We start from the raw sequence: 57,671 nt of genomic DNA, 5'->3' as shown, positions 1-57,671 counted from the left end.
TTTGGTAATAGTATTTAAGCTCAGGTCTTCCCTCGTATTCATAAAAAGGCCATTAAGGCTGAGATTTTCCACATCGCCCTCAATGTTCCTGCCGTTATATTGAATAGAAGCCCTGACGTGAAATGGCACACGGGTCCTGGTTCTTTCGTCCATAAGAGTTACCTCTCTTGCTTTTATACCTGGTTTCTACTGTGATTATTATAATAAATGCCATCAAATATATCAAGCAATGTCTTTATATTATCAGCTATTATTTGTATAACAATCCCGTCGTTTTCCTGGAGTGTTTACTTTTGGTTTAGCCACGTGATTTTAGATATTACATGGATATCAACGTTACGGATGTCACACTAACGGCAGGCAGAATATCCTGCCTTCCTGCCGGTGACAAAAACAGACTTTTTACGCCCGGGAATCAGCCAAGGCGATTTTCTCAAATGGCGGCAGCATAATTGCACCACGGTCTTTGACGGGGACTGCACAGACAGAGGTAAATAAAAATAAGTAATCGACAAACTCGGTGGTTGTGTACTTCCCGCATTCAGTGGTTTTCAAATCTGTAAATATATTAGCATGGTTTCAATCAGATACAAGAACTTTTTTATTATATAAATTTACTTGCAACAAATACTATAGGAAGCGATCATATCATACACTATACTATTTTAAGCGGGAATAATCATGCATTACACTTTTGAACTTGGTCCCATCAGGCCTCCCAGCGAAGCCTCGAGCATTCTGCTGAGACTTACAAGAAACTGCCCCTGGAACCGCTGCGCTTTCTGCCCGGTATACAAGGGACAAAAATTTTCCCTGCGTACCCCCGAAGAGATCAGGCATGATATTGACAGTATGTATTTTATTGCCGCTGAAATACTGAAATGCACGAGTGAATCGGGGATCATCAACGGATCACTGATGCAGGACATTGCTTCAACCCATGGCATCGGGACTGAATATATTCAGCAGGTTGCCTTCTGGCTTCATCACGGCATGGAGAGCCTGTTCCTGCAGGATGCCGATTCACTTATAATGAAAACTACGGAGCTCGCGGATATTCTCAAATATATACGTGAAAAGTTTCCTACCATAAAACGCATAACATCTTATGCAAGGGCGCACACTGTAAGCCGTAAAAGCCCCGAGGAACTCCGCCAACTCAGGGAAGCGGGTCTTAACCGCATACACATCGGTATGGAATCCGGATCGGACAGCGTACTGGAAATGATACAGAAAGGAGTAACTGCCGAAAGGCAGATCGACGCCGGTAAAAAAGCCATGGACGCCGGATTTGAACTTTCCCAGTATTTTATGCCGGGATCAGGCGGCACTGAATTCTCCGGGGAAAACGCCCGGGAATCGGCCCGTGTTCTGAGCGCCATCAATCCCACTTTCATCCGCCTGCGCAGCACGATTCCCGTTCCCGGGACACCGCTTCACGATCTCATGCTTGCAGGAAAATGGACCCCGGTACCCGAGGAGGATAAAGTCAGGGAAATACGCCTCTTCATTGAAAATCTCGACAACATAACAAGCGTTTTGAAAAGTGACCACATCATGAATCTCATCGAGGACATCGAAGGCTCTCTTCCCGGAGACCGATCTATCATGACTGGAGTTATTGATTCATTTTTTAATATGGATCCCGATGACAGGGAAACCTACATCGTTGGCAGACGGACAGGACGGTACCGGTATCTCCGGGACTTCAGACCCGACCGGGAAACGGAAATCCTGAAACAGGACCTTAAAAACAGGTATGGCTCCCTTGACGCCGCCATGCTGGAAATACTCACCAACTATATTTAACCCCGGAACAGGTATTCATCAATTTTTTACCTGCACCGCGTGAAAAGACCTTTCATTTATTAATACATCACCGCTTTAGTGTCCGCGTGCATGCAATGAAGGGTTCCAGATGTATTATTACATCAATAATTCCCGGCCCGCTTTCAAGAAGCCGGTGTTTAACAGTGCGGGTGATCTCATGTCCGTCACGGACCGTCTTATCATCGTCCACCAGCACATGCAGGTCAAGAAAAAACCCCCTGCCGTGGCGCCGTGAACGAATGGCGTGAACCTCTTTTACTCCCTCCACCTCCAGGGCTATTGTTTTTATCCTCTCAATATCCCGCTGATCAGCGCCGCGGTCAGTGAGCTCCGATAGAGTCGGTTTAATAAGATCCCACGAAACTTTAGCTATAAAAAGAGATACAATGAAGGCGCCCAGGTGGTCAATGAATGCCAGGCCGGGTAAAAGTGATGCCAGCAATACGGCTATAAGAGCCGGGATTGAACTGAATGCATCGGACCGGTGATGCCAGGCGTTGGCGATGAGTGCCTGGGATTTTATTCTTTTTCCGACACGAACCGTCCAGTGGTAGAGATATTCTTTCAGTATTATGGAGAATGCGGCGCCAATAACGGCGATGAGTCTGGGCCGCACCACATCGGGATTCCGTATGGTGGAAATGGCATTCCACCCGATACCAATGCCTGCAGTAAAAAGAGCAAGGGCGATAAAAGCCGTAATGATCGTTTCAATACGCGAATGCCCGTAGGGATGATCCTCGTCGGCCGGGGCTGACCAGTACCGGACTCCGAAGAGTACGGCAACATCGGTTATTATGTCGGAAAAACTGTGGAAGGCGTCGGCAATTACAGCCTGACTTGACCCGGCAATACCGGTAATAAACTTAACGGCAGTAAGAAAAAGATTAACGCCAAGACCGATCCATGTTATACGCCTCGTTTCACGTGCCGGATCAGGTATCTGCTTAATACCGGTATTCATATTCCAATCCTTCAATGCTTCACCAGGTGATGCAACTGTTAAAGTGCAATTGGAGTTATAGTCTGGAACATAAATAATTTTGTCAAATAGTAATCAAATTTGTCAGAGAGGAGGCTGTTACATGAAAAGTACGATCCATTCCGCAGCACCGGCAGGACCGGTGCCATGGAATGTAAACAGATTTCATATCATTAGCCGATAAAATCAGCCAGCGTATCAAGAAGAGATCCCAGATCCTCTACCCCCGATGTAGTCGCCGAGGCATCCTTATCATCGATATTAACAAGACCGATAATATCGGGTTCAGCCGTTATGGACAGGGAATCGAGATAAACCTTCCGGATCCGCACAACGGCCCAGGCGAAGCCGATTCCAAACGTGAACATAACCAGTATGGTTGATATCAGCATGGCTCCAAAAAGCTGTCCTCCCGTCATGTCGGATTTGAAAGGCTTGCCCTGAAACAGCGTATGTTCCCAGTTGTACCTTTCAATGTCCGCGATGTACCACGGCACATATATGCCCAGGGTTATAATTGAAAGAAGAATCCCTTTTACAACCTTGAAAAGAAGATCCTTCCCGTTCCCCGTATACTCAAAACTTTCATTCCCTATTTTTGTATTGCCCATGATAAAGGCCGAAAGACTGCAGATGAACCATGGAGCATATATTCCCAGTGTTATTGCTGTAAGAACAAGACCCTTGATATAGATAACCAACATATCTGAGGGCCTTCCGGTAAAGCGGAAACGGTATTCCTTCCACGAGGTCCTGCTCAGATTATACCGCAGTGTTCCCACCTGTATGACGGGAATAAGTATTATAATTCCGCCGTATAAAAAAATCATTATTATAATGGCTGCTGCCTTCTCTCCAACGATGAATGACAGCAGTTTCATCAAGACAAACATAGCAGCACCCAGAACAATGACCATTGCTACTGCCTTGAGAAAACCGAAAAATCGCTCCTTCCCCGTGGCATGATAGCCGAACCGGCCGCCTAAAAATTCCAGGTTTTCATGAAAATATTTTTTAATCTTCACGCTTCCCCAGAAAAAATAAATTCCCAGAGTGAAAGGTATCAGTAGTGCGTTGATCAGATAAATGATAAACAGATCGCCGCCATTACCGGTAAACTGCAGGGATAATTTTTTGTTATCTTCCATATCTTTTTCTTATTTCCTCCCCTTTGAGCACTTATAAAGGCACGAATATCATATCATACATCCGGAAGCAGTCAAGACAATGCCATGCATCACGTGGATTAATTTGCTGATTTCTGGATAATTATATTGATGGCCCTCTGTTTTTGATCTATACTGAGGCAGTTTCATATAAACCACATATCAGCATAATCAGCGGAGGAAACCCATGTTTCAAACACTTGAGAACTTTTTCCTACGAAGATTTAAGGACAGCTCGATAGATGTTCAGCTTAAGGCAAGAACATTGATGTACTACATGTTCATCAGCGCCCTGCTTCTTCTTCCTGAAATGATAGCCAGCTCTATGCGGGGATTCAAAGCCGTCGATTATGTATTCCGAATAAGTCTTTATGTCATGCTGATCTTCGTTCTGCTGCTTCTTCGTGCCGGGAAATACCGTATGGCTTCCTACGCCATTGTTTACGGCTCCCACCTGCCCACCATGCTCTTAGTGTACGCAAACAGGACCGGCGGTTCGGTAACCCCCATCCTCTTCATGGTAATGATTGTCCTGGCTGCCCTTTTCAGCGATATAATCACCATCGCTGTCATATCCCTATCCTCAGTCATCATGACCATCGTGGTTCTCAACCAGGCAGATCTTGAATCCGTTATCAGGTCTACACAGATAACCGTTTATGCCTCCGTAATCTCCTTTGTAACGCTCATCTGCATCCTCATCATCCGCATTATGAAAACTGCCATTTCCGATTCACTGCAGAAAAGGCAGGACATGGAAGATATCATGAAAAACCAGGATAATCTTATCCGGTCCATGGGCGATATGATCGGCAGGCTCGCCGAGGCCTCGAACCAGATAAACGCCACATCAACCCAGCTTAGTGACGGCGCCAATTCCCAGGCTTCCAACGTGGAACAGATATCATCATCCTCTCAGGAGATGGCGGCCATGGTAAAACAGACAGCCGGCAACATGCGGAAAACCGACAGTATAGCCGTTGAGACAACCCGGAAGGCCGAAGAAGGCGGCATCGTCATCGGTGAAACCATCGAGGCGATAAATAAGATATCAAAGCGGATCAGCATCATAGAAGACATAGCCTATCAGACCAATCTCCTCGCCCTGAACGCCGCCATCGAGGCCGCACGGGCCGGTGAAAGCGGGAGGGGGTTTGCCGTTGTAGCGGGCGAGGTGCGCAAACTGGCGGAAAAGAGCCAGAATGCATCAAAAGAAATAAGCGAGCTGGCCCAACACAGTGTCGGCGTTTCCGGTCAGGCCCGTGTGCTGCTTAATGATATCTTCGACAGCATACGAAAAACGGCTTCCCTGGTCCAGGAGGTGAATTCTGCCACGGAAGAGCTGGATACGGGGATCGAACAGGTGAGCGCCGGCATGGACCAGTTGAACCAGATCAGTCAGAACAACGCGGCCATCTCAGAGGAGCTGTCATCGCTTTCCACGGTGCTCAATAAAAATGCCGAGGAGATTCAGTCCGTCATGAAATCCCTGTACAGGGCCGATACTAGCGGAACTGCTGTTGTGGTAAAAGGATCTTAGATTATCCCCATCACAGACCATAATTCCTTGAATGGACAACGAAAACATCCTCCAGGGAGGGCCTGATTTTCCGTATCATGATACGCTTGCCATCCTTTTCCTCTAAGAGGGAACGAATGCGCTGCGTTATTCCCCGACCGTCCTTTACTATAATGTGTATATCTGTTCCGAAAAGTGCAGCCTCCTGGACAAAATCCTGCCGGGAAAGAATCTCAAAGGTATCAAGAAATGAATCGCTCCGGATGAGAAAAACATCACTGGGAATTGTATTTTTCAGGCTGTCGGGCGTATCCAGGGCAATGATGGTTCCGGCTATAATGAGGGCTATCCGGTCACAATGCTCCGCCTCATCCATATAATGCGTTGTCACGAAAATGGTCTTGCCCTGGGCTGAAAAGGCGTATATCTGTTCCCAGAATGTCCGGCGCATGAGGGGGTCAACTCCCGATGTCGGTTCATCGAGGAATAGAACCGGCGGATCATGGATTATGGCCGTTCCCAGTGACAGCCGCTGTTTTATACCGCCGGGAAGATTTTTAACCAATGAGTCACGTCGTTCTTCCAGACCCACCATATCAATAACGAATTCCATCCTCTCCCTGAGCCTCGCTCCCTGCAGCCCATAGATGCTGCCGAAAAACTCGAGGTTCTCCTTTACCGATAGATCGTCATACAGTGAAAAACGCTGGGACATGTACCCGATTATTTTTTTGATCTCCTCCTGCTGGTCCATGATGTCCATGCCGGCAACATGCCCCTCGCCGGAAGAGGGCATGAGGAGGCCGCAGAGCATTTTAATTGTGGTGCTTTTCCCGGCGCCGTTGGGACCCAGAAAACCGAATATCTCGCCTTTTTTGACCGAAAAACTCACATTGTTCACGGCGGTGAAATCGCCAAAGGTCCGTGTCAGGTTTCGTACATCAACGGAATATTCCATTGTCAGGCCATCCTCTTGCTGTATCGTTTAACGCTCATGAACAGGAGCGTTGCTCCAAGGAGAAGTAAAAGAAAAAGATCCTTCCATAATATCATGATGTTGCCTCCCTTCAGAAAAACAGAACGTATTATCGTCATAAAATACCGCAGTGGATTTAAATAGGTTACGAGCTGGATGCTTTCCGGCATGGAATATATGGGGAAAACGAATCCTGAGAGCAGCATGGCGGGTAAAAAAAACAAAAATGAAGAGAGCATGGCCTGCTGCTGTGTCGTCGAGATAGTGGAAATATAAAGCCCTACGGCCAGCGTTGAAAGAATGAATACAACGCCGCTGAAGAGCAGAAAAATAAAACTGCCCTGAAAGGGGACATTGAACCATGTAATTGCCAGGAATACTATAATGCAGATGTCGACAAAAGCCACCAGTGCAAAGGGGATCATCTTCCCCAGGATATACTCAAGGGGGCGCAGGGGAGACACGTTAATCTGCTCAATGGTCCCTGATTCCCTTTCTTTGACAATGGACATGGATGTTACCATAATGGTTAACAGCGCGATGAGCAGCCCGATAACGCCGGGAAGAAAGAAATTTCTGCTGGTAAGATCCTGATTGAAAAATATTCTCTGCTCCAGATTGATACTACCGGGCATTTTCCGGCCCGCAGCCCCTTGCTGCAGAACGGCCAGCCTGATCCTGTCCTTCATGAAATCCTGGGTGCGGGCCAGAATCACGGCATTGATATATGAAATAATCACCGAAGCCCGGCTTGAGTCTGAACCGTCAATGATCACCTGCGCACCGGCAGTAAGGCCCTTTCTTATATTACGTGAAAAGCCCCTCTCGATCTGCATGAAAAAATCAATATCTCCCCGGTCCAGCATCTCTACGGCCTTTGCCGGGGAATCAACATAGGCGTAGAACTCAAAAGTAGGCGATGATGTGAAGGCGCTTATGAAATCCCTGCTCATGGCGGTCCTGTCCCCGTCTATTACGGCCATCCTTACCTCGTTTACATCGGTATTAACGGCGTATCCGAAGAGCATGAGCATGATAATGGGGGGCCCGACAATCATGGCCCGCATACGCGGATCCCGGAAAAGCTGCTTGAATTCCTTTTTCAGCATGCTCCGGACATTCATGGGATTTATAAAGTTCATTATTCCCCTACCCCTCAATCATTGATCGTAAGCCTGAATTTCCGGATTCCAATAAGCACGGCCACCACGGCGAAGACCGCCATGAAAACAATCTGGGTTGCAAGAAGCGACGCGGCCGTTCCTTTCAGGACAATTCCCTTGATTATGGTTATCATATATTTTGCCGGGATGAGATAGGTGATTGCCTGGATTACCATAGGCATATTCTGAATGGGAAAAACAAATCCTGAAAGGATGAATGACGGGAGATAGGTCACCACCACGGCGGCCTGTATGGAAAGGACCTGTACCTTCGTAACCGAGGATATCAGTATCCCCAGGGTGGAAGTGCCGATAAGAAAAAGCACCGAGAGCAGCAGCAGTTCAATAAAGCTGCCTCTCAGGTAAATGCCGAAGAAAAAATATCCCACAAGAAACGTCATAACCACATCGAAGGTCCCTATTATGAGATAGGGGATGAGCTTCCCGGTCATCACCTCAAAGGGTCGTACCGGCGTTGTAATGAGGGTCTCCATGGTACCCCGCTCCCACTCGCGCGATATAGTCAGCGACGTAATTAGGGCCGAAATGATAGCAAGGATGATGACGATAATTCCCGGAATAATCAGGTTCTTACTCTGCAACTCCTCGTTATACCAGACACGGCTCCTGACATCCAGGGGTAGGCGCAGTTTTGATATTCCGGCGCGATTCAGGCCTTTCATCTGCACATCCAGATTGAATTCCATAAGAATGGCCTGTACATATCCTGCCGCCACCGTAGAAGACATGGAATCGGAACCATCCACCAGAAGTTGCAGTTTTGCTTTTCGACCGGCCTTTACTCGCCGCGTAAAGTCAGGAGGAATTACCAGGGCCAGGGAAGCCTCGCCGCTGTTCAGAAGCTTATCAATCTCTTTGTAAGTCTTAGCATAGCCGTGTATCTGCAGATACTCCGTGTGTGAAAATTTTTCGATCATCTGCCGAGAAAAGGCGGTTCTGTCCTGGTCCATGATCGTTATGGAAACATGCTTAACATCCATATTAAGAGCATAGCCAAAAAGCACAACCAGCAGAGCCGGTGCGATGAGCGATAGTATGAGGCTGCGGGCATCACGCCGGATCTGTATCCATTCCTTATCTGCCAGGGCCATGATCCTCTGCAAAGATCTGACTGCTTTCATGACAGTGATTCCTCCCTCACGATGACTTCCACAAAGGTGTCCTCCAGGGAAGGAGCAATGGTCCGTATTTCCCTGACGGTAATTCCCTTTGCTTTAAGCAGGGACTCTATTGCCTTTTTATAGCGCTGTGCATTGCCGACAAAAATACGCAGCGACTCCCCGCTCCTGATGATCTTCCTGTATTCCTTCACTGTCCTGAGAACCTCCTCGGCCTCCCGGGGCCTGTCGCAGAGTATCTCCAGGAGGTACTCGCCGATCATCATCCTTACCTCACGGGGCTCACCGATGCGAATGAATTTACCCTGGTACATGAGGGCCACACGACTGCAGCGTTCCGCCTCGTCGAGATAGGCCGTGCTCACCACGATGGTCACGCCGTCGCTGAGCAGCTCATAGAGTATCTTCCAGAATTCTCTCCGGGACACGGGATCGACTCCGTTGGTAGGTTCATCCAGGAGAATAAGACGGGGCCTGTGGACCAGGCAGCAGGCCAGGCCCAGCTTCTGTTTCATCCCGCCTGAAAGTTTTCCCGCCAGTCTGTCGCTGAAGGGCCCCAGGCTGCTGAAACCATAGAGCACGGGAAGGCGTTCCCTGATCTGCTTTTTCTTCAGCCCGAAGAGCCTGCCGAAAAAAAAGATATTTTCCTCAACAGTGAGGTCTTCGTAAAGACCGAAACGCTGCGGCATGTAGGCAATCATCTCCTTGACGGTATTCTGGTTCCGGAAAATATCCATACCATCAATACTAATATTCCCCTCTTCGGGAACCAGTATTGTTGACAACATGCGAAGAATCGTACTCTTGCCGGCGCCATCGGGACCCACTATGCCAAAAATTTCCCCTCTGCGCACGTCAAAATCCAGGGAGGAAACGGCTCGCAGGTCCCCGAATGATTTTGTTAATGATCGAACGGCGATCACTTCTCTTCTCCCAAAATGATTTCCGCATCGGCCGGCATCCCGGGCTTCAGGGATATGCCGGGGTTTTCCACGGCTATCTTCACGGCGAAGACGAGCTTCACGCGTTCCTCTTTTGTCTGGATTGTCTTGGGAGTAAACTCCGCCTTGTTGGCTATGGAAACAACCTTCCCGCTGAAATTTCTGTCTTTGAATGAATCAACGGTTATAACGGCCTTCTGACCAAGTTTTACCCTCCCGATCCGTTTTTCCTGCACATATATCTTTATCCACGGCCTCGTAAGATCGGCCAGGGTGATTACCGGCGTGCCCGGAAAGGCCAGTTCTCCTACTTCAAGGTTTCTCTCCAATATGGTTGCATTGACGGGAGAATAGATAACAGCCTGTTCAATGGTTGCAGCAACATACTCATAGTTGGCCCTGGCGACACGATAGACCATTTCTGCGTTATCCAGATCCTTTTTGGAAATTGAACCGGTGGCATTCAGATCCCGTACCCGCTTCAGGTTTTTTTCCGCATTATTCATATTGGCCACGGCAGAAAGACGCTGAGCGTCAAGTTCATCATAGGCAAGTTTCACCAGCAGTCCTCCCTCCTTCACCGTGTCGCCTTCCTCGTGGGGAAGAGCCATGACCCTGCCGGCTATCTTTGAGGCGATCTCAATTTCCGTTACCTCAATGGTTCCGCTGCCCTTTATAGTGTTGCCGTTTTCTCCCAGGTCCCTGAACACTTCGAAGTAAAGGGTCGCCCCGGTGATGATGATTATGGCTATGGCCAGTGGAACAAATTTTTTATTTATTTTCATTTCGAATCCTCCCGGAATAATACTGTATCACTGTTAACACCGATTTCCCTGTTCAGTTCCGCCCTGCTCATGTAATAATCATAGAGGGCCTTCACGTATCCTGTTCTGGCACTCGTGAGGGCCAGTTCGGCATTGAGAAGATCGGCATTTTTTATTACGCCGGCTCTGTAGCTTTCCCTGGCAATCCGAAGTCCCTCTTCCGCGGTCTCCAGGTTCTTCTCCTGGCTCAGGATCGTTTCATAGGACGTACTCAGCCTGCCAAAACTGGTACGTATGGTTATCCCCGTCAGCCGCTGTATCTGCAGTAGTTTCTGTTCTGTCTCCTGTATCTTCTCACGTTCCTCCCGTTCAAGGGCACGCTGAGAATCAAAGGGTATCAGGGTTCCCCACCGGTATGTCGCCGCAAAACGAACCTGCCAGGTATCCTGCCAGTCCTTTGATCCGGTAATCTGCGAAAGGTCCGGTGAAGGTCCCCCTCCCAGGTTAATATTAACGGGATTAGGAAGCTGATATGTTTTTCCATAGTATCCGGAAACAGAAAAGGTAGGCCACAGATACGATGACTGGTGGACTTTTCGTGAATGATTCAGGGCATCCTTCTGAAGAGATACCTGCAAAACCTCAGGTCTGTTTTTCATAGCTGCGTTTATCAGCCCGGGTATTACAGACTCTTCAGCTGGGAGCCTGATGGTGCTCTTATCAACATCATCAATTTTTACCGTATATGTAATGGCATTAAATCCCAGATGATAATTAAATATTTCCAGGGCTGTCCTGTAATTATTTTCGGCTTCACGCATAACAGGCTCCTGATTCTGCAGCTGTACCTGGGCCTGGAGCAGCTCGAACCTGGGCACGCTGCCGGTCTGATACATCCTCCGCACATCCTTCAGGTTTTCCCGCAGTACCTGCAGGGAATTACTTCGCAGGGTGACTGTCTCTCCTGTCAGGATGGCGTCAAAATAGCCCTTGATTACATTGAATTCCACTTCGTGCCTGATCCTGCGCAGTTCCTCTTTTGCCAGAGCATATCCCGCATGAGACTGCTTCAATGAATGATAAAAGGCGCCGGGATTTATGCCGAAGCGGAGTTGTATGAACTTCAGATCATACTGACCGTCACTGAGACTCATGGGTCCGGTGTCTGCGCCCTGCCTCAGGATGGAGGCCTCCGATTCCAGGGCCGGCAGAAGCTGGCCCCAGACGGCATTGACTTTTTCATCGGCCTCCTCCAGTCTGTGAGAGGCAATTTTGTAATCCTGATTATTTCCCAATGCTATGATCACGGCCTCATCAACGGAAATGGCGGGCTTCTCCTGTGCCGTTGCCGCTTTGACATTATATGACAGTATCAATGCCGTTATTATAACGAACAGGGCTTTCCTCTTCAGCATAAGCATCACCTCTTATCGACGAAAATTCCGCCGGAATATATTTTGAGCAGATTTTCCGCGTACTTGTTTATAAAATCTTCCTGAAATATCAGGTCCGCGATGGCGGTATCCCTGATGGTAGTCCTGAGCATGTTAAAAAAAACAACAGAACCCATAAGCTGCAGCATGGTATAGAGAGGATGAATATCGGCAAATAGTCCTTTCTTTTTACCGCTGGTGAACATATCCATTACATTTTTCATGACCGGCTGCAAAAGAATAGGGACCGTTATTTTTTTGAAATACTTTCCTCCCGAGGCAATCTCACGAAGCATGATCTTGATATAGTTCTCATCCAGGCTGCCCATATAGGACGAATATCCCCGCAGCAGGCGCTCAAAATCCGCTACGGATTCAGGGTTTTCAGGTATCAATGGGCTGATGGTATCATAAATACCCGACACAATTCTCTTGACGATGTGCTCATAGAGGGCCTCCTTCCCTTTAAAATGGTAATATATCATGGCCTTGTTTATCTTCGCTTTTTGCGCGATACGGTCTATTCTGGCTCCCTCAAAGCCAAATTGAGAAAATTCCATAATTGCCCCTTTTTCGATCTTCTCAAAAGTGTTGTCCTCTTCCATCATCCCCCTCATAACTAACTATTTAGTTAGATTGTACTGAAAAGACTATTTATCGTCAAGTGCTCTGCTCATAAAATATGTATTATTAATAAAAAAAATGGAATACTATCTGGTGAAGATTTATAAGTCGCACTTTTGAAGCTTTGATTTTACATTCAGTCTGTTAATGTAAAAATAAATAACCCCTTCCGGATAAGTCCCATTTTATAAAAGGACGGGAAGGGGTTATGTAATATAGCACCGCTGTCGGCGAAATCAGAACTATTTATTCAATTTTACCACAAGCACCAGCTTATTGGGATAGCTCTCCTTTACCTGGATGTTATATCCCATATTGCCCGCTTTTGCTACGAGTTCATCGGCAAAGTCATTGGTTTTACCGGCGAAATAGAGCTCCAGTTTTGCTGCCTTCCCGGCCTGTCCCTTGGGATTCACATTTTTCACCCCGCGGATACGCTGTGCCAGGTCATTCCTGAATTTCGTCAGATCATTATATTCCAGCCCTGAGACCAGAAGATTGATCTGGCGCTCCGAGGCTGCCTTGACAAAACTGTTGGTTATGGTTTCCATGAAGGGCCCGATGGAAAACTTGCCCGTATCGGGGTCGGTTTTACCCAGGATAAGCTGGAAAACCTTCTCTATGGCCTTTTTGGATGCCGTGTCATTATCGATATGGACTCCCGGGGCATTCCTGCTGATGGTGGCGATGATGCGGCCCGTATACACATCGATGGCTTTGAGGCGGACAATGGCCGATTTTGACTTCATGTTCGTGGCGCCGTAAGCGCTGAGGGCGGCTGACTGGTCATTAGTCTGGGCCGTTCCTATGATGATTACTTCAGCTCCCACGTCATTGAGCAGAAGGTCCTGGACATCATCGCTGACCTGGCCGTTCATGGCCCTGGTCATTTTCTGCCGGTCACGCTTCATGAGCTGCTGGGTCATCCCCGCATCGACAAACTCGAATCCCGAGTTACCCATGATCTCCTGAATGATCATTTCCGTTTCGGTGAAACCGGGCATCTGCTTTTTCCCTTCAAAGGTCTCCTGGATCAGCACCATAAATTTGGGCCGACCGTAGGTATTCAGGATATCGGCTATGGCATCGGCTACTGCCGTGGGCTCCACCGTTCCTTCGAGTGTTACGAAATACTCCGAACCGGCCTGCCACTGCTTTATGATCTTGTCATGCTTGACCAGACCGATTGACTTGGCTTCCACGATGCTTTCCACCAGCTCGAAGTTCTTCATGATGCTTCTGCCTTCGATGGTTTCACCCAGAACCTGACGCACCAGCTTGCTCTTGGCGTCATCGGTGGCGCGGTCCCTGGCCAGGGCCGTATCGCTGTCATAAATAGTAGCATAACCCGTGGCCTGACCCCGGTTCGCCGGAAGCGTTTGCTTTGAGGAAGACGATTTGCTGCCCTTGGTCTGCTTACCGCCTCCGCATGAAACAGTCCCTGCGACTAAAAAAATACTGAGTATGATGACAAGTCCTTTTTTCATTATCAACTCTCCTGCCCGACAATGTTATAGATTAAAATATCCAGGAGTTAATATACTCATTAAAAGGTGTTTGAGTCAATGTATTTTCAGGTTTATTGATTTAAAATTAACTCCATAATATGAGTGCCGGTACAGTATAAATTGGTTGCAATTCCCTCCGGCATATTATTCCATGAATACTGAATACTGCCCTTCAAGGGCTTTTCAGGGGATTTCTCCCTGTTACTTCATTCTCAAATCAGCGGCAACAGTCAGATTGAAACAGGATAATCATCGTGGAACAGGACAAAAACCTTTTACAGAGCATCAAGCTGGAAATCAGCAGAAATTTCAAGCTGGTACCCTACGAACGCCTGGCCTTTCACAAGATATTGGGTATGCTGAAAACCGATATCGGCGTGAGCATCCTTCTCAAGGAGCTGGAAAAGGGCCCCGATATACGTGAAAGCGCCCTGGCCATTTTTACGGACATCCCCAAACCGCAGATCCTGACGGCCATAAAGCCTCTGCTGGCGAAAAGTCTGACTGACAATGAAAAAATCTTCATACTCGACCATATCCAGAAATACGGAAGCGCCGATGATGTGCCCGAGGTCATGTCATTCATCCAGGAGCAGAATGCGGAAACTGTGTCACGGCTTATTCTCACCAAAGCCTTCAGGGTGATCCAGACCATAGGAGCGCAGTCCGATGAAGTGATGCATTTCCTCATTAATATGATAGACACTCCGGAACCCCATATCCACTTTCAATGCGAGGCTATATTGTCTCTGTCATCTTTCAGGATCATTTCCGTTCTCGAGGAAATACTGAAAATGAACAATGACACACTGAGCTATTATGTATACCGGACCATCGCGGACATGAACAATCAGCTCAATATCGCCGCGGGACGAGCCATGGGTTCCGATGAAACCGATCTGTATACGTACTCGACAAGCCAGACCGACGAAGACAAAATAATATTGGATATCCGCGTCCTCCTGGGTAAGATGTCTCCGCGTTTCGAGAATTATTCAACGGGAACAAAAGTGGCCTTCATTACCGCCATGGTCTCATGCAATCACCGGGAATACCTCATCTATGTCATGAAAGCTCTTACCTCGAAAAACACCGAGCTCATCAGCATGACGCTGTACGCGCTCAACACGAACATCGAAAAACTCAAGGACCCGGACAAGCTCTTCAGAAATCTCATCGCCCTATCGACCGAATCACAGCGTGACAATGAACTCATTGTTGAGATGTTTATTAAATTTTTCACTGGAATCGGTGAGGAAAGAAAATATCATATTCTTAAAGACAAGCTTTTCAGTTATATCGTGGTGACGCTGGAATCTTATTTTGAAACCTACCGCAAGGAATACATGATCAGGAGTGTCGCGGAAAAGAGCTATCCCGAGAGTTTCCAGATGCTGAGAAAATTTATTCTGGAGAACATGACACCGGAACTGAAGAAACGGACGATCTATTTTCTCTCATCGGACGAATCGAGAAACACGCACCTGATCATAAAGGATTATGCGGGCTGGATACCCTTCATCGGCGAACATGAAAAGGAACAGCTCCATCATCTTATAGAAATTCTTTTCGATGATGATAAAAAATCCAGGGAAAATTCCGCGTCGCGCATCGAGGATATTGAGTTCGAAAAACGATATCTCCGCAACAGGATTCTGCGGCTCTGCAATATCATCGCCCTTCTTCATATTGAGGAAGCCGCATCCCCGCTGGTGAACATCTATAACTACCTGAAAAAATATCCCGACCAGGACCTTATACATACCATAATTCAGACCCTTGCCATACTCAATTATTCCTACATGCTGGGCGAGATAGAGATACTCCTGACTACGGGCGTCCCCGAAGAACAGTTAAAGGCGCTTGGGCTCATCTCGTTCTACACGGAACAACGCTCCCTGAATATTCTCTTTGAGTTTCTACAGACAAGGGTCACGGAGGAATCGGGAATCATAGAAACTGCACTGGAAATAATGCTCGAACGTGACATCGTCAACAACATGACGGCGAACCAGATATTCAAAAAAATAATAGAGAATAACACGATGCAGTCGATACGCAACCAGGCCATTCTCGGCCTGGGGAAATGCGGTTTTGACGGCGATATAGACTATCTCAATGAACTCTTTTTCACCATGAACAACAGCGAAGGCAAGGATATGATCGTCCGCGCCATGGGGGAAATTATATTCACCTCGGAAAAATACAACAAGCGGCAGGTGACCCGTTATTTCCATGAATACCTGAAAGATCCGGGAATACGGGTCAGGATATACTCGTGCCTCTGCCTTATAAAAATGGGTGATAACGAGGCCCTTCGCTCCATACGCGACATGCTCATCATCAAGAACAAGATAATACAGCGGGATATTCTCACCATCCTGGGAGAGCTCCGTTCCATCGAGTTTTCCTTTTTCCTGGTATCTCTCCTCAAAGAGGAATACGGCATGAGCGACGACATAACAGCCGTGCTGAAACTGCTGCCCGAAGAGGACCTGAAGGAAATCGACGGGTTCATCGTCAACATTTTCAGGAAATTCGAGGCTCCCGATTTCGGTGACCTGAATCTCACGGAAACAAAACAGACCATACGGGTCGACAACCTGAAACACGATACCGTCACCATCGTTAACATAAACGTCATTGGCGAGGACCAGAAACTCAAGGGCTCCAGCGTGGCCCAGATGATAAGAATGAACCTCCGTGTAAAATCCTTTATCTCCTCGGCCATCACCGAACACCGTGGAATCATATCGCGCATAACAAATGAACAGATCACATCATACTTCAATGATCCCGCCGACGCCGTCAATGCCTCCCTGAGGATCGTTGAGAACATAAAGTCTTACAGCTCGGGCAAAATTTTTAAAAACCGCATCCATGTCCTCAACCAGATCATAACGGTCCCAGTGGACCGTATCGGCGACGAACTGGTGCATTATCCTTCGTATATAATCGATCCGGTTCTGGACAAAACGCTGTACGATATTGTAATCATCGATGAAAGCACCTGGTCCATGGTGAAGGAGCGCTTCGCCGGCAAGATCATATCCGAACTGCTCTTCAGCAGCACCGTGTCAGCAGTGAAGCATTACGAGATCAGCAGTCCCGTTAATTTTAAGGACTATGCCGAATCGGTGCTGGACAGCCTCTTCAGGGACCGCGAGACAAAAAAGCATCTGGAGGAGGAACTGGAGACGGAGCTGAAAAACATTCGCCGGGGGGGACGGTCCACGTCGTCGGCGGCAGTGACCCGCGACCTGGAAAACCTGGGGAACCTGCTCCTGGATCATCTCAACGAGATCGAAAAATATGTGCAGCGCCGCTCCACGGACCGTGAGCTGAACCGGAACCTGCGGAAGATGCTGGTCAATGTCTACAATATGTACAAGGTGGAGATCTCGCGGCTCATCATTGAATAAAGTACTTGCACTTTATTTGAGCATGATATCACTTGGCTGAAAACATTCTAACCATTCTCGGGAGATCCGTTAATGAAAAGCTTTTATATCAAAGCCCTCATATTTATAGTTTTAATCGGTCTCATATCCTGTGCAAGTATACACTCGGGATATTACGCAGAGCAGATTGATGATAATGGCAGGGTTATAAACAAGAAAAAAACGGATATAGGTTTAGTTGTCAGTGCGAAGGAAGACACTGATTTATCCAGTAAATACTTCGGTCTTGTTAATCTTACCTTTGAAAATAAATCACAGGGCTGGATCAGAATAAAGAAAGTAACTATAGATTTTTTTTCCGAAGTGGCAAATGAAAATGTTAAATTTACCTCAGGTAATGACCTTGCCCTTTGGCAGGAAGCTATAATAAAAAGAAATGAGATACGTGAGCACAACAGGGATATGTTCCTTGCCTCAGTAGCCATTATCGGTACAACAGTTGCCATGAGCAGCGACAACAAAGCCTTAAAAGCGGCAGGCGCATTCACAGGACTGGGCGCTTTAACCTCACTGACAGTCAATGAATACAATAAAGTGCTGCATAATATCGAGAACGCGAAAATATTTCCCAGGAATCACCTGTTCGCAGAAGAATTTGTTGTTCCGCCGGGATTGTTCTCCAAGAAGTGGGTTCTTCTCAATACAACGAACCACAGGAAAACCGGCTTCCTGAATTTTTTTCTTATCACCTATGAAACTGATGACGGGAAGAAAGAAACAATCAAACTGCAATTCCGTTCTTCAGGCACAATTACTGAATGGCAAAAGGAAGTTCAATATAATCACGTAGAAGATTAGTACGTAACCGAAGCCCCCAGCATACACTCCAGTATGACACCATGACTGCTATCCTGAACAATTCCCCTGTAGGCGTCACCGGGGAAGAAGGCCGCAGCAGACGCTGTTACTGACAACACCTCGCGGTATTTATATTCGGCTTCCAGGTCGCACTCATCGCCGTACCAGGTGGAAGATGAACCGTTCCATGATATGTTTTTCAATGTGCGGACATGCACCGCTCCCAGTTTAACCAGCACGGCGTTGAAAAGGGTGTACTGAAACTTCAGGCCCTGGCCTGCCAGGCCGTACCAGCTCGATTCACCGCTTCCCCGGATGGCGAGGCCGCCCGTATTATCCACGGCTATGAGTGAAAAGCCGTGACTTGCCTTGATATCCTGGAATGATCCGCCCGATGCGGCATCGCGCGGATCTCCCGTGGCCCCTTCGGCAGCCAGGGATACCTGCAGGTCGCGCCATTTCCAGGCAGCCTCGAATTCCCACAGGCAGGCCAGGATATCGGTACGGATAAAGGGCTCATCGGTATATTCAGCTTTTGTTCTGATATACCCGGCATTGAGTATAGCACCGAATTTAAGATTGAAATCATTGATAATGTATTTATTGTGTATCCCCAGCCAATGGAGGGTCGATTGCCTTCCATCATCGATAAAATAATGCGTGAGAAAATCAGGGTCTTCATCACCCGATGATGTGTACCGGTCCACCTCCAGAACATAATAGACCTGCGATTCCAGGTCCTGGAGAAGGGCCAGGTCGCCGCCGAAAATGAAAATATTGTCATCGGCGTAGCTGGGAATGTCCGTGGTGTCGTTATATCCCGTGTCGGCATCATCAAAGGCTCGTATGAGGGACACATAGAGCTTCAGCCTTTTATTCAGCAGATCGTGCTGATACCGGAGCCCCGTGGCGTCCCGGGCCAGTATATATCCTCCCGGCAGACTGAAGGGCATAAGCCCCAGGGAAAACTCCATGTTCTCACCGGGCCTGAAAAGGGCATAAACATCGCGGGTGACCAGGTTGGTACCGCCCTGCCCCATGGCGAAGTCATCGTGGCCGAACTTAGAACTGATATCAAAAACCGAGCGTATCTCCAGTTCGGGTAGGACGCTGATATAGATGCGGTTCCGGAAAAAAAGGTCTTCGTAGTTCACCTGCTCAAAATCGCCGGACCCGGGAAAATAACCAGGAATCTTTATGCTGCTCCCGGTGTACCAGGTGCGCATGCGCATGTAACCCGAGAGCGTCAGCTTCTCCAGGAGGGGATCCAGCTGCGCCGCGGAAATATCCCCCATAAAAACTGAAATAAAAAGAAAAAGTATGATACTTACTCTGTACGATTGTTTCATCATTCACCATGTTTATCTGCTATTGTATGTATTCAGCCATTCATCGATAAGACCCTGCCGGATCAGTTCGGCAATGAATAGATTGATCTGGTTTTTCAGGACCGTGTCCCCGAAAGGGAGACCGATACAGATGGCCTCGGTCTGTTTGCCGCCCTGCAGAAGACGGAAGGAACCCCTGAACTGTGCGCTGGTATTGTACAGGTACTGCAGATAGAGAGAATCGTGAACAAAGGCATCAACCTTTCCCTTTTCCAGCAGTGCAACACCCTCTTCATTCTTTTCTATAAGGGTGATTGACATGGAGGGGAATTGTTCGTTCAGAAGCATCTCGTAGGAACTTCCCTTCTTGACGGCAAAAGTGAAACGGGACAGGTTCTTCAGGTCCCAGATGGTATTGATGGGGTTCTGTTCAAATTCATCACCAAAGCGGCGCTGCGGCAGGGCCCGGTTGTTCACCAGGACGCCGGGCGTTACCGTAAGATAGGGGTCGGAAAACCATATGGTCCTTCCCCGCTGCAGGTTCCGGGAAAATCCGGCAATGACAATATCCACCTGATTTTTCTCCAGGGCCGTTACATACTCCGACACCTTGAGAGACACAAGAGATACTTTTACTCCCAGGAACTCTCCCAGCTTCCTGGCCATCATCACCTCGACCCCTTCTTTACCACTGTCAAAGTTCAGGGGAGGGTAATGCAGGGACACGCCGATGCGGAGTTCTCCACGGGAAATTATTTTTCCGTATACATCGGCGGACGCGGCCTGCAGGGGAAGCAGCGTTGAAATAATCCCACATGCCGAAAAGAGTATGAGCAGCAATTTCTTTTTCAACGGAACGACCTCTCTCTGATTGTATTGCCGGCATGGAATATGACAGCGGAGAACGGAAAAATCCGCCGGGAACCGGCACTAGGTTTTATCATGCCTGAAAACGGACTTTTATGCAAGCAGGAAAATGAAAAAAGTCGCAGGTATTATTCTAATACATATAGCTGATACTAAGCAACGGTATAAAATTATACACAACTTTTTCATCAAATATAGTCATAATTTTCAAAGCCGGCCCGAGAAAAAATCTCTGGGTAATCATATGATTATATCCTAGAAATAATTCGGTGCCGAAAGCACCTCCTTTCATCTGACGCATCCATGTATCTTTTATTCTATTACAATAACCCGTCCCGATTCCACCATAAAGCCCTTTTTTCGAAGAGATTTTGAATATAACAAATATTGGCATGTATGCCCGAAAATCCAGCATGTCACCTGATTGTCCAAGCTCATATATAGGAATGTATGCAATTTCCGGGCCGACAGATACTTTCTTGTTCCCGAACAGAACAAAGGCCCCGGTCGATATCCCTCCTGAGCCGAACTTCTGGTCCTCGAGCAGATTCTTTTTTTTGTTATCAATTAACTTTGATATGGGAAAATTCCAGCCTCCCCAGGTCCCATACTGTATTTCAGCATGAGAGACGGTGTTGATATTCAGGATAAAGAATACTATCAAACATTTAAAATAAAATTTTTTCATTTATTTAACATACATTTCCCCGGTTTGAAAAACTGTTCTCACCGTTCATCTATTTTAACAGGCCCTGATAAAAAACCTGTCCCATTCTTTCAACCTTGTTTTTCAGCTTTTCCTGAGACAGGATCGTCTGGCTCCCGCCCAGAGATAACACAATGATTCCTACTGCGGAGCCGATGATGATCTCCGATGTTTCCCATGAATCGACTTTTTTTATCTTTTTTTCACGTATGGCCCTTTCTATCTGATCCGACAGGAGCTTTACGCCAGCCCGCTCAATTCCGGCGGCCCGCTGCTTTACCCTGTCGGTACTGTTGGCGATAACTTCAGCTGAAACATCGGAGGCCAGCAGTCTGAAATAATTTCCCTGGAGAAAAGCGAAATCGGTAATAACACCAATGTATTTCACTATATAATCATAAAGAGAAATATCGCTCCCCTTTATTTCCTGTAAGAGATTCAATAGTATCTCAAGCCCGTCTGTTGCAATATCCAGGAAAAGGTCATCCTTGCTGACATACTCAAGATACACGGTGCGTTTGCTGTAGCCGGCTTTTTCCGCTATCTGCTCTATCGATGTCAGGCGGTAGCCTTTTTTAAGAAAAAGCTGTCTCGCCGATTTGATTATTTCCTCTCTTCGGTTTCTCATGGGTTTTTCTGTTTTTTTTGCCATGTGCAAAGCTATTCCGCATGTGTATATAATGGTCAAGTATATTTCAACATGCCCCGTATATCAGCACACCGATCATGGCGTATATCAATGAATCTAATGTGACAATTTTTAGAATAAATTGTGCATTTGATCTTGACATTTACATCAAATAGTGTAAAAGGTAACCGTTAGTTACTAACCACTGGTTACCATAATATTAAACAAGAAAGGGGGATACTATGTCGGGAAAATATGAAAGATTTATCGTCAGAAAACCTATCAATGTCAATGAGCTGCCGGACCATGATTTGAGTCAGGTAATTCCATATCCGGTCCTCATGGGCAGTGAACTTGTTCCGGAAGCAGCTGCCTGGGTCCTTTATCTTTACATCAAGGAAATAACAGAGTCCCTCAAAAATATCGCCATAAAGGGCGACAGGGCTGTTCCGCACATGCATGATTATGATGAAATGTATCTGATGATCGGAGATGAAAAGGCCATTACCTTTGAAGTAATGCTGGGTGATGAATTCTACGAGGTATCCACGCCAGCGGCGGTGTATATACCGAAACATACGCCTCACGCCATCCGCCCTGTCGACGCCACGGTGGGGCTCACGGGTGGCCTTATCCCGGTCTGTCTGAACGGCCGTTATGTAACGCTTCCAGTGGAAAAATAAAAATCCGGAGTAAAATAAATGAAGAACATACACAATAAAAAAGTTGTGGTTACCGGCGGCGCCATGGGAATCGGTTTTGCCACTGTTAAGCGTCTCCTCGATGAAGGGTGCAGTGTCGCTGTGTGGGATAACAATTCTGAGGCAATAAAGAAAGCAGAAAGTGAATTGGTGGAATATACCCCGAAGCTCAGGTTCTATCTCTGCGATATCAGCGACAGCGAAAAGGTCAGGGTTACCGCCCTGGAAACGAAAAGAGACATGGGGGATGTTGATATTCTTATCAATAACGCAGGTACGGTGACGGCGGGCAGGTTTACCTCTCATCCCGTCGAGTCATGGGACAGGCTCACAAAAATCAATCTCAATTCTATTTACTATACCACTGCCGCTTTCCTGCCGGACATGTATGAGCGAAACAGCGGCCAAATCGTGAATATTTCATCGGGTGCCGGGCTGGTGGGACTTCCGGACCTTGCCGTATATTGTGCGACAAAATGGGCAGTTTATGGATTCACCGAATCCCTCCGGCTCGAAGCGATGGCAGACGGGAAAAACGGTGTCAGGTTTTCATCGGTCCATCCCGGTATCCTGAAAAAAGGACTCTTTGAAGGAAGTAAAATGAATTTCCTCGGGGAACTGCTCCTTCCCAGGGTGGAGTGCCATGATGATATTGCCAGAGCAGTGGTAAACAAGGCGGTGAAAAAAGAACGATGCGTTGTGAAAAAACCATGGAGCCTGAACCTTGGACAGGTGGCGCGGGCCCTCCTGCCAGACATTATTTTAAACCGCCTGCTCATCATTGCAGGCGCAGGTGAATGCATGAAGGAATGGACAGGCGGACATACCATACAAGCCGGGGAGGAAAAACATGCATAAGGAGAAATGGATTACAGCGGGATTTATCCTTGCCGGCTGCGTAAACGTAGCGGGGATTCCGGTCTTCAGCAAACTGTTCAGCAATCAATTACTGATGACGACCGATGCCGGGGCTTTTTCCATCGTCGGCCTGGGCGTAATCATGCTCTGGGGGCTTGCTTATATTGCCGTGTCCGTGTCTTATTCGCTCGTTCCCGGTATTATCGCCGTCTTTGCACTGGAGAAATTCTTTTATACCGCTTTCTGGGGCAGATGGCTCTGGCAACATGGGGGAGAATTGAATGCTATATATGCACAGGATACCCTCACGGGATTCTTCTACAGTATTTACGGCGTTAATGACTTTCTCTTTGGCGTTTTTTTTCTCTATGTATTTATATATCTCCGGAAACAAAAACAGGTTTTCCCATGAAAAAGCAGTGCTTATCCATATTTGCCTCATCAAACATAAAAGAGTTGCCAGAACGAATAATCACCACTTATACTGGGACAAAACACTTGTCAGGGACATGATGAAAAAAAGTATCTTAAAAAGCCTGGAAAACTGGACCGCCGAGGGTATTATTACCGACGCGCAGCGAAAATCCATCATCAGTTTTGAAGAAAGCCGTTCCGGCGGCGCAAGAACCCGGTGGGCCCTCTACGGCTTCCTCATCCTGGGAATCAGCGTTGTGGGTATCGGGATAATCTCCCTCATAGCGGCAAACTGGGACGAAATTCCCGGCTCAGTAAAGATATTCATCGACTTCATGATACTTCTGGGCGTTGCCTTCACGGTGCTCCGGCTTGACCGCAGGGAAAAGGATATTCTCTATGACGCAGCACTATCCTTCTTCGCCCTGCTCGTTCTGGCCTCCATTGGCCTGATCTCCCAGGTACTGCATACCGGCGGTGAACTCTACATGGCCCTGTTCTTCTGGACAGCCATTATCTTCCCCCTTAGCCTTTTCAGTAAAAAGGGATTCCTCCCCTACCTGTGGACGGCTGGCTTTCTCGGGGCGCTCGCATCCTGGTCCGCATCGGAAGCTTCGTGGTGGCAAAGAATCGGCGACGACGATGAAGCCATTATCGCCCTCGGCCTCATGCTCCCCTTCCTGTGCCTTTTTTTCAGCAGTGTCATGGAAAGGATTGCCCTACTCAGGTTACACGCCGGGGCCTTTGCCCGGTGGGGATTAGCCGGTTTCCTGGGCCTGGTCTTCTTCACCGACATCTACCTTTCACAGGAGGAGGTGGATTTTTCCGTAAAAGTCCTGGCTCCCGCGGGTCTGCTCATTCTTTTTTTCATAGCTGCGCTCTTCTCCGAAACTAAAAAATCACTGAAAGAAAAAGCAACTGTTCTCATGATGATTATCATCACCATACTTCCCTATCTCCCCCTGATTCTTTCCGGGGACGTCGATATATCACGCACCGGTAATGAATTCTACGGCGCGCTCTATTCAATAATGATGCTTCTTTTCGCCGGCGCCCTCTTCATCATCAGGGACAACAGGAGACTTTTCAACGCCATGACCTTTCTCGCCGGCATCCGGTTTCTCGTAGTCTACTTCCAGGTCTTCGAAGATCTGGCTTCCACGGGCTTCGGCCTGATATTTTCGGGAATGATCATCATCGGCGTTTCTCTTCTCTGGTTCAGGCAGCGCGACAGGCTGGAGCTGTTTTTCAGAAAAATAACAGGAGCCGAAAGCCATGACAGGATTGAATAAAAAGCTGGCCGCGGCCCTTCTCATCCCCATTGTAATGCTGGCGCTGCTTACACTCTACAAGGCGGTTAAAATCTATTCGGGCAGAAAAGTGATTATTCCCATTACGGGTTTCGATCCCCGGGACCTGCTCTCGGGCCATTACCTGACATACCGCCTGGCTCTTAACACCGATGTCTGCAGCGGTCATGACAGGGACAGAGGAAACCTGTTCCTCTGTCTTTCCCTTGATAAAAATGGTGCCGTCATAGGCAGCTACCCTATGGAATATCTTGACGAAGACTGGCGTGATCGTTGCAGTGCAGTCCTGAAAGGGACATGCCGTCGCGGATCTTTCATGGCGGGTATCGAGCGCTTTTATATCCCGGAAAATGAAAGCGTCTTACTTGACCGGGCTGTGAGACAGGGTAAGGGCTCCCTGGTGGTGAGCATTGACAATAAAGGCAATGCTTCTATCAAGGAGCTCCTGATCGATGGGAAGCCCTGGCGCGAAGCGCTCTCTGAAAAATAATATCTCTGCCTCCTTTATCTCCAGGAGGCAGAGAGCAGGAAGGATATTACAGTGGTTTCACCGGCACGCATATATCCACAGTAAATTTCCCATCTTTCGGTTCTTCCGGGAAAAGTTCAAAGCAGGGCCTGTCGTCGGGCTGATAGCCGCTCTGGGGCAGCCAGGTGCCGTAAACCCATTGCCATGCCTCCTGAAACCCGTCTTCGGATACGACAAATCGTGACACGGCATACCTGCCGCCCGTCACAGTCATTTTTCCAATTTCACCGCTGACCTCCACAGACCGGTCAATCTCAAGACAGACGCTGACTCGCAGCTTTTCCTCATCGGTAATTTCCGGATTATCATGATAGATGTTGATAAACTTCGTATTCCGGCCGATAAGATTCCTCGGCCCTGCCCAGCCGCATAATTTCCCGTACAGGGTTTCGAAAAGTGCAGCATTGCCCTTATAGGGCCCTATGTGGCGCACATAGGCCATTGTCATTTCGGGGAAGTCCTTTACTTCCACGGTTTGTTGTTGAGTATCCATTGAAAACCTCCAGCGATTTCTATTTTCTCTGTACTCAACATATACCTTTGATGATTCCGGCGCTTTCCCCTCGTTGCTCCCCCGTTGACTGTTCTTGCTTTTCTCTTGACCCTGCTTGCTTTTCTCACGGCGCCAGAGGCTTGGACTCATACCGAAATACTTCCTGAATGTCCTTGTGAATAGGGCATGGCTGGAGAAGCCGCAGTTATAGGCTATAGAGGTTACGGTTCTGCCGCGTTCAACCAGAAGAATGTAAGCCGCTTTCTCGATTCTGGTCCGCTGAATAAAATCAAAAAGCGTCTCATTCATGATCGAAGAGAACAGGCGGTGAAAATGATATTTTGAGAAAAAGGCCACGCTGGCAAGCTCATCGAGCGTAAATTCCCGGTCAAGGTTGCTCTCAATATAATCCATGACGCGGTTGATTCGGGCCCGGTATTCAGGATTAAGCATATTCTCCAACCTGGTATTTTTCTCCTTGTTGTCCATTTTTATCCCTGCTGATAATTAAAAAACATTTGCGCAAGACCCTTACTGAATGAACTGCCTGCTCAGATTCAGCTTGTGTTCAATCAGTCGCGACGAGTTGGTAAGAAAAAATCGTGACGTACGGTTTTTCAGCAGTATTTCATACTGTTCCGCCGCAGTTTTATAATCACGCAGCTTGAAGGCCGCTTCACCGTAGTAATAATGAAGCGATTTATCATAGTCTCCCTTTGTGTCAATGGCCTTCAGGAGGTTCAAAGCCTGTAGATATCTCTTCCTCATGAACTGTATTTTCGCCCTGCCCAGGAGCCCGTTGGGGAAGCGGCGCTGCAGTGTCAGGGACGCATCATAATACTTCTGCGCCATCTCCAGTTGGTGCCTCTTGAAAAATATGTCGCCGATCAGGATAAAGGTATCGAGCTCCCTGGCATTCCGCCGCAGGGCCTCGCGAAAGGTTTCCACAGCTTCGCTGTCCCTGTTCCATCGTTCATAGATGTATCCCAACTGCAGATACGTCTTGGGAAACTGGGGAACAACCTGCTGCGCCTTGGTGAAATGTAAATGGGCCATCTTGAGATCATCGAGATGGAGATAGCACAGGCCCAGATTGTAGCGGAAAGGGAAAAAAAGCGCTGCATGGGGAAGAGCGTTGTTCAGTATTTCCCTGGCTTCCTCATACTTCCCCTCCTCCAGCAGCCGGGCTGCCCGGTTGTTTTCCACAGCCACTTTCTCCTCGCCGGTGCAGAAAAGGGCCTCCTTTCCAAGGTATATCTTTTCCGTGGGCAGCTCTTCAACAGGAGGATTCTCGGCGATTCTCAGCAGATCATTGAGATACCGCACCTCCTTCCAGATTTCTCCGGCCTGGAGGCTGATGGTGAATTGGAATAAAAGGATAAGCAGTATGATACGGGCTATTTTCCCTGAAAAAGACAGACCTGAATTGGGGGATGCATTGAATCCATAATGAGAAATATTTTTATCGGTTCCCATGTCATGCAGGATGGACGCGAAAGGCCGACCTGTCAAGGTTTTTACCGTGTCGCGTCTATGGAGAAAAAAACGCTCCCGGGACTCTATCTCAGGATGAGAGCATCATCGATAAGACTGGTCATATCATCGGAAAATATCACGGCTTGTTCGGCTTTAGTGGAAGATACGAGCAGAATATTTTTTTCAAAGCTCCCGGCATGGGTCTTCTCAACCTGCTGCGAAATAAAGTTGCTGTAAACGGGCTTTTCAGCATCCCGTCCCAGGCCAAAGATGAATACCACGGTAAACACGGCCGCGAATGCCAGGGATGAGGCTGCATAGGTGAAATGCCGGAGGGTCTTTCGCTTTTCGCGCATCACTGCCGTGGCAATGGAAAAATCCCACGCACTGCTTTCCATGCGGGCCTGTATTTCCTTCTGCATCATATCGTCGTAATTTTTTAAAATCATTGTGTCACCTCCTGCATCATTTTTTTCAGCATCTCCTTTCCCCGCGATGTCCTGGATTTCACCGTTCCCCGGCGCATACCCAGTTTGCCCGCTATCTCTTCGATGGAAAAGCCCCGGGCCACCAGTTCCAGCACCTCCCGGTATTTTCCCGGAAGCCTGGCGATTGTATCATGCAGATGCTCAATTTCAAAATCCGGCAGGTTACCGGCCGCATCAACATTCTTCATGTCTTCGGCAGCTTTTAAGGATTTTTTCTCTTCACGGCCCAGCCTCATGTTCATCCGGATCGATTCGTTCCTGGCAATAGTGTAAAGCCAGGTGCCGATAGATGAATCCTGGCGAAAACCGTTCTTTGCCAGATTTTTATAGGCCCGGAGATAGGTCTCCTGCACCACATCATCAATGGCATGATAATGTCTGCTGTCCAGGTGCTTCCCCACCGCAGAAAGCACCACGGCCTTTGTCTGGCCTACAATGTCGGCGAATTCACGGTCAGTCATTGTTTCTGCGCATCCTCCGATGCTTCATATGCCGGTACTCGTTCTTCAGCTTATTCAGCTGCTCCGGTGTCAGTACTTTCTGCAGCTCAAGACGGTGTTTGATCTGAAGTATTCTCAACTCTATTTCAATGTCTGATATCTGCTTCAGCTTTTTCCGCACCTCATCATAATTGATTTTCTCGGCCAGCAGCAGTTTTTTCAGTTCTTCCTTCCCGGGTTTCATCTCCTTGTAATAGACATCCCTTTCCTTCCGGAACCGGTCGTTTATTTCCGCCACTTTCCCGATCTGCTCACTGCTGAGATTCAGCTCTTCCCGGAGGAACTTCGGATCACCGTAGCAGAGTCCGTGGTAGGGGCCCATATGCCCATCGGGTCCCGGGCCGGCAATACATTCACCGTTTCGCATATTCCTTCCCTGAAACCTTTCTCCCTCCCCGGCCATTACCGGAGCAGTGAGTATGACGATCAGTAAGGGTAATGCAATCAGTACTTTATTCATGGCTGATACTCCTTTTTAAACACGGGACCGTCATCCGATTTGTTATAAGCAGATGACGGCTCCGTTCATTCCTGTCATTCTCTGCTATTTATTCCGGTACGGACAGTCTTTCATGTTGCCCTTCATCCCCCGGCCCTTTCTCATGGTCAGATCATCAAACTTTTTTTGCTGCTCTGCGGAGAGCACCTTTTTGATTTCCTTTCTTTCCTCTAGCCTGAGCTCCAGTGTCTTGTCCACATTGCCTCGGTTGTCAAAATATTTCTGACGATATTTCTGGGTTATATCAAAAACATCCTTGAGTTGCTGGTCCGAAAGGCCCAGCTCCTTCTGCATAAATTCCAGATGATGGATACTGCCCATATGATAACCGAATCCCGGTCCATCAGGTGCGCCGCAGCATTTTTTCCCTTCCCGGGCCGATAGTCCGCCCGCCGTAAAGACCAGAGCAGTCGCCAGTAATAAGGCAAAGGGCATTTTTTTGTTCCATACAGTATTCATTGATTTTCTCCTTTTCCTGTTTGTTGTTTTAATCATTTGACCCCGGTAATGATCTGCCGGTTCCACTTTTTTAAGATAACCGTTACTATTATTTAAAACAAGGAATGAATGAAAATCATTATTCAGACTTAAATGGACAGGTCACAGCAGGTGCTCAGCCAGTATTTTTATCCCGATGAGAATAAGCATAACGCCGCCGATAACCTCTCCGCCACTGCTCACATATTTGCCGACCCGGTTCCCCAGGGCGATACCGATAATTGAAAAACCGGCGCAAACAATACCGATTATGATGCTGGGCAGAATAATGGGTTTGTCCAGGACACCGATGGTAAGACCCACTGCCAGGGCGTCAATACTGGTGGCCACGGCAAGGACGATAAGCGTCCAGCCCCGTGACGGGTCCTTGCAGGCATTACTGCCGGGTTCCCGTTGTTCGTCTTTTTTATCGAAGGATTCCTTGATCATTTTTATCCCGATCAGAAAAAGAAGTGAAAAAGCCACCCAGTGATCGTAATTTCGAATAAAATTTTCAAGATATTTGCCGCCCAGGTACCCGAGGATGGGCATCATGAACTGGAACAGGCCGAAATGAAAACTCATGCGGAAATAATGCCGGGGCCCGGGACAGTCGATTGTCATGCCGGCCGACACCGACACGGAAAAGGCATCCATGGCCAGGGCAACTGCTATGACTAAAACCGATATAAAATCCATCGAATGATTCTCCTCGGGAATACCTTAGCTCATGTCAGCCAAAAATTTGCAATAAAAAACAACGGGCATCAGGCAACTTTTTAATTGACACTATTCAACTTGAAATACCATTTTATATACAATCAGTCAACAACCCGGAACAACTGCCGGAAAAAACTAAAAAGGAACCACCCATTATGGACATGAAAAAACGTACTCTTTTATTGACTGTGCTGATAGCCGGTTTTATTCTTTCGGGAATTTCTGGTCTCCGGGCCCAGGGAAAAACCGACTTCGGCCTGGGCGTCATTCTTGGCGAACCAACGGGAATTTCATTGAAATATAAAAACTTCCCCGTGGTGGGCATTGCCTGGTCAGTCAACAACCATTTCCACCTGCATTGCGATTACTGGATCTACAACGCCACCCTTGCCCAGCCCGTTAACTGGTTCATCGGCGCCGGATTGAAACTGCGCATCATGGATAAGCACAGCAGGGACGACAATAACCATCATGATGATACAACGGCCGGTTTCGGCATCCGCATTCCCGTGGGTCTCCAGTTCTTTGTCATCCCCCGGGTGGAGCTTTTTGCCGAGCTTGCCCCGGGGATATCCCTCTATCCGGCCACGGAATTTGACATCGACGGCGGCATCGGAGCCCGGTATTACTTTTAGAAACTAGTTTCTATAATGCCCGTTGTGATCATTATCGGAAAATGCAGCAGGTGATCAGCGGGCAAGAAAATCCGAGACAGCCTTCCACAGTTCCCCATCGGTAACACGCACGATGACCTCGTGGCCCGCGTCCTCAACGGGAATCATCACGGCGTCCCTGAAAAGGGGCGTCAGCTCCTCGCTCATTCTGAAGGGTATTGTTTTATCGCGCTTCCCGTGTATGATCAGCACCGGCATGGTAATGGATGGCGCTTTGTTTTTTGTTTCATAGATGTCATTTATAAGCATGCGGGGCAGTCCGGGAATGAAGTAATGGGCGGCCACATCATAGGTTGCCGTGTAGGGCGCGATGAGTATCATCTTCGAACCCAGTCCCCGTGAGGCCATCTCGACGGCCACGCCGGTCCCCAGGGAATATCCGAACAGCACCGTATCCCGCGGTGAAATTGAATGTGAGGACTGAACATGACGAATAAGGGCATCGCCGTCTTCATAAATATTTTTTTCGTTCGCCTCGTACTGCGCCGAAACACCGTAACCGGGATATTCCGCCAAGAGAATACCGTAACCGGCCTCGTAAAATTTTTTCCCCGTTATTTCCATGTGGTACATCGATTCACCGTTGCCGTGGAAAAACACGACAAGACGCTGACCCCGGGGTGAAAAATATCCCCGCGACAGGCGCTCCCCCGAAGGAACGGATATCATTTCACCGGCACCAATGCGGGGTACCATGGTGCTGTCGTTGCCGGGATAGATGAAGCCGCTCAGGTCGAAAGCGCTGCGGTGGCACGAAACGGTCATGGCAGTAATAAAAGTACAGGCGATGATTAAACGAATTCGGCGGCGAATGGTTTCCCGTTCCTTCATATGATTGTGACCGGCCCCATCAATAGAGATGACAGGCGGCGCGAGCATTGCCCGTCTTTTTCATGTCGGGATAGACGTCCCTGCATATATCCATAGCCTGGGGGCACCGGGGATGAAAATGACAGCCCTGCGGAGGATTTTCCGGCGAGGGTATCTCACCCTTCAGAACGGAAAAACCGTGTTTGCGGGCCTTCATCTCGGGAACGGATTTGAGGAGGCTCCGCGTATAGGGATGAAGCGGATTTGCAAAGAGATCGGCCCTGGGGCTCTCCTCGACGATTTTCCCCAGGTACATGACCACGATGGTATCGCTCATATGCTCCACCACGGCCAGGTTGTGGGCCACGAAAAGATAGGTCAGGCCCATCTTTTCCTGTATGTCGTTCAGCAGGTTAAGAATCTGTCCCTGTATGGAAACGTCCAGCGCCGAGACCGGTTCATCGAGAATGATGAAGGAGGGGTTCAGGGCAATGGCCCGGGCGATGCCGATACGTTGGCGCTGCCCTCCGCTGAATTCATGGGGATACCGGTCTATGTGGTCCGGTGTGAGACCCACCAGGTCGATCAGTTCCTCCAGGCGCTCCTGTATCAGGGTCCTGTTCATATCGGTGTGAATGCGCAACGGCTCGGAAATAATTTTACCCACGGTCATGCGCGGGTCCAGGGCGCTGTAGGGGTCCTGGAACACGATCTGTACATTCTTACGGAATTCCCGCAGGTCCTTCCCGGCCAGGGAATCGACCCTTACACCATTGATGATGACGGTTCCGGCATCGGGCTCGATAAGTCGCAGGAGGGAACGCACCGCCGTAGTCTTGCCGCTGCCGCTCTCGCCCACCATGCCCAGGGTCTCGCCGCGCCTGATGGAAAAGCTGATGTTGTCCACGGCCCGGATAGTGCCGGGTTTTTCAAAGAACCCCTTTTTCCGTGTGACAAAAAACTTGGTAAGCTCCGTTACTTCAACCATGTCCCTCTTTTATATAATTGCCATTCTAATTTTCAACAACCATACAGATGTCATAGCGCCGCAACAATCACCTGACAATCATTTTTTATTTGTAATTATCTTTTATTTATGGCAGGATATTTCCATGAAGTTCTATTTTCTCCAGACCACGGGCGACCTGAACAACGAGAACCAGCTTTTCCTGGAAAGCCCGCCTGAAGAGATGGGTATTCTGGATTACTATACTGCCGTAGGTAAACGCCTGGGCCGGATCTTTTCCGGGGAGGCTCTGACCCTCCATGCAGCCAGATCCGGTTCCGGCTGCGGTATTCACCACATCATAGTCAATTCCCGGGGATACTTCCTGGGGTCAGAGCCGTATCATAGGCGACGCAGAGGGGAAAATTCTCTCCATGGTCTGATAAATATTGGAAAAGCAAAAATAAAATATTTGAAAATAACTGTACGTTTATTTTTACTGTATATATAGTGCTGCAATACGGAGCAAATTTAATCAATGGATAAAACCGAAATTCTCTTTTTTGACCCACGAGCAACCGATGAAGGAAAAGCCCTCTCCTTCATGAGGGAGCAGGGATTCAGCATATCACCGGTGTATAATACTGAATCATTCAGGGAGCTCATTACCGGAAATACCGACAAGATCATCATCGTGAATCTTTCCCGAAAATGCATTCCCGACGATATTCAGACCCTGGCCGCATTTCTCATGGACCATGACCTTCCCCTGCTGTTTATTGTCGGCGATAATACCGGCCCGGAACTGCTGCAGAAATCGGAATCCCTGATCTCCTGCGGATACATACCGGAATCCCATATCGCTACTCTTCTTCCCATGGCAATCCGTTCAGCCCTTTCGCAACATAACAGGCAGAAAGACCGGCTCAATGAACTGGAAACCGACCGGGATCTGCTCGACCTCTTTCTGGAACACAGCCCCAGCTATGTATTTTTTAAAGACGACCATATCCGTTCCCTTAAACTGAGTAAAAACTATGAAACAATGATCGGCCGGCCCATAGAAGAACTGCTGGGAAAAACCATGTTCGACCTCTTCCCTTCGGACCTGGCAAAAGGCATGGTGGCCGATGATGAGAGGATCCTGCAGGAAGGAAAACCCCTGGAAGTGGTGGAGGAGCTTGATGGGCGCTATTATTCAACGACAAAGTTCCCCATCATCCGTAAAGACCATCCGCCACTCCTGGCGGGATTCACCATCGACATCACCCCTCAGAAAATGACGGAACGCGCACTGCGGGAATCTGAGATGAAACACCGTCTCCTCTTTGAATCGACACGTGACGCAGTAATGATTCTTGAAAATGACTCTTTCGTGGACTGCAACGAGGCAACGCTGACCATGTTCCGGTGCGACAGCCGGGAACAGTTTATCAATCATCACCCCTATGACTTTTCTCCTCCTGAACAGCCCGGCGGTGAAAATTCCGTCAAGCTGTCGCGTGAACACATACAAAAAGCCATGGACAGGGGAAGTCATCTCTTCGAATGGACGCACCGAAGACGAGATGGTGATATATTCCCCGCCGAGATCATGCTCAGCGTACTCGACCTGGGAGGTAAAAAATACATACAGTCCCTGGTGCGCGATATAACCCAGCGTAAGAGCCATGAGAACAGGCTGAAGTACCTGGCTGCCACGGACCCCCTAACCAGTATCGACAACCGCCGAAGCTTCTTCGAAAAAGCTGAATACGAGATCAGCAGGTCACGGCGTTACAGCTATCCCCTGTCATTCCTCATGATGGACGTGGACCACTTCAAGAGCATTAATGATGCCCACGGGCACTTCTTCGGCGATATGGTACTGCGGAGCCTGGTGGAAAAAACCCGCCAGGTTTTGCGGGAAAGTGATATTCTGGGACGTATGGGTGGCGAGGAATTCGCCGTGGTTCTCATCGACACCGACCGGGACAGAGCCCTGGATGTGGCCCAGCGCCTCAGAAACGAGATTTCCACAACGCGCGTATCCCTGGACAACATCACAGCGGATTTCACGGTCAGTATAGGGCTCACGTCCCTCATGGAAAACGATGATAATGCCCACGATTCGCTAAAAAGGGCCGATGCGGCCATGTATCGCGCCAAAGAGATGGGCCGGGACCGGGTGCATTTTCAGTAACGGGTATGCCTTTCGGCCTTCGGTCCATCTTTGATTTTTCTGTTCCATGTAATCCCTCTTAAAATATTGCTTATTACATGTCCAGTTTTTACGGAGAACGGTATATCTTTGCCAGAGTCTCGATTAAAATAAAAACAATCAAAAAAAAATTATAACTTGACCGTACTTTTTTATATATTATTACTATAATGAGTCCCGTGAGGAAAAATAAAGATGCAGATAAAAATGAATATAGACACAAAACAGATTATTGATGCGGCAGCTGCCATGCCCTTTAATGAAAAGCTAAAGCTGTACGATACAATAAAAGATGAAATTATCCAATATCGTATTGAAAATCTTTTTAAAGAATTCAGATCGGACGAAATTTCCGACGAAGAGATTACTGCGATAGTTGAAAATGTCAGATCAGAACGTAATAAAAGTCGTCGTTGATACCAACCTCTGGATAAGCATGCTCGTTGGCAGGAACCTGGCCACACTGCAAAAAATGTTAGTAAATGGAAATATCCGGTTAATTTTCTCCGAAGAATTATTTGAAGAAATTATTAAAGTCCTCGAGTATCCCCGCATACAAAAAATAATACCTGCCATTAAATTCTATGAGCTGATTTCATTACTGGGTGAAAAAATTAAGATTATTAAACCAGACTGCGCTATCAAAGACTGCAGGGATGAAAAAGATAACTTCCTGCTTGAACTTGCTGTTTCAGCTAATGCTGACTATCTTATTACCGGGGATAAAGACCTTCTTGTCCTGAATCCATATCACAATATAAAAATAGTAACAGCCCTGGAATTTGAAAAAAGATTGGCCGAATAAATTTATTTATCTTTCGAAATAAAATTTTTTCCCGTTTTTGCGTATGTAAGACTCCATGATATATATGATATTATTCCAGCTCCACGCAACGGATGCTGACGCCGTTTTCATCTTTGATGGTCTTGTTGCGCATGGGTTCCTTGATGTATTTTTCTATGAAGGGTAAGAGGGAGTCGTTTCTGATATTACCAGATAAATCACCACCATATTTCATAAAAATCTCAGATATTGTTTTATTAAACTTATAATAATTATCAATACCAAAATAGTCCTCAATAGTAAAATTACCATTTTTAAATGAAGCAATTTCTACAGTATCATTGGCACCAGTTGTCAGCTTATTTACTGGAGAACTATTTAACATAAAACTCAGGTAATTGTCTTTAAATGTTAATGTTAAATCAACCTTATATGAGAATCTAGCAGCATGATCTTCTCTTATTACAGTCCTTTGAGTTATATTTTCGATGAAGTCTTGAATAACCTTTCGATTAATAATTGTTATTTCACATTTGTTTATTCCATCGCTGCTCATTAACGAAATCTTTTGGACATCTCCAGCTTTTATATTCCTAATTGAATGAAAGAAATCATCGATTATTTTTTGTGCCTCTTTCTCTCCTTCATATTCTGCATAGAAAAAAAGCCCGATGAATATAACAACAAGGGGAATCATGATAAACCGGAATACACGGAGCTGATTCTCTGATAATATAAATTTTCTCATATATCTTTATGCTTCATAATGTAAAAAATGGCTCTAAAATATTATTCATAATATTTACTTTGCCTGATAATAGTTTTATCAGGTTTAAGTTAAAAGTTGATTTTGCTAAATTCAGGAGTACGTCCAACAGATGCAACTAGTAATATAGTATCCACATTTGTTTGATTTACTTCTCACCTTTAATCCCTGGGTGCAACCGCGGGCATCCCCCTTGTCATGGAACAAGAAAATTGGCATACCCTGAATAAGATGTCAATTATTTATCCCGAACAATAAAACAGTGGAGCCGCGCAAATTGTAAATAGCGCTTACAATGTGCCTGGTGCTACAAGCAGGATATTTTAAAAGGTGATCCCCTCACCGGAACTCCCTTAATGACTCCGTAATCCCCTTGTGCACCTCGTACCAGAAGGAAAGCGCGGCCTCGCCGGGGTCGCGGTCAAAGAACTCAATCCAGGTCTGCAGTACCGGATCTTTATTCCCTTCCACATCGCGTTTCCTTTTCAGGAACCGGTGGATAAAATCCACATTGCGTTTCGACTCCCAGTAAATTGATGAATTCCTGCTGTTGATCCGCGCAGCGGTAAAGGAGATACTGGAGAGATACTCATCCTTCATGCCGTAGAGGGATTCCATGATTTCGGGAAGCATCTCCTCGCCCCAGCCCCGGTGGAAGCGGCACAGGCCCAGGTTGTCCATGACGAGCTCCTTCTTAAACCGGTCGGCGTTCTTCCGGCCCAGCTCCCGGGGCGGCACAAACTCGCTGCCGTAATGCATGTAATATTTCCCCATGATGGCCATGGGCGACAGGGCTCCCGGGGTCCAGTACTGGTTTGGCACCATCCACCCTGTTCTTGCGTAGGCATTATACACAAAACAGTCCATGACCGCCCCGCCCCGTTCCCGGGAAAGTCTGCGTGCGAATTTCCGCGCGCCTTCACTGAAGTCCAGGACCCCTTTCCTTTCAACAATGGCATCGAGGATAGCCACGCCGATTTCAGCGTTGTGCATGGAGTCCCCAACCACATCGAAGCCTTCGGGAGAAAAGCGCGGCACGCCGGTAATTCCCAGGTCTTCGGGAATAATATATTTTTCATGCAGGCATTCCATGAGCCAGGCAACAACGCCTCCCGCTGAAATGCCGTCGAATCCCAGCAGGTCGGCGTGATGGTTCAGCTTCTCGGCGGCCCGCTGATCGAATATCCCCGACAGGGGGCCCATGGTCTGGTAGGGCTCGTAGTCCTTTTTGAATTCATGGTTCATCTTCTTGCACACGGCACCGCAGGGCTCGCCGCAGGTCTTCTGCTGTTTCGTTTTGATGGTCTCTTCGTTGAACTGCTTCAGGTAGTGGTCCAGGACGAACTCTTTATGGATACGGAGACGCTCCTCCTCGCTCATATATATGCTGCGGTAATTGAAAGAGATCATGGCCCCGGCAAGCGTGGCGTAGTTCACGCCGAAGGTGCCGCCCGTTTCGAGTTTTTCCACGAAGCGGTATTTCGCCGTGGCCTCGATGTCCTTGGCCGCGATGCGCTTCTCGTACTTGTCCACAAACCACTGGTCAGCCACCTTCCGGTCGCGGAAGTCTTCGTCCACGACAGTACCGCCGTAGATGATGGCGGCGATATTGTGCTCCCGAAGCATTTTTGTACCGAATCCGCCGCGGCCCGCCCAGGTGTCCACGCAGCTGATTTCACCCTTTGTGATAGGCACCGAGGCGATGGCGCCGAAATCCGTTGCCAGGGCAGCCGGACCAACGGCCAGAATGCGGGGGTCTGTGGCGTACCGGTTGCCGAAGAGCCCGTAGGCATGGTCCATCATGGCATAGATGCCGCCCCTTCCCTGGCCCCACACCGCTGCAGGGTCCACGGGGCGAAGTTCCAGTTCCACCTCCTCACCGTGGAGCCGGTTCAGGTACATCACCGAAGGCACGGGCGCCCTTCCAGTCAGGGAAAGAAGGTTTATTCCCAGGTTGTCAAAGACCAGGGCTGCGCCCCCCATGGATGAAATAAAAAAGCCCCCCCAGCAGGGGGAAAATCCCGTAAAAATAAGACGATTTGTTCCGGGAAAAATGGACCCGGCCAGAAGCCCGGCACCTATATTCAGACTGTTATGTTTTGCCGAAAGATGCAGGCCCAGATCTACGGGACCGAAGAAATCACCCACACGGTACCGGTTCACGCGGTAATATCCCGATGCGGCATCCACCATGAGAACTTTCAAACTCGTGTCCATTTTCACCCCTCTTTCCGGAAAAACTGTTTATCACTTTTACGTAAAAGCGAAACGGAATGATACCTCAATACTGAAGATGAATAGAGTATAACAAAGAAATTGGGGAATTTTCAATACTATTTTTAGTTCCTGTTCTGGAAAGGGGTGATTTTGAATTTAAAAGTCCTTACAGGCATGTCTTTTTTCGATTTCCATGTTGCAAGATTAACGTTACCGGGGTTTCCTCTTCGCGGCCTTCGCGCTCTTCCTGTGAACTCATCCTAAATACAGTAGGCCGAAGTTCCGGAGTCCCTTCCCTGAACCAGGTCCTCCAGGGTGACGCTCGCAAGAAAGCCCGATATTGACCGGTCAAGCCTGCACCAGACATCCCGCGTCGTACATGAGCCGGACCTTCCGCATAGCTTTTCATTTTTTACACATTCCACGGGGGTGATACCTCCTTCAAGAATCTTTACGATCTCCAGGAGGGTGATCTTTGAGGGATGGCGCGACAGCGTATACCCTCCGTGGGCTCCCCTGGCGGAATTCACCAGGCTGGCCCCTTTCAGGGGAATGACCAGCTTTGAAAGGTATTTCTCGGAAATATCCTGCCGTGCCGCTATATCCTTCAGTATCACCGGCTCCCCTTCATAGTGAAGGGCCAGTTCATGCATCATCCGTACGCCGTACCTGCTTCTCGTTGAGAGTTTCATCGCCAATCTCCTGATATATATGGAACCGGTGACGATGCCGGTACTGCCGCATCGCCGGGAAAGGGTTCCTCCCGCAATCCCTACAGCGCCCTGTCCAGGGCTTCGATAATGTCATCGGAGTGCTCCAGGCCTATGGAGAGCCTGATGAGTTCCGGGGTCAGTCCTCCTTCCCTCTGCTGCGCATCACTCATCTGCGAATGTGACGTGGAAGCGGGATGGAGAATGAGACTTTTGGCGTCGCCGACATTGGCGAGATGCGAAAAGAGATCTATCCCGTCAATGAGCTTCACTGCTGCGTCATATCCCCCCCTGATACCGAAGACCACCATGCCGCCGAAACCCTGTTTCAGATATTTTTTTGCCGTATCATGGGAGGGATCGCCGGGAAGGCCCGGGTATCGCACCCATTCGACCCGTTTGTCATTGTTCAGAAATTCCGCTACTTTCAAGGCGTTTTCGCTGTGCCGCTGCATACGGATCGGCAGAGTCTCCACGCCCTGGATGAAAATCCAGGCATTGTCAGGGGAAATGGCCGCTCCCAGGTTCCGCAGGGGGACCGTGCGCAGGCGAAGTGCATAGGCAATGGATGCCAGCGGTTCAGGAAGATCATGGGCCCATCTCAGGCCGTGATAATTGGTGTCCGGTTCGTTGAAGAGCGGGAACTTGTCGCTTTTCCAGTTGAACTTCCCCGAATCGGTCACAATACCGCCGATGGCCGACCCGTGCCCGCCGATCCATTTTGTCAGGGAATTAATAACGATATCGGCGCCGTGCTCAATGGTCCGCAACAGATACGGCGTCGTAAATGTGGCGTCCACAACGAGAGGGAGACCATGGGCATGGGCGATATCAGCCACGGCCTTTACGTCGGTAAAATCAAGGGCCGGGTTGCCGATTGTTTCAATGAATATCAGCTTCGTCTTTGCCGTGATTGCCTTCTCGAAATTTTTCGGGTCCCTGGGGTCAACGAACTTCGTGGTTATGCCGAACTGCGGAAAAATAGCATCAAACATGGTGTAGGTGCCGCCGTAGAGATTGTTCGCTGCCACGATCTCATCGCCCTGGCCGGTAAGATTGATGACGGCGTAATGAATGGCGCTCGTGCCCGAAGCCAGTGCCACCGATGCGGCACCGCTTTCGAGTGCCGTCACACGATCCTCCAATACGGCATTGGTGGGATTCGTGAGCCTTGAGTAGATGTTTCCCAGTTCCTTCAAGGCAAAAAGATTCGCGGCGTGTTCCGTGTTTTTGAACACATAGGAGCTTGTCCGGTACACCGGAACGCCCCTGGACAGCGTAGTCGGGTCAGGAACCTGCCCCGCGTGAAGAGCCAGGGTTTCAAAACGATATTTTCTTTCGGACATGATACAATCTCCTCGCATGATAATTTCTGTAACCCGACCACAGAAAATCGGTCATTCCGCATCCGGTTCATCGAAGAGCCAGGTACTGAGATACCGTTCTCCGGAACTGGGACTGATAGCTACTATAAGCTTTCCTCTATTCTCCTCACGCAGGGACAGCTGAAGCGCGGCCCAGATGGCCGCACCGGAGGATATGCCCACGAGGAGCCCTTCCTCTTTAGCGAGGCGGCGAGCCACAATTCCGGCGTCAGTTTCTCGCACCCGTATTATTTCATCTATGATTGCCGTGTTCAGCACTTCGGGTACAAATCCCGCACCGATACCCTGGATCTTATGAGGACCCGGCTGCCCGCCCGACAGGACAGGGGAGCCTTCCGGTTCGATCGCCACAACCCTGCAGGAAGACTTCCGCTGTTTTATCACCTCTCCTATACCGGTAAGCGTGCCGCCCGTTCCGACGCCGCCCACAATAATATCAATTTGTCCATCGGTGTCGTTCCATATCTCTTCTGCGGTGGTTTGCCGGTGAATCTCCGGGTTTGCCCGATTATTAAACTGCTGCGGCATATATGCCTTCGGTAATTCCTTTACCAGCTCTTCCGCTTTCGCGATCGCCCCCTTCATTCCCTTCGATCCATCGGTGAGAACCACTTCAGCACCCAGCGCTTTCAGGAGCTTCCGGCGTTCCACGCTCATGGTCTCAGGCATGGTCAGTATGAGGCGATAGCCTTTGGCTGCCGCTACAAAGGCCAGGGCTATGCCCGTATTCCCGCTTGTGGGTTCAATGATGACTGATTCTTTCGTCAAAATGCCTTTTTTTTCAGCGGCATCAATCATGGCAAAGCCGATGCGGTCCTTGACACTTGATAGGGGATTGAACCATTCCAGCTTGGCCGCTACCCGTGCGTATCCGCCGTTATTGAGAGCGTTTATTTTTACCAGAGGTGTATTACCAATTAAATCCACAATACTATCAGCAATTTTCATAAATGCCTCCTTTTATATACTACCATTTTGGTCTATTTAGTAGTATATATTATTTTTATCAACTATTTTTCAGAATACAGGAAATAATTAGCTGTTTCAACCTGAATATACCCCGTTTTTATATATAAGTCCATTTTACTCCAGGCCCGGGAGCCAGCGATACGGTGAGTTAATGTATCTGAAACCCACCTAAAAACCGGCCTTATCTGCTTGCAAAAGAAAAAGTACCATGATATTATATTTTTCAAATGAAATATGAAGAAATGACGCAGAAGGAGCTCATCGAGCTCATTCAGAGTATGGACATCCTGGTTGATAATGCCCGGCTGACCCTGGAAAGGCTGAACCTCTATGCCGCAATTATTGAGGAGACCAGGGAATCCGTGGCGGTCCAGGATATCAACGGGAAGTATATTTTCGTCAACCGCAGCTATGAACAACTCAGAGGATATACAAAAGAGGAGCTTCTCAGCAAGGATTTCCACGATAACTATCCCCCCGATGAATTATCAAAGCGGGAGAAGGCCTTTGAGGAAATACTGGAAACGGGGTACTGGCGCGGCGAGCTTTCCTTCATAAACAAGGAAGGAACCGTGGTGCCCACCCTGTGCACAACGGTATTGCTGCGCGACAAGCAGGGAGAACCGCAGTGCGTTGTGGGTCTCATGACCGACATGACCGATAATAAAAAATTTGAGCGGCAACTCCTGGAGGCAAAGCTGGAGGCAGAAAAGGCAAACCGGGCCAAGAGCCACTTTCTCGCCAACATGAGTCACGAGATCCGGACACCCATGAATGCCCTTATCGGCTTCACCGATATACTTCTCCAGGATGAAACGGATCGGGCAAAAATCAATATCCTGGAAGTCATGAAAAAATCAGGCAATATCCTCCTGGAGCTTATAAACGGTATTCTGGACCTGTCGAAAATCGAGGCGGGAAAGCATGATCTGCTCTACAGGCCTTTCAATATCGTTAACACGCTCAAATCCATCAAGGAAATGTTCAATTCCATGGCTCGCGAAAAAGGCCTGACATATCTCATCAAGCTTCCTGAAGAGATGCCCTCTTCCGTTCTTGGTGATGAGCGTTCCCTGAAGCAGGTGCTTCTCAATATCCTGGGGAATGCCTTTAAATTCACCGAGAAAGGCAGTATCACTATCACGGTTCAATACTCTGACGGTCTTGTCTCCTTTTCCATCGCAGATACGGGCATCGGTATCGAAAAAGAAAAACAGGAGGATATATTCACGGCCTTCAAACAGGCTCATGATACCATCAGCAACGGATTCGGCGGAACAGGTCTGGGGCTGGCCATTTCACGTCAGCTCATACAGCTCATGGGAGGCTCCATCACCGTTGAAAGCGTACCGGGCAGTGGATCAGTTTTTTCCGTCACCATTCCCATGCCAGAAGCAGTCGAGGAGTACGATGAAAGCCGTCCCGGGATGCCCGGCTCGGAAACCCGGGACACCTTGCCCGTCCCGCCGCCAGAATCGTCTTCAACGAAAACAGAAACCATATATGACCTGAAAATACTCGTAGCCGAAGACAATGAAATCAATCAGCGCGTACTGCGAATGATGATCGAGAAGCTGGGATTCCGGTGCGACATGGCCGGGAACGGAAAAATAGCCCTGGAGATGCTCGCCGACAAAGACTATGATGTCCTGCTGCTTGACATGCAGATGCCGGTCATGGGCGGCGAGGAAGCCCTTGTGCGGATACGGCGGAATGAGGCCATGAAGGGAATTCACGTTATAGCCCAGACAGCCTATGCCATGAAGGGAGACGAGGAGCGGTTCATACTCAATGGGTGCGACGACTATATTTCAAAACCCATCGATAAAAAAATCCTTGAAAATAAACTTCTGAGACTCATGCATTCCAGAAATTAACTCTTGTTATGCGACACCATTTTTTCGTTATCGACCGCATATTTCCGTACTCATTGTTTCCCCCCGGTGCCGGGGAAGTGTACACACATACATATCCCCGGTCCGTCGGTATTGTCTCTCACCGCCGTTTCGCCCGCCGGGAGCTTTTCCGCTCAACGCCTCCCGTGGTAATACGGACCTTGTTGCCACTATTCCCCTTCCCCGGCTCTTTATCACCGGCATAACTGCCCTCGGAATATTTCATCTTCTTGTTATCCGACGCATACTCCTTACCTGTGAATTCCACATCGCCCGTCCCGTCACCGGTATCCTGCCGGGCCATTTCCGCCATTGCTTCCGCGGGCATCCTGAGTATAAATTGAACGACTCCCTGTTCAATATTCCGCATAACCTGGTCAAAAAGCAGTGATCCCTGTATCCTGTATTCTACCAGGGGATCGCGCTCGCTGTACCCTGCGGTCCAGATTCCCTCCCGTAGCTCATCCATAGCCAGCAGGTGCTCTACCCATAAAGCGTCAATGGTCCGCAGGGTTATCATTCCCTCAACACGGCTCAGTACGCCGGCGCCCAGCGCCTCCTTCTTTTCTGCATACTGCCTTATGATCCTTTCTTCAATTATGCCCGATAGTTCCTCCATGGTGAGACTATCGGGAAGAATGGATAATGCCGCCATATCCAGACCGAGCATGGACCTGAGCCAGCGATCTATTTCCTCATATACGACATGGTTATTATGTTTATTATCAAGATACGGCTCAAATTCTCTTCTGCAGAGATCCTTTATTTGACGCATAACATCGCCGGAAATATCATTCCCGTCAATGATTCTGTCGCGGAGACCATAGATATAGAGCCGCTGCGTATTCATTATTTCATCATAATCAAGCAGATGCTTCCGTATCTCAAAATTTCTTTTTTCCACGCCTTTCTGAGCCTTTTCAATCAACCGGTAAACATCACTGCTCCATATCGATTCTCCCTTCACCGCCGTTATTCCCTTCAACACATGCGGCAGATCCTTCGCTCCATATATCCGCACAATGCTGTCATCCAGGGAAATAAAAAAGCGTGATGAACCTGGGTCCCCCTGACGGCCGGACCGGCCCCGCAGCTGGTTGTCCACACGGCCTGCTTCATGGCGTTCAGTGCCTATGATGTGAAGCCCGCCGGCCTCGACAACCGCGCGGTGATTCCCGTCCCATTCATAGGCCTTCTTAATGATCTCTTCGGCTTTCTGCCGTTCCTCGCCGGGCATCCTGTCATAGACAGCCACTGCCGCGTCTAAGTCATCCTTTAAAACCAGTCCCCGGAAATCATCCCAGGCGGCCTTATCAATAACCGGTTCATACGCCTCCAGTTCATCGATATACGTCCTGCTTCCTCCCAGAACGATGTCCGTCCCCCTGCCCGCCATGTTGGTGGCGATAGTAACTGCCCCGGGTCTCCCTGCTTCAGCTATGACAGCCGCTTCTCTTTCATGATTCTTTGCGTTAAGGACATTGTGACGGATGCCCCTGCTTTTCAGGATTCGTGAGAGTTTTTCCGATTTCTCCACGGAGACCGTTCCTGTCAGTACAGGCCGTCCCTTGTTAGCCATATCTCCGATTTCACGGGCCACTGCTTCGAATTTTTCAGCCTCGGTCATGAATACCTGGTCCGTATGGTCCTTCCGTATCATGGGCTCATTTGTCGGTATAACGACCACATCAAGATTATAAATTATTCTGAACTCGAAGGCTTCAGAATCCGCCGTGCCCGACATGCCGGCAAGTCTCTTGTACATTCGGAAATAGTTCTGAAAACTTATCGTGGCATGCGTCATGGTCTCACGGGCTATTTTTACGCCCTCCTTGGCTTCCAGCGCCTCGTGGAGTCCGTCGGAATAACGGCGTCCTGCCATAACGCGCCCCGTGAATTCGTCTACTATGAGAACCTGGCCCCCTTCGACAATATAATCTACGTCACGCTTAAAGAGGCCATGTGCTTTGAGTGCCTGGCCGATGCAATGAACAAGCCCTAAGTTATCGACGTCATATAAATTATCAACATGCAGCATACCTTCGGCGCGCCTGACACCCTCTTCAGTGAACAGTGCAGTATGCTCTTTTTCCCTGATTTCGTAATCCGCTCCCGGCTTCAGCCTGGAAACAATGCCGTCGGCCAGGATATAGTTCTTCTGAGAATCAGGGGCCTGTCCGGAAATTATGAGGGGAGTCCGGGCCTCGTCTATGAGAATTGAATCAACTTCATCGACGATCGCATACACATGGCCGCGCTGCACGCGGTATGCCCTCGATACCGCCATGTTGTCGCGCAGATAATCAAAGCCGAACTCGCTGTTCATGCCATATACGACATCACAGTTATAGGCAATCTGCCGCTGGCGGACATCCATATCCTGCTGGATGACGCCGACCGAGAGGCCGAGAAACGTGTATATCCTCCCCACCCATTGCGCATCCCGGCGGGCAAGATAGTCATTTACCGTGATGATATGAACGCCCTCGTCCGTCAGGGCATGCAGGTAGGCCGGCATGACAGCCACCAGTGTTTTGCCCTCACCGGTCTTCATCTCGGCGATACGGCCTTCGTGCAGAACGATTCCCCCGATGAGCTGCACATCAAATGGCCGCATGCCCAGAGTTCGCACCGAAGCCTCACGTACCAAAGCGAAGGCTTCGGGGAGCAGGCTCTCCAGGCTAGCTCCGCCTTTCAGCCTGTCCCGGAATTCCCCGGTTTTGGCTTTCATTTCATCGGAAGACAATTTTTTCATTTCCGCTTCAAGGGAATTGATTCTATTGACGATGGGTCGTATTCTCTTCATCTCTCTCTCAAATTTGGACCCGAACAGTATATACAGTATTAAATCCAGCATGGCATTCTTCCTCATATGTTTGATATTTCCGTCAATTGAAGGGCCGCGGCTATACAATTTCAGCGATCGGCCTTTCCAACAAAACAGTACTGAAAAGGGCATGAACCGGTCATTATATAAAGCTTCATGTGCCGCTGCCGGCAGAAAATAAATGACACTGGTTCAGCAAAATGCTGTTATGTGAGGGAGGTGGTTAGAAGAATGTTCCCTTGGAGCGGATTACGAATTTTTTATGCTGTGCGTTCTGATAGTATTGAAATATACGTTTTTTAAAGACGGCATGATTGGAATTACCGATATAAAATGGACTGGGGAAAAGGCCGGCTGATTGTAAGACCCTGGGCTTGAAGCTGAAAGATGATGAGTCAACCTTTTTGAAAACTGAATATTCATCGTATTGAATTTCACCCAGGGATGACGCTGAATCACGCGGGCTGTCAGCATAGGCCCTCTGAACCGCCGAAATTGAACAGGCGATAAGCAGCGAAAAAAGCAGCGTTAATGACTTCCGTCTATAATGTATCATAGTATGATCTTTATCGAATACCTTTACGGCATTACCATTGTATTTGTTAATAAGTCATCTCGATTTGTTTCAGTTTTCCTTCAATAATAATAAAATATTTCAGGTGATGCGGCCTTTTAATCTGCCGTACTGTTATTTCCGGATTTTTTCCTCATTGCGGACCATAATATATATGCGCTGACAGCCAGCGCGAGGAATATGCCGGCATAGGTCAGTTCGCGATAATACTCCTCAAGCAATTCCTTTTGTGAGTAAAGGAAATATCCCATAAGACCGAGAATGATGTTCCACGTCAGGGAACCGGCCAGGGTATACAGAAGAAAGTTCTTCAGGGGCATGCGGGCAAGACCGGCCGGGATGGATATGAGCTGTCTTACTGCCGGAATCAGACGCGCCGTGAACGTGGAGATATTCCCATACCGGTTAAAAAACAACTCCGCCTTTTCCACGCCCTCGCGGCTGAGCATGAGAGCCCGGGCAAGTCTTGTGTCGACAAAGGCATAGATGATTTTTCTCCCGGCCAGTATGGCCAGGTAATAGTTAAAAAGAGCGCCGATCATGCTTCCCACAGTGCCGGCAACAATGACAAGGAGGAGGTTCATCTCTCCCTGGGCCGCCTTCCATCCTGCCGGGGGAATCACAACCTCGGATGGAAAAGGGATGAAGGAGCTCTCTACGGCCATGAGGAAAATCACTGTTCCGTAGTTGATATTGCTCATGTACCATCCGATTATATTTCCAAAAAATTCCCCTATCACTTCATCACCTCTTTCGTGAACAACAATAAATAAATGAATGTCTTTTTATTACTACCGGAATGTCTGTCAATACTAAATCAGGTTTGATCACTATCGTTGCCTTCCAGTTTCTTCGCCCTTTCCCCGATAAGGGCTGCGGCGCGATCCTCGTCGCGTCTTCCCGTAAATATGATGAATGCCCAGGACAGGATGGGGATAAGCCACAGAAGCGCGGCAAACTGAAAATCAAAAAAAGGAGTGTGTTCCCTGTTCAACAGAGCGGCTACGCGTACACCCATGAGGGAAATCAGGTATGCGCCGGCGCCGAATCCCATCTGTGCGCTGGTCTGAATAATGGCTGAAATGGTGCCGCGGTTCTCGGGAACATTAACATTCAGCATCATCGCTTTCTGAATGGGGATATGCACCTCGATAAGGGCGGCACCGGTAAAACCGATCAACACAGGCAGAAGGACCTGTGGGAAGGCAAAGCCCCCGGTCAGAGGAAGTGAAAAAAAGAGAAACAGGAGAAAGGTCCCCGCAACAGGCACGGTAAGGGCGAAATATATTGGATAGACCCTGTTCTTCTTTCTGAGAAAATCACCGAAAAATCCCCCCAGCATATCGCCGATGATGGTACCCGAAAGGACCAGCATGAGAAAAAGGGCCGCGGCCATTTCCGATATGCCCCCATGCGTGGCATAGGCATCCACCATGAAGCGCTGCACAAAGCCGCCGGAAAAAGTGGCAAAGAAACTGGCAAAAATGAAAACCAGATTGGTGGGATTCGTCAGAATGTTTTTTACGTCCGAAAGCTTGATTCGCTCCTTATATTCCCTTTTACCTTCTGCCAGCCTGTCATGAAGGCTCTTTTCCGCATGGCCGCGCAGGGGAAATCTGCCGTATGCCAGGAACAGTGCCACCACGCAGAGTAAAAGAATGCTCTGGAGAAAAAAAGATCCGCGCCAGCCCAGCATGTTTTCCGGTCCTGCCACGCTTCCCAGCACAAATCCGAATCCGATGCCCATATTGATTATCACCATGATGACGCCCGATGCAGCCGCCCGGCTCCGCTCCGTGAATATATCCCCCGTTATGGAAAACATGACCGGCACGATTCCGCCGATACCTACACCGGCAGCGGACCGCATGATGATATACTGATCCACGGTAACGGCAAAGGGAGCGACCAGGTATGCTGCGCCGCTTATGGCAGCCGAGATGACCAGCAGCGTCTTTCGGTTCACCTTGTCCGTGAGATAGCCGAAGATGATAAGAGCAATGGACGATACGATAGTTGTTCCCAGGTAGGCCTTACCCCCGATGAACAATCGTATATTACCGGGATCGAGGCCGAAGCTTTTGCCTATCTGCGTCAGGTTGGGTGAATCGAGATTCTGCTGGCTGAGAAGAAGGACCATAATGAGGGTTACCAGCCAGAAAGTGATATGAACGCGCGGATCAAGATCGCGGAGATCGCTTATAAAGGGGCTTTTTGTTTTATTATTGTTCATTTCAGTTTCCTCTTCAGTTTCCTCGCGTCGATACGGCAGAAAGGATCACCGGTATAATCCATAAAAGCAAGACAATTATTGAGAGTGATTCAATAAATGGATCAAGGCAAAAATGTATTGAAAAATGAAAGGCGTGCCATACCATATGGGAATACTCAGGTCATCAGATGATATTGCAAAAATTCAGGAAGTATCCCATGAACAAAAAAGCCCTCTCTTTCATCATGATATTTTTCTTTTTATCCTCAACATGCATAAGCGGGAAAAAACCCGTACTGCTCGACGGCGATATTATCTTCCAGGAATCACAATCCCTCCAGGGCGAGGAATTAAAGCTGGCGACAAAATCACGATACACACACATGGGCATCATATTTAAAAAGGGAAAGGATTCTTATGTCTATGAGGCGGTTCAACCCGTGAAGATAACCCCGCTCCGCCAGTTCACAAGCCGGGGCCTCAACGGACATTTTGTAATAAAACGTCTTAAAAACAGGGATGAGGCTCTGACCCCCCAGGTGATACGAAAGATGAAAGGAATAGCGACAGGTTTCCTGGGGAAAAATTATGACAGCGCCTTTCTCTGGAGCGACGCGCGCATATACTGTTCCGAACTCGTGTGGAAAGTCTATAAGCGCGCCGCCCATATCGAGGTTGGGGAACTGCAGAAACTCAGGGATTTTGACCTGACACATCCAAAAGTCCGGCAGCTCATGAAAAAACGCTACGGTGCGTCTATTCCCTATAATGAAACAGTCATTGCTCCCGTGCAGATGTTCCGGTCGGAAAAACTCTATATCGTTCAGGAAAATAACTGAAAACACACCGATAGAATAGCCGCCCGGCGTGATCTTTTACAATATCTTTTCCAACACCCTGTCATAGATAGCGGGGAAAAGGCGCAGAACCAGGGAACCGAGCTTCGCGTCTTTCCCTATGAGAACCCGGGTACTTTTCTTTTTAATGCCGTCGATAATGACACGTGCCGCCTCTTCAGGACTCGTGGCTGCCACCCTGTCAAAAAGCTTTATCAGCTTTTCCTGGTCCTGTTTTGAACCGCGCCCTCCTGCCGTTGATATGCGGGCCGTATGGGCAATATTAGTCTTTATCCCTCCGGGATGCACACAGGTTACGGCAACACCCGTGGCTCTCAGCTCCTGGCGCAGGGCCTCGGTAAAACCCCGGACAGCAAACTTTGTGGCGCAATAGGCCGATTGCTTCCGAACACTCAGCAGACCAAAGAGACTGGATATATTGACGAGGCTCGCTTCAGAACGCTTTACAAGATGGGGCAGGAAGGCCCTTGTGCCGTACACAACACCCCAGAAGTTAATGCTGAAAATCCACTCAAAATCCTCAATTGAGGCGTCCATCATGTTGCCGTTATGATTGACACCGGCATTATTGATGACGATATCCACGGAGCCGAAGCGCTTCATCACGGCGGCGGCAAATTTATTCACATCCTTTTCAACGGACACATCGAGCTTAGCCGTCATGACATCTACACCGGCACCCTTCACCAGGTCGGCAGTCTCTTTCAGGCCCTTATCGTTCACATCGGCTATGGCCAGGGCACATCCTTCAGCCGCAAGCTGTACGGCCAGGGCTCTGCCGATTCCCGATGCCGCGCCGGTAATCACGGCTGTTTTTTCCTCCATTGATTTCATTCCTTCAACCTCATGTTTTTTATGATCAGAATCGTACTGATATGGCGTTTATCCATGCCCCTTCTTACTTCTTCAACCACTTTCCGTCCCGGTACTTCTCCGCCAGGAGGGGGAGAAAAACCGTCAAATCCTCCACCACGCCGTAATCCGCTAAGGAAAATATTGCGGCATTAGGGTCACGGTTCACGGCCACAATGATCTGCGAGCTCTTCATGCCGGCCAGGTGCTGACTGGCTCCTGAGATACCGCAGGCCAGATACAGCTTCGGCGATACGGTTTTTCCCGTCGAGCCCACCTGTTGCCCGTAGGGAAGCCAACCCAGGTCGCAGAGGGGACGCGACGAACCCACGGCAGACCGGGAAAATATCTTCGCCACGTCACGGATCATCTCCAGGTTTTCTTCTTTTCCGATTCCCCTGCCCGCGGACACGATGACTTCCGCCTCATCCAGGGACCGGCTGCTCTCGGCCCGTTCAATACTCCGGGGTGAATAAGACGCACTGCGCCCGATTTTATCATCATAGACAGTCCCCGGCGTTTTTCGAAAATCTCCCGGCTCAGGAGCTGTAAATGAACCGGCAAGTATGGTCAGGATACACCTATCACTTTGAAGCATTATCGATGCCCTGATTTTCCCGTACTGCAGGCACCGCTGAAATACCGTCGATTCTCCTTCCCGGGTCACTGATTCCACGGCAGTTATACAGGCCATGCCCGCCGTAGCGGCTGCCCGTGAAGCGGCATGGACACCGGTAATCGTATGGAGCAGAACAACGCTCCCGGCATTATATTTCTTTATGGTCTCAACGAGTGCCGCGGCCAGCAGGTCTCCGTTGGGATAGCGGAATGCCGGGTCATCGAATACAACGACATCGAGTCCCCAGGCCGCTGCCAGGGATCCGGCTGTTTGCGTAATTCCCTCGCCGGCAATGACCAGGACGCAGTTATCGATCGTATTGTGAAAGGAAAGAGCGAAGCCCAGGGTCTCCAGGCTCTCGCGGTTTATCTTTCCTTCCAGGGTCTCGATGACCAGGAGATATCTGATAGTACTTTTTCCGTCCATTTCCATTGCTTCTATACCAGGGCCTTCTCATGAAGAATATCCAGGAGTTGAATCGCCTTTTCTTCGGGCGTACCGTCCAGGATAATTCCGCGGCCCGTTTTTACCGGATAGGAGAGTGTGACCTGTGCCATTCCCCCGTCCTGCTCAGCCTGCTCTGTTCCGTCCCTGGTAATAATTTCCTGGGTTTTTGCCCGCAGGACATTGGAGAGGGACGGGTACCGGGGCCGGTTTATTCCTGACTGGATGGTGAGCACGCAGGGCATGGATATGACGGCCTGCTCCCGCATACCGCCCTCCAGTTCTGAAGTAACATCAATAAAGGCGTTTCCGTTGATCTCTTCCTCTATAACCGAAACCGCGCAGGGCAGCCCCAGGAATCCGGCCAGCATTGAACCGGTCTGGCCGTTCATATCGTCCTCGGACATGACGCCCGTAAGAATAAGATCGTAATCCCCAGACCGTGCAAAGGACGCCAGGAGTGCAGCCGTGACTAGGGGAGGGGCATATGCAGCTTCCCCTGTTACAATATGAAAGCCATTATCGGCACCCTTTTCCAGGGCTTTCCGGACAACGGCCCTGGCCCTGTCCGGTCCCACGGATACGGCATCAACCACGATTCCCTTATTTTTCTCACGGATAAGGATTGCCTCTTCCAGGGCGTATTCATCGAGCCGGTTCATCCTGAAAACCGTGTTCCCGTCGTCCAGGTAATCCTTTCCTTCCGAACCGATCATAATCGGCGATGTGTCATCGCGGACCTGTTTTATGCACACCAGTATCTTCATCAGTTCCCCAGGACGATGAGCGAATCGACCACCACGGGTTCGCTGCCGCAGATAATTAAGGGATTGATATCGATCTCCCGAATCTCGGGATGAATGAGCGGTATCATACTGAGGCGCTGCAGGACTGCCGCCAGAGAATCAATATTAACCGGACCCATTTTCCTGAAATCACCCAGGAGGGATGAGAGCCTGATATCGCCGATCATCTCCCGGGCCTCCTCGACTGAAAGCGGAGAAAGGCGGTACACCGCGTCTTTCAGGGCCTCGGTAAAAATACCGCCCACGCCAAAAGCGGTCCAGGTGCCGAAATTCTTCTCCCGCAGTATACCGGCCAGGAACTCCCTCTTGCCCGGAACCATCTCGCTCACAAGGACGGGAACATCCTCACCGGCCTCGGCCCGTATCTTCCTGAAAGCCTCTATCATGCCTGTGCTGTCCTTTATTCCCAGATGGACCAGTCCCCGCTCGGTCTTGTGCATGATCTCATGATGACAGACCTTAACGGCCACGGGGAAGCTGAGTTTTCCCCCGATTTCCGCCAGTTCCTTTTCCCCGGCGGCCAGAAACTCCCGGGAAACGGGAATCCCGTAGGAGGTAAGAAGACGCTTGGCCTCATATTCATCAAGGGCGACCCGATTCTGGCTCACAGCCTTCCTTATAATTTCCAGGGCTTCGCTGGAGGGATTCCCTGCGGTAGTGCCGTTTCCCGTCTTCCGCTCCCGGATTTTTTTATACTTCAAAAGCATCCCCATGGCCAGAGCCGCCCTTTCAGGTGCTTCGTAGACGGGAATATTATTTTCCATAAAACAGTCGGTATAATGGTCATCACGGTCAAAAAACGACGATACTATCAAAGGAATGCCGTATTTAAATGGAAGCTGCATATTCTCCGAGAGATCCCGGCTCTCCGAAAGTTTTACCACATCATTGACGGGTTTGTCGCCGAGAACCGTTTTGAGATTCTTCGACAATACCTTCATGAACCCCGAGGACATGGCCCCATGGAGAACAACACCATCCACCTCGCCGCTTTTCATGACCAGTTCCGGTATAGTATGGGCTAGAATATTTATATCCATGGCAAAGGTAAGATCAACTGGATTTCCCGCCGGGGCATGAGCCGGCATGAGAGGCTTGATCTGCTCCTGCAGGTTCTCACTGAAAGCAGGTATGCTGAAGCCTGCTGTCTCACAGGTATTGGCCACGGCCGAACCCGGTCCGCCCGAATTGGTAACTATGCCGATACGGTTTCCTCTGAGTGGAGGCTGCGTCGCCAGGGCCCATCCGAAGCCGTAGAGATCCTCAATGGAATGAACACGGATTATTCCCGCTTGCCTGAATAACCCGTCGTAGAGATGATCGGGCCCCGCCATGGCTCCGGTGTGACTTAAGCCCGATCTTGCCCCGGCCTCGGATCCGCCGATGTACTGAGCAAGGACCGGTTTAAGCTGTGTTATTCTCCGGGCCGTTTCAAGAAAGCGGTCCACATCGCTCAAGGCCTCGATGTACAGCGATATAGCCCTGGTCTGCTCATCTTCACCGAGATATTCCAGGGCATCTATGATATTCACATTGGCCTGATTCCCCACACTGATGGCCTTACTGAAACGGATGCCCTTTTTCGCGAGATAGGGAAGGGACTGCGTCACATAGGTACCACTCTGGGAAGCAAATCCCAGGAGACCCGGCGGCGACTGAAGAGGAACAACCGTGGTATTGAGGGATATTTCAGTGTTGATAATCCCCATGCAGTTAGGCCCTATGAAACGCATGCCGTATTTGTCGGCAATATCAACAAGCTTTTTTTCCAGTACCCGGCCCTCGGAACCCGTTTCCCTGAAACCTGCCGTTATAACGATGGCATATTTAGTGCCCCTTTTCCCAAAATCCTCAAAAACCGGCAGAAGCTGATTCGAGGGCAGGATAAACAGGACCAGTTCCGGCGCTTCCGGCAGGTCAAGCGGTGATTTATACGCTTTCTGACCCAGCACAATCTCATCATTGGGATGTATCGGATAGACCTTCCCGCTATAACCGTCTTTCAGAATACTCAGGAGATGCATGGTCCCCATTTTCATAACATTATTGCCGGCCCCTGCCGTGGCAATGGATTTGGGATTCATTAATGTATGCAGGAAGGATCGTGTCATTGAAAAACCTCGCTTTTTTTTTCTTGCGTCTGTGAGCAAAATATAGAAGGGATTGGAAATATTGCAAGAAAAAAAACGAACGCTCGCTATATTTTTTCTTGACAAGCATATTCACCTGCCCTAAACATGTATATATTAGACAATGTGTTCAAAATAGAGGAAAAAATTACTTATGAGTACACTGTACTTCATACGGCACGGGCAGGCCTCCTTCGGGAAAGAGAATTATGACCGTCTCAGCGAACGGGGCATCATGCAGGCATCCCTGCTGGGACAGCATTTCATGCATACGGGAGTTGCCTTTGACGTTATCTATACGGGGACCCTGGAGAGACAGATTGGAACAGCCAGTGAAATCCTGCGCCTCAGTGGTGAAAAGGGTATGAACGCTCCGCGCATGTATCTCAACGATGCCTTCAATGAATATGATTCAAGAGCTGTTCTCACCACCCTGGTGCCCCTCCTCCTGACCGAGGACCCATCGCTGAAGTATGATGTGGACCGTCTATTTACCAGCAGAACATCCTTTCAGAAAATTTTCGAGCTATCCATGCTGCGCTGGATTTCCGGGAACCACCCCGGGGAACTTCTTCCTTACCGGAGTTTCCGTGATGCCGTTCACAGCGGGATCAATGAAATTATGAAGCATTTCGGCCGGGGGAAAAATATCGCCGTTTTCACCTCGGGCGGTCCAATTGCCGCGGCAGTGATGATGGCTCTGCATATTTCCGATGAAGAGTCCATGAGACTCACATGGCAGATCATCAATACATCGGTCAGCCGGTTCAAATGCACCGAGGACCGCTTTTCTCTCATGAGTTTCAATGATGTGTGTCATCTTGAACTGACGGGAGACAGGGAACTCATAACATACAGATAAAGCAGTACCGAACAATGAAAAATTAAGGAGGCCGTCATGGATTTTACGATTAGCGACAAAATGCAGACCATTCTGGGAATGATCGATGAATTCGTCGATAAGGAACTGATTCCCCTGGAGCCGGAATTCATCACTCACAATTTCAGTGAGATGGTTCCCGTCCTGAAGGAAAAAAGAAAAATGGTGAAACAGATGGAACTGTGGGGCCCTCAGATCCCGAAAGAACTGGGGGGCATGGGGCTTAACCTGGTCGATCACGGCCTCGTCTCCGAATCCCTGGGCCGGACACCACTGGGGCACTACGTCTTCGGCTGCCAGGCTCCCGACGCCGGAAACATTGAAATTCTTCACACCCACGGCACGGAGGAGCAGAAGAAACAATACCTGAAGCCCCTGGCCGGCGGCGATATACGCAGCTGTTTCTCCATGACCGAAGTGGACATGCCGGGCTCCAATCCCGTCATGCTGGAAACAACAGCTGTAAAAGACGGCGACGATTACATCATCAACGGCCATAAATGGTACACCACGGCCGCCGACGGATCGGAATTTGCCATTGTCATGGCCGTGACAAACCCCGAGGCTCCCATGTATCTCCAAGCCAGCATGATCATCGTCCCCACGAACACGCCGGGATTTAACCTGGTGAGAAATATTCCCGTCATGGGTCATAGCGGTGACGATTATGCCAGCCACGGCGAGATTCTGTACCAGTCCTGCCGTGTACCGCAGAAAAACCTCCTGGGCGCCGAGGGCCAGGGCTTCGTTATTGCCCAGGACCGCCTGGGGCCGGGACGCATCCATCACTGCATGCGCTGGCTCGGTATCTGCAAGCGTTCCATGGATCTCATGTGTCAGCGCGCCTCCGAGAGAAAAATATCTCCCGACGGCAAGACCCTGGCCACACGGCAGATCATACAGCAGTGGGTGGCCGACTCCGCCGCGGAAATCCAGGCCGCGCGGCTCATGACCCTGCACGCGGCATGGAAGATTGATACCGTGGGGGCAAAGGAAGCCCGTGACGAGGTGAGCCTGATAAAATTTGTCGTGGCCAACACCATGCAGCATGTCATCGACCGGGCGCTCCAGGTTCACGGCGGACTGGGAATGACCGATGACACTATCCTGGCATTCTTCTACCGGCATGAAAGGGCCGCCCGAATCTATGACGGCGCCGACGAGGTACACAAGGCCTCCTTCGCCCGTCGCTATCTGAACAGATACGGGAGAAACGGTAAGTAGGACGAGGATTGCCAGACCATGACCTTTAAAACTTTTATTGCCGATTATGCTACCGCGGTTGAGGACATCTGCCGCGAGTATTTTAACCAGAACCGTGAACGGATCAAAATTAAAAAAGAGGCCGTTGCCGTTAAAAACCTTTCTATTATTGTGAACAGTACACTGAAACTGAGCAATGAGAAAGGTTTTAACGCCATGAGTCTCCGTGATCTCAGCGCCGATTCCGGTCTCAGCATGGGGGCCCTCTATTCCTATTTCGCCAGCAAGGACGAGCTGCTCCTGCTCATTCAGAAACACGGGCAGCTCACCATGAAGAGAATTCTCCGGGACGAACTGGAAAAATGCGGAACTGTCCGGGAAAAGCTCCATGCCATGGTGAAGACCCATCTCTATCTGAGTGAAGCAATGCAGTACTGGTTCTATTTTCTTTTCATGGAAACAAAGAATTTCAGCAAAGAATCAAGAACCTTCTCCATTGATAGCGAACTTCTCACGGAAGGCATGATTATTGATATTCTCAAAGAGGGTATCGACCAGGATATCTTTACCGATATCGATACCCGTCTCACGGCATCGGTCATCAAGGCCATGAT

The 57,671-nt window shown here is 49.0% G+C and carries 56 protein-coding genes (2 of these 56 cut by a window edge); 19 read left to right on the top strand and 37 right to left on the bottom strand.

Annotation, left to right across the window (positions count from 1 at the left end):
- Nucleotides 1-153: the start of a PilZ domain-containing protein gene (locus CVV44_09475; protein ID PKL39086.1), read on the bottom strand. It extends 219 nt beyond the left edge of the window; the window shows 153 of its 372 coding nt (coding positions 1-153); the start codon lies at nt 151-153; its stop codon lies off the left edge, out of view.
- 528 nt (nt 154-681) lie between these two features.
- On the opposite strand from CVV44_09475, the gene CVV44_09470 reads away from it, so the two are divergent.
- Nucleotides 682-1,809: a radical SAM protein gene (locus CVV44_09470; GenBank protein PKL39085.1), complete on the top strand. Its 1,128-nt coding sequence runs from the start codon at nt 682-684 to the stop codon at nt 1,807-1,809.
- 67 nt (nt 1,810-1,876) lie between these two features.
- Here the strand turns inward: CVV44_09470 and CVV44_09465 are convergent, their stop codons facing one another.
- Complete coding sequence (locus tag CVV44_09465) at nt 1,877-2,794, bottom strand: cation-efflux pump (GenBank protein ID PKL39084.1); 918 nt, start codon at nt 2,792-2,794, stop codon at nt 1,877-1,879.
- 191 nt (nt 2,795-2,985) lie between these two features.
- Nucleotides 2,986-3,960: a DUF898 domain-containing protein gene (locus tag CVV44_09460; GenBank protein ID PKL39083.1), complete on the bottom strand. Its 975-nt coding sequence runs from the start codon at nt 3,958-3,960 to the stop codon at nt 2,986-2,988.
- A 205-nt stretch (nt 3,961-4,165) separates the two neighbouring features.
- On the opposite strand from CVV44_09460, the gene CVV44_09455 reads away from it, so the two are divergent.
- Complete coding sequence (locus CVV44_09455; GenBank protein PKL39082.1) at nt 4,166-5,518, top strand: hypothetical protein; 1,353 nt, start codon at nt 4,166-4,168, stop codon at nt 5,516-5,518.
- Between the two features lie 10 nt (nt 5,519-5,528).
- On the opposite strand, the gene CVV44_09450 is transcribed toward CVV44_09455, so the two are convergent.
- From CVV44_09450 to CVV44_09415, 8 genes are all read right to left on the bottom strand, one after another.
- Complete coding sequence (locus CVV44_09450) at nt 5,529-6,455, bottom strand: multidrug ABC transporter ATP-binding protein (protein ID PKL39081.1); 927 nt, start codon at nt 6,453-6,455, stop codon at nt 5,529-5,531.
- Nucleotides 6,456-6,457: 2 nt separating this feature from the next.
- Nucleotides 6,458-7,615, bottom strand: a complete 1,158-nt coding sequence (locus tag CVV44_09445; GenBank protein ID PKL39080.1) for an ABC transporter permease — start codon at nt 7,613-7,615, stop codon at nt 6,458-6,460.
- 14 nt (nt 7,616-7,629) lie between these two features.
- Entirely contained in the window at nt 7,630-8,778 is a 1,149-nt protein-coding gene (locus tag CVV44_09440) for a hypothetical protein (GenBank protein ID PKL39079.1), read from the bottom strand.
- Entirely contained in the window at nt 8,775-9,698 is a 924-nt protein-coding gene (locus CVV44_09435; protein ID PKL39078.1) for a multidrug ABC transporter ATP-binding protein, read from the bottom strand. The genes CVV44_09440 and CVV44_09435 overlap by 4 nt, the downstream gene beginning before the upstream one ends.
- Nucleotides 9,695-10,501, bottom strand: coding sequence for a hypothetical protein (locus CVV44_09430; GenBank protein ID PKL39077.1), 807 nt, complete (start codon nt 10,499-10,501; stop codon nt 9,695-9,697). Before CVV44_09430 ends, CVV44_09435 begins: the two co-directional genes overlap by 4 nt.
- Entirely contained in the window at nt 10,498-11,901 is a 1,404-nt protein-coding gene (locus CVV44_09425) for a hypothetical protein (GenBank protein PKL39076.1), read from the bottom strand. Before CVV44_09425 ends, CVV44_09430 begins: the two co-directional genes overlap by 4 nt.
- On the bottom strand, nt 11,901-12,530 hold the full coding sequence (locus tag CVV44_09420) for a hypothetical protein (GenBank protein PKL39075.1): 630 nt from the start codon (nt 12,528-12,530) through the stop codon (nt 11,901-11,903). Before CVV44_09420 ends, CVV44_09425 begins: the two co-directional genes overlap by 1 nt.
- A gap of 249 nt (nt 12,531-12,779) precedes the next feature.
- Nucleotides 12,780-14,024 carry a hypothetical protein gene (locus CVV44_09415; protein PKL39074.1) on the bottom strand — a complete coding sequence of 415 codons (1,245 nt, stop codon included), beginning with the start codon at nt 14,022-14,024 and terminating at the stop codon, nt 12,780-12,782.
- Between the two features lie 275 nt (nt 14,025-14,299).
- On the opposite strand from CVV44_09415, the gene CVV44_09410 reads away from it, so the two are divergent.
- Complete coding sequence (locus CVV44_09410; protein ID PKL39073.1) at nt 14,300-17,467, top strand: hypothetical protein; 3,168 nt, start codon at nt 14,300-14,302, stop codon at nt 17,465-17,467.
- Nucleotides 17,468-17,539: 72 nt separating this feature from the next.
- On the top strand, nt 17,540-18,304 hold the full coding sequence (locus CVV44_09405; GenBank protein ID PKL39072.1) for a hypothetical protein: 765 nt from the start codon (nt 17,540-17,542) through the stop codon (nt 18,302-18,304).
- Here CVV44_09405 and CVV44_09400 read toward each other — a convergent pair.
- The 4 genes from CVV44_09400 to CVV44_09385 form a co-directional block, all read right to left on the bottom strand.
- The gene (locus tag CVV44_09400) at nt 18,301-19,653 is read right to left on the bottom strand and encodes a hypothetical protein (protein PKL39071.1); all 1,353 of its coding nucleotides are present in this window, start codon (nt 19,651-19,653) and stop codon (nt 18,301-18,303) included. The genes CVV44_09405 and CVV44_09400 overlap by 4 nt on opposite strands.
- 12 nt (nt 19,654-19,665) lie before the next feature.
- A complete protein-coding gene (locus CVV44_09395) occupies nt 19,666-20,523 on the bottom strand; it encodes a hypothetical protein (GenBank protein ID PKL39070.1) in 858 nt (285 codons plus the stop codon).
- 109 nt (nt 20,524-20,632) lie between these two features.
- Nucleotides 20,633-21,187, bottom strand: coding sequence for a hypothetical protein (locus CVV44_09390; protein ID PKL39069.1), 555 nt, complete (start codon nt 21,185-21,187; stop codon nt 20,633-20,635).
- Nucleotides 21,188-21,236: 49 nt separating this feature from the next.
- Nucleotides 21,237-21,857, bottom strand: a complete 621-nt coding sequence (locus tag CVV44_09385; protein ID PKL39068.1) for a hypothetical protein — start codon at nt 21,855-21,857, stop codon at nt 21,237-21,239.
- A gap of 218 nt (nt 21,858-22,075) precedes the next feature.
- On the opposite strand from CVV44_09385, the gene CVV44_09380 reads away from it, so the two are divergent.
- From CVV44_09380 to CVV44_09360, 5 genes are read left to right on the top strand one after another with little or no spacing between them, the layout of a single operon-like run.
- Entirely contained in the window at nt 22,076-22,516 is a 441-nt protein-coding gene (locus tag CVV44_09380; protein ID PKL39067.1) for a hypothetical protein, read from the top strand.
- Between the two features lie 18 nt (nt 22,517-22,534).
- On the top strand, nt 22,535-23,392 hold the full coding sequence (locus CVV44_09375) for a short-chain dehydrogenase (protein ID PKL39066.1): 858 nt from the start codon (nt 22,535-22,537) through the stop codon (nt 23,390-23,392).
- Nucleotides 23,385-23,804, top strand: a complete 420-nt coding sequence (locus CVV44_09370; protein PKL39065.1) for a hypothetical protein — start codon at nt 23,385-23,387, stop codon at nt 23,802-23,804. The genes CVV44_09375 and CVV44_09370 overlap by 8 nt, the downstream gene beginning before the upstream one ends.
- Complete coding sequence (locus tag CVV44_09365) at nt 23,674-25,098, top strand: hypothetical protein (protein ID PKL39064.1); 1,425 nt, start codon at nt 23,674-23,676, stop codon at nt 25,096-25,098. Before CVV44_09370 ends, CVV44_09365 begins: the two co-directional genes overlap by 131 nt.
- On the top strand, nt 25,082-25,606 hold the full coding sequence (locus tag CVV44_09360) for a hypothetical protein (GenBank protein PKL39063.1): 525 nt from the start codon (nt 25,082-25,084) through the stop codon (nt 25,604-25,606). Before CVV44_09365 ends, CVV44_09360 begins: the two co-directional genes overlap by 17 nt.
- A gap of 46 nt (nt 25,607-25,652) precedes the next feature.
- Here CVV44_09360 and CVV44_09355 read toward each other — a convergent pair whose 3' ends face one another.
- The 7 genes from CVV44_09355 to CVV44_09325 all read right to left on the bottom strand — a co-directional run bounded on the left by CVV44_09355 (nt 25,653) and on the right by CVV44_09325 (nt 30,277).
- Nucleotides 25,653-26,627 carry an AraC family transcriptional regulator gene (locus CVV44_09355; protein PKL39062.1) on the bottom strand — a complete coding sequence of 325 codons (975 nt, stop codon included), beginning with the start codon at nt 26,625-26,627 and terminating at the stop codon, nt 25,653-25,655.
- A 42-nt stretch (nt 26,628-26,669) separates the two neighbouring features.
- Nucleotides 26,670-27,614, bottom strand: coding sequence for a hypothetical protein (locus CVV44_09350; protein PKL39061.1), 945 nt, complete (start codon nt 27,612-27,614; stop codon nt 26,670-26,672).
- Nucleotides 27,615-27,697: 83 nt separating this feature from the next.
- Nucleotides 27,698-28,063 (bottom strand): hypothetical protein, encoded by a 366-nt coding sequence (locus CVV44_09345; protein ID PKL39060.1) that lies wholly within the window; start codon nt 28,061-28,063, stop codon nt 27,698-27,700.
- On the bottom strand, nt 28,060-28,563 hold the full coding sequence (locus CVV44_09340; protein ID PKL39059.1) for an RNA polymerase subunit sigma-70: 504 nt from the start codon (nt 28,561-28,563) through the stop codon (nt 28,060-28,062). The genes CVV44_09345 and CVV44_09340 overlap by 4 nt, the downstream gene beginning before the upstream one ends.
- Nucleotides 28,556-29,062 (bottom strand): hypothetical protein, encoded by a 507-nt coding sequence (locus CVV44_09335; GenBank protein ID PKL39058.1) that lies wholly within the window; start codon nt 29,060-29,062, stop codon nt 28,556-28,558. The genes CVV44_09340 and CVV44_09335 overlap by 8 nt, the downstream gene beginning before the upstream one ends.
- An 84-nt stretch (nt 29,063-29,146) precedes the next feature.
- Nucleotides 29,147-29,596, bottom strand: a complete 450-nt coding sequence (locus CVV44_09330; protein ID PKL39057.1) for a hypothetical protein — start codon at nt 29,594-29,596, stop codon at nt 29,147-29,149.
- Between the two features lie 105 nt (nt 29,597-29,701).
- A complete protein-coding gene (locus CVV44_09325; protein ID PKL39056.1) occupies nt 29,702-30,277 on the bottom strand; it encodes a hypothetical protein in 576 nt (191 codons plus the stop codon).
- Between the two features lie 176 nt (nt 30,278-30,453).
- Here CVV44_09325 and CVV44_09320 point away from each other — a divergent pair, with 176 nt between their 5' ends.
- Nucleotides 30,454-30,933, top strand: coding sequence for a hypothetical protein (locus CVV44_09320; protein PKL39055.1), 480 nt, complete (start codon nt 30,454-30,456; stop codon nt 30,931-30,933).
- Nucleotides 30,934-30,987: 54 nt separating this feature from the next.
- On the opposite strand, the gene CVV44_09315 is transcribed toward CVV44_09320, so the two are convergent.
- Together CVV44_09315 and CVV44_09310 are read right to left on the bottom strand one after the other, a co-directional pair.
- Nucleotides 30,988-31,851 (bottom strand): alpha/beta hydrolase, encoded by an 864-nt coding sequence (locus tag CVV44_09315; protein PKL39054.1) that lies wholly within the window; start codon nt 31,849-31,851, stop codon nt 30,988-30,990.
- Nucleotides 31,823-32,770: a hypothetical protein gene (locus CVV44_09310; protein PKL39053.1), complete on the bottom strand. Its 948-nt coding sequence runs from the start codon at nt 32,768-32,770 to the stop codon at nt 31,823-31,825. The genes CVV44_09315 and CVV44_09310 overlap by 29 nt, the downstream gene beginning before the upstream one ends.
- Nucleotides 32,771-32,894: 124 nt before the next feature.
- On the opposite strand from CVV44_09310, the gene CVV44_09305 reads away from it, so the two are divergent.
- The 4 genes from CVV44_09305 (at nt 32,895) to CVV44_09290 (ending at nt 35,733) form a co-directional block, all read left to right on the top strand.
- Nucleotides 32,895-33,239, top strand: coding sequence for a hypothetical protein (locus tag CVV44_09305; GenBank protein ID PKL39052.1), 345 nt, complete (start codon nt 32,895-32,897; stop codon nt 33,237-33,239).
- Between the two features lie 27 nt (nt 33,240-33,266).
- Nucleotides 33,267-34,910, top strand: a complete 1,644-nt coding sequence (locus CVV44_09300) for a hypothetical protein (protein ID PKL39051.1) — start codon at nt 33,267-33,269, stop codon at nt 34,908-34,910.
- A 213-nt stretch (nt 34,911-35,123) separates the two neighbouring features.
- The gene (locus tag CVV44_09295; GenBank protein ID PKL39050.1) at nt 35,124-35,345 is read left to right on the top strand and encodes a hypothetical protein; all 222 of its coding nucleotides are present in this window, start codon (nt 35,124-35,126) and stop codon (nt 35,343-35,345) included.
- The gene (locus tag CVV44_09290; GenBank protein ID PKL39049.1) at nt 35,311-35,733 is read left to right on the top strand and encodes a putative toxin-antitoxin system toxin component, PIN family; all 423 of its coding nucleotides are present in this window, start codon (nt 35,311-35,313) and stop codon (nt 35,731-35,733) included. Before CVV44_09295 ends, CVV44_09290 begins: the two co-directional genes overlap by 35 nt.
- A gap of 70 nt (nt 35,734-35,803) precedes the next feature.
- On the opposite strand, the gene CVV44_09285 is transcribed toward CVV44_09290, so the two are convergent.
- From CVV44_09285 to cysK, 5 genes are all read right to left on the bottom strand, one after another.
- The gene (locus CVV44_09285) at nt 35,804-36,409 is read right to left on the bottom strand and encodes a hypothetical protein (GenBank protein ID PKL39048.1); all 606 of its coding nucleotides are present in this window, start codon (nt 36,407-36,409) and stop codon (nt 35,804-35,806) included.
- Nucleotides 36,410-36,817: 408 nt separating this feature from the next.
- Nucleotides 36,818-38,695, bottom strand: a complete 1,878-nt coding sequence (locus CVV44_09280) for an aldehyde ferredoxin oxidoreductase (GenBank protein ID PKL39047.1) — start codon at nt 38,693-38,695, stop codon at nt 36,818-36,820.
- 260 nt (nt 38,696-38,955) lie between these two features.
- The gene (locus CVV44_09275) at nt 38,956-39,387 is read right to left on the bottom strand and encodes a hypothetical protein (GenBank protein PKL39046.1); all 432 of its coding nucleotides are present in this window, start codon (nt 39,385-39,387) and stop codon (nt 38,956-38,958) included.
- Nucleotides 39,388-39,467: 80 nt separating this feature from the next.
- On the bottom strand, nt 39,468-40,751 hold the full coding sequence (locus tag CVV44_09270) for an O-acetylhomoserine aminocarboxypropyltransferase (protein PKL39045.1): 1,284 nt from the start codon (nt 40,749-40,751) through the stop codon (nt 39,468-39,470).
- A gap of 51 nt (nt 40,752-40,802) precedes the next feature.
- The gene (gene cysK / locus CVV44_09265) at nt 40,803-41,738 is read right to left on the bottom strand and encodes a cysteine synthase A (protein PKL39044.1); all 936 of its coding nucleotides are present in this window, start codon (nt 41,736-41,738) and stop codon (nt 40,803-40,805) included.
- Nucleotides 41,739-41,986: 248 nt separating this feature from the next.
- On the opposite strand from cysK, the gene CVV44_09260 reads away from it, so the two are divergent.
- Nucleotides 41,987-43,636, top strand: coding sequence for a hypothetical protein (locus CVV44_09260; protein ID PKL39043.1), 1,650 nt, complete (start codon nt 41,987-41,989; stop codon nt 43,634-43,636).
- Nucleotides 43,637-43,754: 118 nt separating this feature from the next.
- On the opposite strand, the gene CVV44_09255 is transcribed toward CVV44_09260, so the two are convergent.
- The 4 genes from CVV44_09255 to CVV44_09240 form a co-directional block, all read right to left on the bottom strand.
- Nucleotides 43,755-46,511, bottom strand: coding sequence for a preprotein translocase subunit SecA (locus tag CVV44_09255; GenBank protein PKL39256.1), 2,757 nt, complete (start codon nt 46,509-46,511; stop codon nt 43,755-43,757).
- Nucleotides 46,512-46,704: 193 nt separating this feature from the next.
- Nucleotides 46,705-47,037, bottom strand: coding sequence for a hypothetical protein (locus CVV44_09250; GenBank protein PKL39042.1), 333 nt, complete (start codon nt 47,035-47,037; stop codon nt 46,705-46,707).
- A 116-nt stretch (nt 47,038-47,153) separates the two neighbouring features.
- Nucleotides 47,154-47,756 carry a DedA family protein gene (locus CVV44_09245; GenBank protein PKL39255.1) on the bottom strand — a complete coding sequence of 201 codons (603 nt, stop codon included), beginning with the start codon at nt 47,754-47,756 and terminating at the stop codon, nt 47,154-47,156.
- 116 nt (nt 47,757-47,872) lie between these two features.
- The gene (locus CVV44_09240) at nt 47,873-49,288 is read right to left on the bottom strand and encodes a hypothetical protein (protein PKL39041.1); all 1,416 of its coding nucleotides are present in this window, start codon (nt 49,286-49,288) and stop codon (nt 47,873-47,875) included.
- 197 nt (nt 49,289-49,485) lie between these two features.
- On the opposite strand from CVV44_09240, the gene CVV44_09235 reads away from it, so the two are divergent.
- Nucleotides 49,486-50,106 (top strand): peptidase, encoded by a 621-nt coding sequence (locus CVV44_09235; GenBank protein ID PKL39040.1) that lies wholly within the window; start codon nt 49,486-49,488, stop codon nt 50,104-50,106.
- A 36-nt stretch (nt 50,107-50,142) separates the two neighbouring features.
- Here CVV44_09235 and CVV44_09230 read toward each other — a convergent pair whose 3' ends face one another.
- The 4 genes from CVV44_09230 to CVV44_09215 form a co-directional block, all read right to left on the bottom strand.
- Nucleotides 50,143-50,958, bottom strand: coding sequence for a short chain dehydrogenase (locus CVV44_09230; protein PKL39039.1), 816 nt, complete (start codon nt 50,956-50,958; stop codon nt 50,143-50,145).
- Nucleotides 50,959-51,022: 64 nt separating this feature from the next.
- On the bottom strand, nt 51,023-52,027 hold the full coding sequence (locus CVV44_09225) for a hypothetical protein (GenBank protein PKL39038.1): 1,005 nt from the start codon (nt 52,025-52,027) through the stop codon (nt 51,023-51,025).
- A gap of 5 nt (nt 52,028-52,032) precedes the next feature.
- A complete protein-coding gene (locus CVV44_09220) occupies nt 52,033-52,806 on the bottom strand; it encodes a hypothetical protein (protein PKL39037.1) in 774 nt (257 codons plus the stop codon).
- Nucleotides 52,806-55,061 carry a CoA-binding protein gene (locus CVV44_09215; GenBank protein ID PKL39036.1) on the bottom strand — a complete coding sequence of 752 codons (2,256 nt, stop codon included), beginning with the start codon at nt 55,059-55,061 and terminating at the stop codon, nt 52,806-52,808. The genes CVV44_09220 and CVV44_09215 overlap by 1 nt, the downstream gene beginning before the upstream one ends.
- 67 nt (nt 55,062-55,128) lie before the next feature.
- Between CVV44_09215 and CVV44_09210 the strand changes: the two genes are divergently transcribed.
- The 3 genes in view from CVV44_09210 to CVV44_09200 are tightly spaced (at most 36 nt apart) and all read left to right on the top strand, a layout consistent with a single transcriptional unit that may run on beyond the window.
- Entirely contained in the window at nt 55,129-55,836 is a 708-nt protein-coding gene (locus tag CVV44_09210; protein ID PKL39035.1) for a histidine phosphatase family protein, read from the top strand.
- A gap of 36 nt (nt 55,837-55,872) precedes the next feature.
- Nucleotides 55,873-57,078 (top strand): acyl-CoA dehydrogenase, encoded by a 1,206-nt coding sequence (locus CVV44_09205; protein PKL39034.1) that lies wholly within the window; start codon nt 55,873-55,875, stop codon nt 57,076-57,078.
- Between the two features lie 18 nt (nt 57,079-57,096).
- Nucleotides 57,097-57,671, top strand: the 5' portion of a protein-coding gene (locus tag CVV44_09200; protein ID PKL39033.1) for a TetR/AcrR family transcriptional regulator. It continues 112 nt past the right edge of the window; only the first 575 of its 687 coding nucleotides appear in the window; the start codon lies at nt 57,097-57,099; its stop codon lies off the right edge, out of view.

Source organism: Spirochaetae bacterium HGW-Spirochaetae-1 (assembly GCA_002839375.1).
Taxonomy (GTDB): domain Bacteria; phylum Spirochaetota; class UBA4802; order UBA4802; family UBA5550; genus PGXY01.
This window is presented reverse-complemented; position numbering and strand designations above follow the sequence as displayed.

Bases quoted from the DNA above. Each gene is read 5' to 3' on its own strand.
- CVV44_09470 (PKL39085.1), top strand. From the start codon at position 682: ATGCATTACACTTTTGAACTTGGTCCCATCAGGCCTCCCAGCGAAGCC.
- CVV44_09465 (PKL39084.1), bottom strand. From the start codon at position 2,794: ATGAATACCGGTATTAAGCAGATACCTGATCCGGCACGTGAAACGAGG.
- CVV44_09460 (PKL39083.1), bottom strand. From the start codon at position 3,960: ATGGAAGATAACAAAAAATTATCCCTGCAGTTTACCGGTAATGGCGGC.
- CVV44_09455 (PKL39082.1), top strand. From the start codon at position 4,166: ATGTTTCAAACACTTGAGAACTTTTTCCTACGAAGATTTAAGGACAGC.
- CVV44_09450 (PKL39081.1), bottom strand. From the start codon at position 6,455: ATGGAATATTCCGTTGATGTACGAAACCTGACACGGACCTTTGGCGAT.
- CVV44_09445 (PKL39080.1), bottom strand. From the start codon at position 7,615: ATGAACTTTATAAATCCCATGAATGTCCGGAGCATGCTGAAAAAGGAA.
- CVV44_09440 (PKL39079.1), bottom strand. From the start codon at position 8,778: ATGAAAGCAGTCAGATCTTTGCAGAGGATCATGGCCCTGGCAGATAAG.
- CVV44_09430 (PKL39077.1), bottom strand. From the start codon at position 10,501: ATGAAAATAAATAAAAAATTTGTTCCACTGGCCATAGCCATAATCATC.
- CVV44_09425 (PKL39076.1), bottom strand. From the start codon at position 11,901: ATGCTTATGCTGAAGAGGAAAGCCCTGTTCGTTATAATAACGGCATTG.
- CVV44_09420 (PKL39075.1), bottom strand. From the start codon at position 12,530: ATGAGGGGGATGATGGAAGAGGACAACACTTTTGAGAAGATCGAAAAA.
- CVV44_09415 (PKL39074.1), bottom strand. From the start codon at position 14,024: ATGAAAAAAGGACTTGTCATCATACTCAGTATTTTTTTAGTCGCAGGG.
- CVV44_09405 (PKL39072.1), top strand. From the start codon at position 17,540: ATGAAAAGCTTTTATATCAAAGCCCTCATATTTATAGTTTTAATCGGT.
- CVV44_09400 (PKL39071.1), bottom strand. From the start codon at position 19,653: ATGAAACAATCGTACAGAGTAAGTATCATACTTTTTCTTTTTATTTCA.
- CVV44_09390 (PKL39069.1), bottom strand. From the start codon at position 21,187: ATGAAAAAATTTTATTTTAAATGTTTGATAGTATTCTTTATCCTGAAT.
- CVV44_09385 (PKL39068.1), bottom strand. From the start codon at position 21,857: ATGGCAAAAAAAACAGAAAAACCCATGAGAAACCGAAGAGAGGAAATA.
- CVV44_09380 (PKL39067.1), top strand. From the start codon at position 22,076: ATGTCGGGAAAATATGAAAGATTTATCGTCAGAAAACCTATCAATGTC.
- CVV44_09375 (PKL39066.1), top strand. From the start codon at position 22,535: ATGAAGAACATACACAATAAAAAAGTTGTGGTTACCGGCGGCGCCATG.
- CVV44_09370 (PKL39065.1), top strand. From the start codon at position 23,385: ATGCATAAGGAGAAATGGATTACAGCGGGATTTATCCTTGCCGGCTGC.
- CVV44_09365 (PKL39064.1), top strand. From the start codon at position 23,674: ATGCTATATATGCACAGGATACCCTCACGGGATTCTTCTACAGTATTT.
- CVV44_09360 (PKL39063.1), top strand. From the start codon at position 25,082: ATGACAGGATTGAATAAAAAGCTGGCCGCGGCCCTTCTCATCCCCATT.
- CVV44_09355 (PKL39062.1), bottom strand. From the start codon at position 26,627: ATGGACAACAAGGAGAAAAATACCAGGTTGGAGAATATGCTTAATCCT.
- CVV44_09350 (PKL39061.1), bottom strand. From the start codon at position 27,614: ATGGGAACCGATAAAAATATTTCTCATTATGGATTCAATGCATCCCCC.
- CVV44_09345 (PKL39060.1), bottom strand. From the start codon at position 28,063: ATGATTTTAAAAAATTACGACGATATGATGCAGAAGGAAATACAGGCC.
- CVV44_09340 (PKL39059.1), bottom strand. From the start codon at position 28,563: ATGACTGACCGTGAATTCGCCGACATTGTAGGCCAGACAAAGGCCGTG.
- CVV44_09335 (PKL39058.1), bottom strand. From the start codon at position 29,062: ATGAATAAAGTACTGATTGCATTACCCTTACTGATCGTCATACTCACT.
- CVV44_09330 (PKL39057.1), bottom strand. From the start codon at position 29,596: ATGATTAAAACAACAAACAGGAAAAGGAGAAAATCAATGAATACTGTA.
- CVV44_09325 (PKL39056.1), bottom strand. From the start codon at position 30,277: ATGGATTTTATATCGGTTTTAGTCATAGCAGTTGCCCTGGCCATGGAT.
- CVV44_09320 (PKL39055.1), top strand. From the start codon at position 30,454: ATGGACATGAAAAAACGTACTCTTTTATTGACTGTGCTGATAGCCGGT.
- CVV44_09315 (PKL39054.1), bottom strand. From the start codon at position 31,851: ATGCTCGCGCCGCCTGTCATCTCTATTGATGGGGCCGGTCACAATCAT.
- CVV44_09310 (PKL39053.1), bottom strand. From the start codon at position 32,770: ATGGTTGAAGTAACGGAGCTTACCAAGTTTTTTGTCACACGGAAAAAG.
- CVV44_09305 (PKL39052.1), top strand. From the start codon at position 32,895: ATGAAGTTCTATTTTCTCCAGACCACGGGCGACCTGAACAACGAGAAC.
- CVV44_09300 (PKL39051.1), top strand. From the start codon at position 33,267: ATGGATAAAACCGAAATTCTCTTTTTTGACCCACGAGCAACCGATGAA.
- CVV44_09295 (PKL39050.1), top strand. From the start codon at position 35,124: ATGCAGATAAAAATGAATATAGACACAAAACAGATTATTGATGCGGCA.
- CVV44_09290 (PKL39049.1), top strand. From the start codon at position 35,311: ATGTCAGATCAGAACGTAATAAAAGTCGTCGTTGATACCAACCTCTGG.
- CVV44_09285 (PKL39048.1), bottom strand. From the start codon at position 36,409: ATGATTCCCCTTGTTGTTATATTCATCGGGCTTTTTTTCTATGCAGAA.
- CVV44_09280 (PKL39047.1), bottom strand. From the start codon at position 38,695: ATGGACACGAGTTTGAAAGTTCTCATGGTGGATGCCGCATCGGGATAT.
- CVV44_09275 (PKL39046.1), bottom strand. From the start codon at position 39,387: ATGAAACTCTCAACGAGAAGCAGGTACGGCGTACGGATGATGCATGAA.
- CVV44_09270 (PKL39045.1), bottom strand. From the start codon at position 40,751: ATGTCCGAAAGAAAATATCGTTTTGAAACCCTGGCTCTTCACGCGGGG.
- cysK (PKL39044.1), bottom strand. From the start codon at position 41,738: ATGAAAATTGCTGATAGTATTGTGGATTTAATTGGTAATACACCTCTG.
- CVV44_09260 (PKL39043.1), top strand. From the start codon at position 41,987: ATGAAATATGAAGAAATGACGCAGAAGGAGCTCATCGAGCTCATTCAG.
- CVV44_09255 (PKL39256.1), bottom strand. From the start codon at position 46,511: ATGCTGGATTTAATACTGTATATACTGTTCGGGTCCAAATTTGAGAGA.
- CVV44_09250 (PKL39042.1), bottom strand. From the start codon at position 47,037: ATGATACATTATAGACGGAAGTCATTAACGCTGCTTTTTTCGCTGCTT.
- CVV44_09245 (PKL39255.1), bottom strand. From the start codon at position 47,756: ATGAGCAATATCAACTACGGAACAGTGATTTTCCTCATGGCCGTAGAG.
- CVV44_09240 (PKL39041.1), bottom strand. From the start codon at position 49,288: ATGAACAATAATAAAACAAAAAGCCCCTTTATAAGCGATCTCCGCGAT.
- CVV44_09235 (PKL39040.1), top strand. From the start codon at position 49,486: ATGAACAAAAAAGCCCTCTCTTTCATCATGATATTTTTCTTTTTATCC.
- CVV44_09230 (PKL39039.1), bottom strand. From the start codon at position 50,958: ATGAAATCAATGGAGGAAAAAACAGCCGTGATTACCGGCGCGGCATCG.
- CVV44_09225 (PKL39038.1), bottom strand. From the start codon at position 52,027: ATGGAAATGGACGGAAAAAGTACTATCAGATATCTCCTGGTCATCGAG.
- CVV44_09220 (PKL39037.1), bottom strand. From the start codon at position 52,806: ATGAAGATACTGGTGTGCATAAAACAGGTCCGCGATGACACATCGCCG.
- CVV44_09210 (PKL39035.1), top strand. From the start codon at position 55,129: ATGAGTACACTGTACTTCATACGGCACGGGCAGGCCTCCTTCGGGAAA.
- CVV44_09205 (PKL39034.1), top strand. From the start codon at position 55,873: ATGGATTTTACGATTAGCGACAAAATGCAGACCATTCTGGGAATGATC.